Below are 51,156 nucleotides of genomic sequence, written 5' to 3' on the forward strand. Positions count from 1 at the left end.
GGCGAAATCAACGCCGGGCATGATGGAAATTGGTCCGAACGATGCCCTTGGTGCGCCCCGAAGCCTCGACGTCATCAAACCAGCCCGCTTCGCCAGAAATTACCCGGTTTTTGCGGGTCTCCAGCTGATCCAGAAGCGAGACGCCATCATGTCGGGTGCGTACTTCCAGCCCTTCGGACTGGAGAATCTGTTTAACCTGATCGTCTTCGCCGTTGGCGGGGGGTTCCTCTGGCTGATCTTCCACCAAATATACATCGCCAGCTTCGGCATCTCGCTGAAGAGCATCTCGCTCAAGGACATCGAAATCTCGCCCAACGCGGTGACCGAGGAGTCGATACTCAACCGTCACCTCGACGAGATCATCTACTTCTTCCAATCGACGAAATATGACCTGGTCGTGATCGAGGACTTGGACAGGTTCAATAATCCGGAGATATTCGTGACGTTGCGCGAGATCAACAGTCTCGTGAACGCGAACATCGGGGTGAGACGGAAGGTCCGCTTCCTCTACGCCATTCGAGACGACATCTTCGTCAGCACCGACCGGACCAAGTTCTTCGAGTTCATCATCCCGGTCATCCCGATCATCAACAGCTCGAACTCGATCGACAAGGTGCTCGAGCAGGGGAAGCGCCTTTCTATTGACGGCAGGTTGGACAAGCAGTTCGTGCGGGAGGTGTCCAGGTATCTCACCGACCTGAGGCTCATCCAGAATATCTTCAACGAGTACGCCATATACGTCGCAAACCTCGAACCGGAGGGCGAGACCAACCTCGACGCGACTAAGCTGCTGGCCGTCCTGATTTACAAGAATGTGTTCCCGAGCGACTTCGAGAAGCTTCACCGGGGACGGGGGGACTTGGCGGAGATCCTGCATGATCACGATAGGTACATCGCGACCAGCGAGGCCAGCCTGATGGCCGAGATCGTCCGTCTTGAAGCCATTGTGGAGGCCAGCGATAGGCAGCTGCCCGAGGACATGGCCGAGCTACGCGCCATCTACGCGATGGCGCTCATTGGAATCATCCCTGAAGGCGCCACCTACGTCGGAGCCAATCAGAACAGCCAGATCCCGGTGACGGGGCTGCTGAAGAGCGAGAGCTTGGATGCGCTTCTGGCCTCGGATTATGTTTACGTCAGCGGTCCCTATCAGGGGCTTCAGCGCATATCGCTTGGCGGCCTTTCGGAGAAGCTGAAGGGCGGTGCGACGTTCGCGCAGCGTGCGTCTTTGGTCGAGGGTCGGTCCGCCACCGCCAGGGAGAGCGTAACCAAGAGGATCGCCGAGCTCAGGGCGAAGCTGTCGCGCGTACGGATGATGAAGTTCAATGAGATCCTCAGGGAAGGCTCGGAACTGCTCGACGGCATGTTCGAAGCGTTCGGAGACAATGCCGATCTGGCGCGCTTTCTGGTGCTCGAGGGCTATCTCGACGACACCTACTACCAGTACACCTCGCTTTTCCACTCTGGCCGGCTCTCGCCAAGCGACAACAAGTTCCTGATCCGGATACGCGGCTTCAGCAATCCCGATCCGAACTTCCAGATCGACAACGCCAGAGAGGTCATCCTCGCGATGCGCGACGAGGACTTCGGGAGGAACTACGCCCTCAACGTCAGGATCGTGGATTGCCTGCTCGCCGATCCGTCCTCCTACTCGGCCCAGACGTCGCGCCTCATCGGCTTCATCGCGTCCGACTTTGACGAGTGCGAGGAGTTCCTCGGCGCCTACTACGCGAGCGGCACGGCGGTCACGACGCTGCTGTCCATGCTGACGTCTGGCTGGCAGGGTTTCGTGCAGGGCATTTTAGACAGTCCGGCCTCTCAGACCCACGTGGCCAGGATTCTGAGCCACCTGCCAATCAGGCAGTTGGAGACACTCGCTGAAGGTCATCCCGAGCTCACGGACTTCCTGGCGTCGGACCTACCCACGATCCTCGCGCTCGGAGTTGACATCGCTCCCGACCGTCTGCGGTCGCTCAACTTCGAGGTCACTGACCTGTCCACGCTGGAAACCCATCCCGGATTCGTAGGAATGTTCTACGAACGAGGGCTCTACGAGATCTCCGTCAGCAACCTGGAGTTCGTGCTCGAGGCCATTTTGGGCATCGAGGGCGACGGACGATTGCGTGAACGGAACTACACCCTCGTCCTCGAAGCGGGAGGCGAACCGCTGCTGTCGAAGGTCGAGCGCCAGTTCGGCGAATATCTGGAACACGTGTTGCTCCAGCTGCCGGATAACCGGTCCGAAGGCGTCCCCGCGATACTGCGCATCCTAGCCCGCGCGGATGTGGATCGCGACCTTGTCCTCCGCTTCCTCGAGCGTCAGACGGCCCCTCTCCCCGAGATGGAGCAGGCCCCCTCTGACTATCACGCCGCGCTGGTCGAGATGGGGAGGATCGAGCCGACGTGGGATAACTGCCTCTTCTTTATCGGACAGGAGACATTCGACCCGGACATCCTGACGGGCTTTCTCGACCGTCCCCATACGGTAGCGACGCTTGGCCAATATGGGCTTCCCGGCGGAGACGCCGCGTTCACTCTGCGCAAGTTCATCATCGAGAACAGCGCGCTGAGCGATGAGGCTTACGAAGCCTACCTCAAGGTCCTGCCGACCCGGTTCAAGTCGTTCCCGGAAGGCCTCGGCGAGGAAAAGCGCCGGGCTCTGGTCAAGTTCGACCGCATAACCTTCTCGGCTGGTGCCTTGGCGCAGCTTGAAGACGACGTCTCGCTGGCCGCAGCCTTTGTGACCGGCAACATCGACGAGTTTTTCAGGCTCGAGGACGAGTTGAATGTGAGCGAGGATCTGAAGGAGCGGGTCCTCGAGACCGACATCGCGGATGACAGCCGTCTTAGGATCATCCGCTCGATGGATCTATCCGTGCTTCGCGACAGGCCTTCGCGGGCCGCTCTCGTCGGCCGCATCCTCGCTCGCACGGGCGTCGTTATCGAGAACCTGGACGCAGAGGGAATGCACGCGGTCATACTGCGTTCCCGCCCCCTCGAGACGCAGATCTCGCTTTTCAACATCCTCCAGGATCGTCTGGAGGATACGGAGGTGAGGGACCTCTTGGCGCTGCTTCCAGCTCCTATGCCGGACATCCGACCGGGCTGGGCAACACCCAGGATTAAGGACAGCGAGGTCAACCGCGCATTCGCTTCGTGGCTGCAGGATCGAAAGTTCATCTCATCCTGGAAGCAGGGCGGCTTTTTGGACGATGACATACGCCTTAACATGTTCAGGAAGTAGCTTCGCAGATAAGCATCACAGTCAGCTATCATCGGCCTGCTAATTTTGCTCGCCTGATTGCTCAGAAAGATCCGCCAGCGGCTTCCCCGTCACGACGGTGACACGCACGACGAAATACGCCCCGTCCCGGTTCACTTGCGTGATGCCCATCGCGATGAGATCATGGACGATCTTCATCAGTTTAGAGAGGTACTTTACCTCCCCGCTGTGTGAGCGATCGCTTTCTTAGTCTTCCCCACCCGTTGGACGCAACAAAGTCACGCGACGGCGATCCATCGGTTGATAGACGAATGATTTCGCCGAAATGCACGGCTTGGTCCGCGCGGCCTCGGCCCGCGCGCTCCAGCGTAAGATGAAGGTCGGCTTTCCCCAGTTCGCGGATTCGAAGCGGACAGTCGGAAAAGTCCCAGATGTAGCCTTTCAGCTTTGGGTGAGCTTCTTTAGACTTTGATACTGGATTAGGGTGGCCCGCCCCACCTTCGCGGTTTCCAAGTCGCCCGACTGGATGAGCTCGTATATGCGCGATCGGCTCAGGCCAGTGATGCGCACTGCCGTTGAAATCCGGACGGTCAACGGTTCGAGCTTCTTTTCCCATTCTCGCTCGATCATGCCCTTGCCTTCCGCGCGGCCTCGCGGGCGCGCATGAAGTTGCGGTCGCTTTCCAGGAATGCTGCCAGCATCGCCGGGACCAGTTCGACGACCGGCTCCTCCACCTCGTATCGCGCCGCGTAGAAAGCGGCATAGGCTTGCAGTGCGTTTTGCAGATCCGGGGTGATCGTGATCGCCAGCTTAACTGGCGTGCGGTCGGGCAGCTTGCCAAGCTTCAGGTCCAAAATGATTGTCTCCTTTGCTATCGCCACGCTGCCAAGACCAGGTCGCGGGTTACCAGCAGGCGTACCGGCGCGCCGGGCCTGACCGTGATCGTCGGCTGAATGTCGAGATTGCGCTGGGTGATCTGGTCGCCGGCGCGGGCGGTGTTGGTCTGGGCGGATTCGCGGATAGCCTCGACCAGGTCGCTCTCTCCATCGATCGTCAGTTCAGTACCGACGCCGAGCATCGTTGCGATCGCGACGCCTTTCAGCAGCGTCCAGGTGTGAAAGTCTACCTTGTCGGCAACACCGGCATATCCCGACTGGTCGGTAGCGGGCATATTGTCGAGCTGGACCGAACTGCCGTTCGGCAGGATGAGACGCTGCCAGATGACGAGCGCACGTCGCTGCCCGTAGGCGACGACGCTGTCGTACTTGCCGATCAGTCGGGCGCCCTGCGGCACCAGCAGGATCTGGCCGGTCACCGTATCGTAGGCGTTTTGCGTCACTTGGGCGATCACCATCCCGGGCAGGTCCGAATTCAAGCCCGTAATGAGACTTGCCGAGATCACGCTGCCCGTGAGCAGCGTATTGGGCGAAAACGGTGCGACGATCCCGTGCGAATTGGCCGTCGCGGCATCGCTGCGCTCGCCCGCGAACTGCTCCTTGCGCGTCGGCTTGGATTCCGGAGTGCCCGCATCCTTGCCCGCCAGCAGTTCTCCTTGCGTCACTGACGCGTTGGACGAACCTGCGTTGGAAGGACTTTGGCTGGACGCGAGCTGCGCCAGCAGTCCGGACTCGCGGGCGGCCTTCGCTTCGGCCAGGCGCTGTTGCCGCCTCGCCTCGGTATCATCGCTCCGGGCCGATGATGTCTCGCTCTCGGCGCGCTCCCGCTGGGCGCTCAGGATCGGACGGCCTAGGTCGCCGGGAAGCGCGGGCCCCAGCTTCGGGACATCGCCATAGCTGGAGGGCAGTCCGGCGAGCGTGTCCGAGACTGGCTTCGCCAAGGGCTGGGACAGTTCGCTGTCCTGCGCCACCTGGCGGAACATTTGCGGCTTTAGCGCCATCCAGGCAATGCCCACCAGGCTCACCGAGCCAAGCGCGGCGGCCCCGATAATGATGCCGCGGCGGAAGCGGATCGCGCGGATAGGGCGCGCGCGCAGCTGCAGCGTTTCCGGATCCACCTTGGGCGGGACGGCCGCGGTGACAGGCTCGGTCATGCGCCCCTCCGCAGCTTGGGCGCGGCCACCCGCAGGATGCGGACCACCTGCTGCTTTTTCAGGCCCAGCCGGAGTTCCGCCGCATCGAAGAGCCGATCCACCACGTAGTAGCGATCGCGCTGCCGGTAGTTCACCAGTTCGGCCTTGCCTTCGGAGCCCGTGACGAACAGCGGCGGCGCCTCGCCCTGGCCGAGCGAGGCCGGGAACTCGATGTAGGTTCGCGTTCCATCGTCGAAAGCGCGCAGCGGCTTCCACGCCGGCTGGTCGCCCAGGATGGCGTAGTTGAAATGCAGCCGTTCGACGGCGATACCGGCGGCGACGGGCAGGGCGGCCTGCGCCGTATCGGCCTTGCGCTGCAAGGCGAGCAACTCGTCCTGCGGGTAGGTCCAGCGCATCGAGGAGATCGCTGTCCCGCGCGTGCTGACCAGGCGCACGTGATAGGCACGCCGGTCGGTTGTGATCACGAGGTTGGTAATGAGCCCGGCCGCGAAGGGCTTGACCAGGACATGCGTCTGCCGGGTCTCGCCCGCCCCGCTGGTGGTATCGCCGATCACCCAGCGGGCGGTGTCGCCGCTGGCGACGGCGACCAGCGCCTCGCCCGGCTGGAGGGCAAGGTCGGTAACGAGCCCGGGAGCGACATAGCCTTCGAAGATCGCGCTCTCCGCATAAGGATAGACATGGGCACCGGCGACGAACCCGCCCGCGGTCGGGCGCACGGTGGCTGCGCCGGTGGCAGCGGCCACCTGCTGCACCGGTGTCTGCGCGAGGGCGGGGCTCGCAAGCGCGAGGCCGGCGCATGCCGGCAAGAAGGCAAGGTTCATTGTTTCGTCTCCTGGGGGTTGGATGGCTGCACGCGGCCGGTCGGATCGAGCGGAGATCCGACCGGGATGTTGACGGGCGATGGAGCCAGCGCAGGCGTTGCTGGCCGGGCCTGCGCCGGTGCGCGTTGGGGCTGGACCGTGTCGAGTTCGCGGCTCCAGTCGATGGCATCGACGTAGATACCCAGCGGATTGCGGCGCAGCACTTCGGCCGATGCGGGCGGCCGCGTTACGATCGTGAGGATTGCCGTCCAGCGGCTGGTTCCCGCTTCGGAACCGCGCTCATAGGCGGTCTCTGTCCATTTGACCTGGAACGAGGTATCGGACGCGCGCACGATGCTCGTCACCTGCACCGAGACCGAGCGCTCGCCGACTTGCGCGAACGGTGCCGCGCTGCGGGCATATTCGCCCAGGAACTGCGCGCCGCGCCGGGTCGCAAAATCGTACGCCTCGAGCCAGTCGCGCCGCATGAGCACCGGGTCGAGCGACACCGAGCGCACGCTGGTGACGAAACGGGCCAGATGCCAGGCGACTTGGGGATCGCTGGGATGGTAGGCCACCTCGGCAGGCTGGACCGCCCGGGCTTCGCCGAGCCGGTCGACCTCGACGACGTAAGGCGTGACCCGGCTTTGCACCGATTGCCAGGCGAGCGCTGCGGAGGTCCCCATGGTAAGCGCCAGGCAGCCAAAGGCCATGAGCCGCCAGTTGCGCGCCTGGACCCTGGCCGATCCGATCCGCTCGTCCCACAGTTGCCCGGCGCGTTGGTAGGGCGTTTCGGGCAGCGGCGTTCGCCCGTAGCGCTGGAGGCTGCGTTTGAAGAACATGGCTCAGTCGTTCCTTTCCTTGATGTCGGGCGCGGCGGAACCGCCGCCGCGGTCGCCCTGCTGGAGCGCGTGGATCGCGACCTGGCGGCGGTTCCGGCTGGTTTGTTCGGCGCGCAGGGACCGGGCCCAGGCCGGAGCGCCGCCCTGGCTCGATCCACCGGACGGGTTCGCCGGTGGCGCTTGCGGGCCCGAGATGTCTGATGCCGCCTGTGGTCCGGGCGTGGCGGCTTGGCCGAGGCCCATCGCCCCGGCGGCGTGGCTTTTGGCCGCAGTCCCCGCCGCGCGGGCGACGCCTGCAAGGCCGGCGCCGACGGAGGCCTTCCCGGACGCTTTCGGGCCCGCGCCATACGAGCTGGAGGCGGCCGAGCCCATCGCCGTGCCCGATCGCACGGCCCCGAGCGCGGTGCCGCCGGCGAGGCGTGCGCCTGCGACGGCCGCGCCACCTGCCATCATCGCGATGCCGCCAGCGCCGACTGCGGTGCCGATCGCGGCGCCCGCACCGAGCTGGGGCGCGCCCGACACCAGGCCCGAGGCGATCGTGGGCCCGAAGATGCCGAGGCCCAGCAGCGACAGGCTGGCCAGCACGAGGCTCATGGCCTCGCCGATATCGGGCTCCTGCCCCTTGATCGCGCCGGTGAACTCGGAAAAGAAGTTCGAGCCGATCCCGACGATGACGGCGAGCACCATCACCTTGATGCCCGCACTCACCACATTCCCGAGCACGCGCTCGGCGAGGAAGCTCGTCCGGTTCCACAGCGCGAAAGGCACGAGGATGAAGCCGGCCAGGCTGGTGAGCTTGAACTCGAGGATGCACACGAACATCTGCACCGCGAGAATGAAGAAGGCGACGATGACGGTGGCCCAGGCGAACAGCAGCACCATGATCGTCAGGAAGTTGTCGAAGAACGTGGTGAAGCCAACCATGTCGCTGGCCTGGTCGAGGAGCGGCCAGGCCGCCTCGAAGCCGGTGCCCGCCAACCGGCCCGGCTTGAGCAGGTCGTCAGCGCTCAGCGTACCGCCGCCCGCGGTCAGGCCGGCCTGGGCGAACGACTTGAAGATGATGTCGGCGAGCGTCGAGAAGCTGTTCAGGATGTAGGCGAACGCACCGACATAAAGGATCTTGCGCAGGAAGCGGCCGATGACGTTGTCCTCGCCGCCCATCGCCCAGAACAGCCCGGCCAAGGTGATGTCGATGCCGATCAGGGTGACGGTCAGGAACCCGACATCGGGGCCGAGCAGGCCGAACCCGCTGTCGATGTAGGTGGTGAACGCCGTCAGGAAGCGGTCGATGACATTGAGGTCATTCAAGGCAGATGTCCTCCTAGGAAAATGAAGGGGTGTCGCGAGGCGCGGGTGGGGAACTGGGCCGCGCCTCGCGACGGCGGCGACGGGAGAGGTGACGTCGCCGCCCTGCCGGATCGGGCCTCCAAGCCCTCAGGGGGGCTAGTCGGGCGTGTAGGCCGATCCGGAGCCGAGGAATTTCTTGGTAACCGTTCGCGCTTCCGATGCCTGCGTGGCCTCGCGCGCCTGCTCGGTGGCATCGCTGCGAAACTGCGCCGCCAGCAGTTGCTGGAGCTGGAGCTGCTGTTTTGCCACCAGGGCCAGCAGCTGGTTGGTTGCCTGCTGCGCCTGCAGCGAGCCTTGTGCACCCTGGCTCTTCTCGACGATCTGGCTGAGCACCTCGGCATCGTCATGGACGTTCTCGGCGACGCCGGCCTGCACGGTCATGGTATGGCGAAACGCGGCCATGCTGGCCTCGAGACGGGTGCGTGCATCGCGCACCCGCCCGTCCGTTGTAAGCGCGGAGCTGAAGTCCTGCGGATAGAGCTTGGCGAACTTCTGGTCGAGCTGGTCGACCTTGAAGTCGATGTTCGTCGCGCGTCCCATCAGCGCGTCGATTGCGGCGAGCTTGCCCTTGATCGCGTCGAGCTGCGGGAAGTCGATGCGCGACAGGTTCTTGCCCTGGTTGATCAGCATCTGCGCTTCGTTCTGCAGCTGCTGGATCTGCTGGTTCACCTGTTGCAGCGTGCGTGCGGCGGTGAGGATGTTCTGCGCGTAGTTGCTGGGATCGAAGACCGTGAGTTGGGCATTGGCCGGCGTGCTCGGTGCGACGATGCACAGCGCCAGCGCGCCGCTCGCACTCAGGCTAAGGGCGGAAGCGCTCAGGCGCTTCGCGGTAGGCATACGCATCAGTTTTCTCCTTCAAGGTTAGGGGCAACAGGGTGGCTGGCGACGATGTCGGCAGCCCAATCGAGGCCGCTTGTGCGCAGGAAGGCCTCGGCGAAGCCCGACGAGCCATGTTCGGCGAGGACGGCATCGATGCGCACTTGGGCTGCCGGATCTGAGGAACCGCACAGCGCCAGCGCCACCGGGCCGAGGCCGAGTTCGAACAGGCGGTTTCCCCGTGCGGACTGGAGGTAGTAGTGCCGCTTGGGGGTGGCGCGCGCGATCAGCTCGATCTGCCGGTCGTTGAGACCGAAGCGATTGTAGATCGCATGGCCCTGCGGCTCGATGGCGCGGTCGTTGGGCAGCAGGATGCGCTGCGGGCAGCTCTCGATGATGGCAGGCGCGATGGCGGAGCCGGCTATGTCGGCAAGGCTCTGCGTCGCGAAGAGCACTGCGACGTTTTTTTTGCGCAGGACCTTGAGCCACTCGCGGATCCGCGCCGCGAACAAGGGATGGTCAAGGAAGATCCAGGCCTCGTCGAGGATGAGCAATGTCGGCCGCCCGTCGAACCGCTCCTCGAGCCGGTGGAACAGATATGACAGGACCGGCGCGACCGCGCCCGTCCGGCCCATCAGCGCCTCGGTCTCGAAGCACTGGACATCGGCGAGCGCGAGTTGTTGCTCGGCCGCATCGAGCAACCGGCCGTAGGGGCCTTCGAGCGTATAAGGCTGCAGCGCCACGCGCAGGGCATTCGACTGGAGCAGGAGCGCAAGGCCGGTGAGAGTGCGTTCCTCGCGCGGGGCCGAGGCGAGGCTGCCGAGCGCGGTCCACACCGCGTCCTTCACGTGCGGATCGACCGCCACCCCCTCGTGCGTGAGCAGGGCTGCGACCCATTCCGCCGCCCAGCCACGCTCGGCCATGTCGTCGATGCCCTCCAAGGGCTGGAAGGCAAGCTCGCCGCCGTCCGTGTCCGTGGAGCCGAGCGCGTGATGCGCGCCGCCCATCGCCAGCACGGCGGCCCGCGCCGAGTTGCCCTTGTCGAAGATGTAGACCTGCGCCCCCGGATAGCGGCGGAACTGGAGGGCGATGAGCCCGAGCAGGACCGACTTGCCGGCGCCGGTAGGACCCACGACCATCATGTGGCCGACGTCGCCGACATGCGTCGAGATGCGAAAGGGCGTCGCGCCCGCAGTCTTGGCGACGAGCAGCGGCGGACCCGAAAGATGCGCGTTCTGCGCCGGGCCGGCCCAGACCGACGACAGCGGCATCAGGTGCGCGAGGTTGAGTGTATGGACGAGGGGTTGGCGCACGTTGGCGTAGACATGGCCTGGCAGCGAGGACAGCCACGCCTCGACCGCGTTGACGCCCTCGCGCATGCAGGTGAAGCCGAGGCCGTTGACGATGCGCTCGACGCTGCGGACCTTCTCCTCGACCGCTTCGCGCGCGGCATCGGTGACGGTGATCGTCATGGTCAGGTAGCCGAACGCGACATGGTCACCGCCGAGCGCCTGCAGGGCCTGGTCGGCATCGACCACCTTGTTGTCCGCATCGCTGTCGAGCAGCTGGGCCGGCTGGTTGTAGAGCACCTCGCGCAGCAGCGCGGTGACCGACTTGCGCTTGTTGAACCATTGGCGGCGCAGGCTGGTCAGCGTCTTTGTTGCCTGAGCCTTGTCGAGCGCAATGAAGCGCGTAACCCACCGGTAGCCGAAGTCCTGGTGGTTGAGCGCATCGAGAAGGCCCGGCCGGCTGAGGCTCGGGAAACCCAGGATCGTGAGGGTGCGGACCTGCAGGAAGCCCAGGCGCGGCTCGAGGCCGCCGACGAGCGGCGTGTCGGCGAGCAGCCCATCGAGATACATCGGCGTCTCGGGGGCGATGACCGCGTGGCTGCGGTCGGAGACCGTATCATGGAGGAAGCCGAGCAAGGCATCGTCATCGAGCGCGTGGACCTCGGCCATGAACCCTGCGAGCAGGTCGAGCACGCGGTCGGTCTCGGCGACGAAACGGGCGAGCGCCCCGCGCCAGTCGCGGCCCTTGAGCACGCCTTCGTCGGCATCGGGCCGCTCGACCAGCGAGCGCCCGGCAGTGTCGGCCGCATCCGCCGGCGGCAACCAGGTCAGCGCCAGGTGATAGCGGCTCTCGAAGTGCGTCCCTTCGGCTTCGAAGGCGGCGCGCCGTTCGCGCTCGACCAGCCAACTCGCCGTATCGGGAAATTCGCTGTCGGGATAGGAATGGCTTTCGCGCCGCTCGGCGTCGAAGAACAGCGCCCATCCACTGCCGAGCCGCTTGAGTGCATTGTTCGCCCGCGCGCAGGCGGAGACCAGTTCGGCCCCGGTGGCGGATTCGAGGTCGGGGCCGCGAAAGCGCAGGACGCGCAGGAAGCTCGCGTCCTTGTTCAGCACCACGCCGGGCGCGACCAGCGCCGCCCAGGGCAGGTGATCGGCCAGCCGGTCGAAGCGCGGGCGATATTCGCGCAGGTTCAGCATGAGAGAAACCCCTTCTGACGCAAGTGGCGGATCAGGACCGGACCGAAGCTCGGGTCGCGGCGCGCGGCCATGACCGCGACGCTGTGTCCGAGCGCCCACAGGGCAAGGCCGGCCAGCCATTGCTGGAGCCCAAGGCCAACAGCTGCCGCGAGCGTGCCATTGACGATGGCAATCCCGCGCGGTGCGCCGCCCAGGAGGAGCGGGGATCCGAGCGAGCCGTGGATTGCCACTTCGAACCCTTCGATGTGCTGGGCGTCGTAGCCGCCTGGCCCGCTCACGAGACCAGCGCTCCGCCGCCAAAGCTGAAGAAAGATAGAAAGAAGCTCGATGCGGCAAAGGCGATCGAAAGGCCGAAGACGATCTGGATCAGCCGCCGAAACCCGCCCGCGGTCTCGCCGAAGGCGAGGGTCAGCCCAGTGACGATGATGATGATCACCGCGACGATCTTGGCGACTGGGCCCTGCACGGATTCGAGCACTTTCTGCAGCGGCTCTTCCCAAGGCATGCCCGAGCCCGACGCATGGGCCTGGCTTGTAAGGATGAGCGCGAAGCCCAGGCTGGCGGCGCGCAGCAGGTGCCGGTGGGCGCAGGAGCGATAGCGCGAAAGCGTCATGGGTCAGTTCTCCTTGGGTTCGGGGTCGAGGATATCGGTGAGCGTGTAGGTGCCGGTGTCGCGAGAAATCCCGGTCACCCGGGCGAGGGTCGAGACGCGCCGGTCGGTTCCGCGTCCGGCGATGAACACGACGATGTCGATGGCTTCGGCGATGAGCTGTCGCGGTACGGTGAGGACCGCTTCCTGCACGAGCTGCTCGACCCGGTAGAGCGCGGCGAGCGCGCTGTTGGCGTGGATCGTCGCGATCCCGCCGGGATGACCGGTGTTCCACGCCTTGAGCATGTCGAGCGCTTCGGGGCCGCGCACCTCGCCGACGATGATGCGATCGGGCCGCAGCCGCATTGTCGAGCGGACCAACTGCGTCATCGTTACGTGCGGCGGCCGGGTGCGCAGCGCGACAGTATCAGGCAGGGGGCACTGCAATTCGCGCGTGTCCTCGATCAGGATGACACGCGCGTCGCACACCGCCATCTCGGCCAGCAGGGCGTTGGCGAGCGTGGTCTTTCCCGAGCTGGTCCCCCCCGCGACGAGGATGTTGTCGCGCCGCGCGACGGCGCTGCGCAGCGCTGCGGCGACCGCGGGCGTCATCAGACCATCCGTGACATAATCATCGAGCGTGTGGAGGCGCCCCGCCGGCTTGCGGATCGAGAAGCAGGGCGCGCTGGAGACCGGCGGCAGCACGCCTTCGAAGCGCTCGCCGGCCCGGCCTTCGGCATGCGGCGGCAACTCCGCTGAAAGGATCGGGATGTCGGCATGAACTTCGGCGCGCACGTGGGAGGCCACGAGGCGGATAATGCGCTCGGCCTGCTCCGGGCTCAGCCGTACCGCTGTATCGAGCCGGCCCTCGCCAAGGCGGTCCAAGCGCAGCGCGCCGTCCGGGTTAACCATGATCTCGACGACGCGCGGGTCGCGCATCGCCGCGGCGATGTCGGGCCCGAGCGCGGTAACCAGCATGCGGCGTTTTCTTTGGGCTGCGGCCGCGGCGGGGCGCTCGGCAGAGGACTGTGTGGTGGGGGCGCTGGCGCTCATGGCCGCTGCTCCGGCAAGCAACCCAGCGAGCGGCGGCCGGCGGCCACTTGGCGCCCGACCTGCTGGACGAACGCCTCGAAGCGCTTGGCGGCCAGGGCGCGCCCGGCCTGGTCGTTCTCCGCAAGCGGTGCCTGGATCGACAGCTCGAAGCGGATGAACAGCGCGAGCGTCTCCAGGGTCACATGCGTGTCGCGCTCGACGCGGCCAACCGCTTGGGTCATCCGGTCGAGCCGGATCGCGAACCGGTCTTCGAGTTCGGAGGCACCGCGGCGATTGAGCCAAGCCGTGACCGCGTCGGTCAGGATCGCGGACTTCGACGCGCCGGGCTTGGCGGCTAGCGCTTCGAGCCGATCGCTGAGCGGCTTGGGCAGGAACAGCTGGTGGCGTACTTTTTCCGCCATGGTCAGAAGTCCAGCTGCATGTCGTCGGGGCGACCGGTACCGGCATCGAGCCCGTAGACGGACCGGGCAACGCTGGCTGCCTGCACCCGGTCCATCGCGCGGCGTTCGGCTGCCCCGTCGCTGTCGTCTTCGGCAAGGCCCAGCGGATCGGCAGGCTCGGGCTCCGGGCGCAGGACAGGCTCGATCTCGTGCGCCGGGTGGCGCGCCTGCTCAAGCCCGCCGTTCTCCGCGTCGCCGTCACCCTCGACGTCGGGCACGAGCCGCGCATCGGCGCTGCGGACCTCGGCGCCCCAGTCATCGGTGCGCGCGGGAGGCACGTCGCGGTAGCACGCGTCGTCGAGGGCGGGCGCGGGAAGGACACGCGCGGCGAATGCGGGGTCGTCGTAGTAGCGCAGTTTTCGCGCCCGGATTGGCGGCTGACCCGAGACGAGCACCAGTTCGTCGGCCGGGCTGAGCTGCATCACCTCGCCCGGCGTCAGGAGCGCGCGGGCGGTCTCCTGGCGGCTGACCATGACATGGGCAAGCCAGGGCGCGAGACGGTGCCCGGCATAGTTGCGCATCGCGCGCTGCTCGGTCGCTGTCCCGAGCGCATCGGAAATGCGCTTGGCGGTGCGCTCGTCGTTGCTCGCGAACGCGACGCGAACATGGCAGTTGTCGAGGATGGCATTGTGCTCGCCGTAGGCCTTCTCGATCTGGTTGAGGCTCTGTGCGATCAGGAATGCGCGCACCCCGTAGCCGGCAAGGAAGGCGAGACTGGTCTCGAAGAAGTCCAGGCGGCCCAGCGCTGGGAATTCGTCGAGCATGAGCAGCAGGCGGTGGCGATGGGTGTCGCCGTGGGCCACGGGCGTCGTCGTTTTCAGCCGTTCGGTGAGCCGCCGGCCGATCTGGTTGAGGATCAGCCGGATCAGCGGTTTGGTGCGGCTGATGTCCGAGGGCGGCACGACGAGGTACAGCGACACCGGGTGCTTAGTCTCGACGAGGTCGACGATCCTCCAGTCCGATCGCGCGGTGACGGCAGCGATGGTCGGGTCACGATAGAGGCCGAGGAACGACATCGCTGTCGACAGCACGCCGGAACGTTCGTTCTCGCTCTTGTTGAGCAGTTCACGCGCGGCCGAGGCGACCACCGGATGTACCAGAGGCGCCTCGGCGGTGCCCAGGTGGTTGGTCGTCATCATCCGGCGCAGGGTGGCGGCGAACGAGCGCTGCGGGTCTGAAAGGAAGGTCGCGACCCGGGCGAGCGTCTTCTCTTCTTCGGCGTAGAGGACGTGCAGGATTGCGCCGACCAGCAGCGAGTGGCTGGTCTTCTCCCAGTGGCTGCGCCGTTCCAGCGCGCCTTCGGGATCGACGAGGATGTCGGCGATGTTCTGGACGTCGCGGACCTCTCCGGTGCCCCGGCGTACTTCCAGCAGGGGATTGTAGCACGCGGACCTGGCATCGGTCGGGTTGAACAGCAGGCAATGCGAGAAGCGCGCACGCCAGCCGGCAGTCAGTTGCCAGTTCTCGCCCTTGATGTCGTGGACGACTGCGGAACCGGTCCAGGAGAGAAGGGTGGGGACGACGAGGCCAACGCCCTTGCCCGAACGCGTCGGCGCGAAGGCCATGACGTGCTCGGGTCCGTCGTGGCGCAGGTAGCGGCTGCCGATTCGGCCCAGCGCAACGCCGTCATTTCCCAGCAAGCCGGCGACGACGATGTCCCTGCCGGTCGCCCAGCGGGCGGAGCCGTAAGTGGTGACATTGCCGGACTGGCGCGCGCGCCAGACCGAGCCAAAGATCGCGGCACCGCAGCCGAGAAAACCGCCGCCGGCGGCGATCGCACCCGCTTCATCGAAGACTATCGGCGCATAGGCGTCGAACGAGAACCACCATGGGAAGATCGACCAGGGATGGTAGATGCGCGCGCCGAATAAATCGAACCACGGTGGGCCGAGTTCAGGCTGATAGGCCAGCTTCGCTGCCGCCCATTGCGTCGCCGTCCAGATGCTCGCGATGATGATCGCGAGAACGACGAGGATTTGTCCGATGAGAAGCTTCGTCGGTGTCATGCGTGCCTCCCGCCTGCGACCGATCAGCGACCGCGGGCATGGGCTGAAGATCCCAGATCCGAGCATCTGGCGTCAGGTGCTCGCTGGTATCCCGAGGTGCGTTTTCGAGGTCTCCGGGACTTTCGCCGCTAATGGGAACCGTATCGGGAAGGCTGTATGCCCAATTTGGATGGACGCACGGATCGCTGCGAACCCAAATCCGTTCGCACGTTCCCGCGGCCATGCAAGCCCTCACTTTCCCGATGCGCACCCGCTCCCGAACGCGGCTAGAAAGATTAGAATAGGGATGGGAGGCCGGCAGCCGTTCAACCGGCATTGCCGCGTTGCGGAGAGGTCTCGCCCCGTAAAGGGTAAGGGAGAGAAGTATGCCGACGGCGCAGCCGAGCGAGTTGGCTTGCAAGGCAATCATCGGACGCGAGGATCAGGTCCAATCGGCGAGCAGCGCCAAGTCGCTGTGGAAGACAGTGGTCGAGGTCGTCCTTGGGCCGAGGTACCGGCTGGCTTTGCAGACCTGGCGCAAAACATCCGTTCTTCAAAGAGTACTATCGAACCCGGGACGCGGAAGAGTGCATTAGAGAGGAGGGAGGGTAAGCGCTGCTTCCCCTCCCTCCCTTCGGCAGGCGGCCGCCTTAGTTCCTGAGGGTGAAGGTCAGGCCGTATGTGCGCGGTGGCTGTAAAGCGTAATCGCCGACCTGCGTGTTGGCCTTGAGCGTCACGATCCAGCTGTTTTCGATGTTTTTGACGAATGCACCGATGGACCATCTGTCATCCGCATCGGAATAGGTCAGGTTCAGATCGGTGCGTGTGTAGCCAGGGCGGTGGCTGTTTGAGGCATGCGAAAATTCGGCCCAGTAGGATGTGCTGAAATAGCTCTGCGCACGCGCTGCGACCTGGCCATTGGCGAGTTGCCATTTATGTTCATATGCGAAGGAACCGCTCAGGCCCGGCGCCGATGGCAATGTCTTGCCAGTCACGTCGGTTGAAGGGCTGACGGGGGTTGCGGGTATTATGAAAGTTCCGAACTTGCTTCGCATCGGTGAGAGGTTCAGTTCGATTTGATCGCTGGTGGTCGGGCGATATATGGCTTGGAACTCGGCCCCGTAGATCTTTGTGCGGCCTTGGCTGTTGAACACAAGAGCGCTCAAGCCTCCATAATGCGCCACGCCGAGGGTCGATACCTGGTAATTATCGTAATTATAATAGAAGGCCGCAACGTTGAGTTGGAGCCGGTTTCCAAAAAGGCGGGACTTTACCCCTCCTTCGATGGAGCGGAGACGCTCTGGTTTGAACGTGTTGTAGCCTGGTTCGTCAGGAAGAAACCCGCCCGCCTTGTATCCCGTCGCGTATGTTACATAGGCCATGATCGCTGGACTCAAATCAAGTTGTCCGCCCAACCGAAAATTGAACGCATCTGATTTAAGTTCGCCGTTCAGGGGCCCGATCGTGCGTCCGCCGCCAATGACGTAGGTATTCTCCTGCCGCTTCGTATCCTTTGTGTAGCGCACGCCCCCGATGACTCGCAGCGTCCGTGTTAGGGGAACGGTCGCATCGGCAAATCCCGCATAAGACCTCGTCTTGAGATCGGGTTGGTCGTTGATGACGTCATCATCGAGGAGATTAGAGTAATTCGAGGAGTTTGTGCCGTAAAAATACAGGCCAGCGACCCAGTTGACCGGACTTGCGTTTGGTGAAGAAAAGCGCAGCTCAGACGTTACTTGTTTTTCACGAACGCGCTGCTTGGAGTAGAAGCCCGTGTTGGTTCCGAGATAGTCATACTTGAAGTGCGAGTATGTTGGGATAAACGTGACCCGTACCGGGCCGGCGTCCCACTCGAGATTGGCAAAAGTCGTCAGGAATTTCTGATCGAGCTGCCCCGCTGGCAGGTGATTGACCGTGGCATTTCGCGATCCCTCGGACTCGGTCGCCAAGATCGAGCCCGGACCGACACCGCCGTCATGAGCAAACGATATTCCCGCGAGAAGTCGCAAGGATGGGCTCGGTTGCCAGAGCAGTTTGACGCGCGCCGCGTTTCGGTCCGCATCATCCTGTCCGGTGCTGTAGTAACCGTCATGCGACTCACTTCCGAAGGCGGCCCTCACCGCCAATGTTTCGGAAACCGGGACGTTCAGGGCGGCATCCGTACGGATGAGGCTATAATTCCCGACGGTGACGGACCCACGAAAACCGAAGTCGAACGTCGGGTCGGCAGTCAAAATATTGACCGCCCCGCCGGTCGCGTTGCGACCATAGAGAGTGCCTTGGGGGCCCTTGAGCACTTCGATCCGGTCAATGTCGTATAGCCCCGAGACGATCGTGCTGGCCTGTCTCAGATACACCCCGTCTGCGTTTGTATTGACGCCCGGGTCACCAGCCGCGGCATCGAGTCCGGTTCCCACGCCGCGAATATTGACGTTCGCGCCTTTGTTGTTGGCTTGGATGAAGACTCCCGCGACGGTACCCAACGCATCGTTAAGCGAGCCGACGCCACGTGACGTAAGATCGCTGGCATCCAGCACATCGATGGTCGCGGGCGTGCGCTGGGTCGTGCTGGCCTGCCGCTGCGCCGTAACGACGATATCCGCGACGCCGGTATCGACTGCGTCGCTGGGGGGCGTTGCCTCCTGCGTGTGCGTCCCGGAAGTCGCCGACGTTTGCGCCATCGCAGGATCATAAAGCAGAACGCTCGCCATCCCCGTAAAGGCCAAAAGCTTATTGCCTCGCATCATACTCTCCCTATGAATTTTATATTATTGAGCACCGTCGGTAGCAGCCAAACAAGACGGCGCTTTTCCCGCTACATGCCTCCGTCAATCACGAGGTTGATCCCGGTGATGAAATCCGCGCGGGGACTTGCAAGGAAACAGACCGCGGCCGCGATATCATCGCCGCGTCCGATCCTCGGCGTGGTCTGGCGGAAGACGTCCAAGGCCAGTTCGCGCTCATGCGCGCGCCAGTCAGCGCCCAATCCCACCTCGCGCGAGATGCTTTCGATCTCAGCCTCCGAGCCTGGCGTGTGAATAATGCCAGCGCTGATGGCATTCGATGTCACGCCCGTCCCCGCCAAGCCGCGAGACAGCGAGCGCGACAAGTTTATCTCCGCGGCCTTGGCAGCCTGATAGTCGGGGAAATTTGGCGGTTGGTGCAGAGCTACGGCGCTGGCAACCTGGATGACGCGGCCCCAGCCACGCTTGGTCATCTCTGGAACAAGACCGTCGATCAACGCGGCGGTGGAGATGACATTTTGCTTGTAGGTCGAAATCCAGTTGTCGCTGCTCGTGCCAAACCAGCCCGATCGCTTCCAGCCACCATGGCGACCGCCAGCATTGTTCACCAGGATGTCGACGCCGCCACGGTCACGTACTTGGTCGATGACACTGGAAGCCTGCTCCGCGTCAGATAGGTCGCCTAGGACCGCCAAGGCCGAGGCACCCGCATTTTGCAGTTCGAGCGCCGTCTTCTGGGTTCGATCGGCGTCGCGACCGTGGACGATGACCTCAACGCCTTCGGCGCCAAGTTGCAGCGCAATCATTCGGCCGATGCCGGAACTACTGCCCGTTACAAGTGCGCGCTTGCCCGCAAGATCAAGTTGCATGTCAAGAAAACCCTCTGAAAGAAACGTAGGTTGGTGGAGCGCCCGCCTCAGGCGACCTGAGCCGTCTGTTGCTGGGCCTTGTCGACGCCGGGCACGCCAGCGGCAAAAGCGGTGAATCCCGGCAGTCCCATGAGCTGTCGACCGCTTATTTCCGCAGCCGGGTCAAGCCGGGTGGAACCGTGCGTCAGCGCTACCCGGGCGTCCCGCGCATAGCGCTGGATGGGGTTTGCGAGGCTGACGGAGAACGATCCCAGTGCGATCTGAATCATGTCGATTGCTGCTCCGCACACGTTGCCGGCATGGACGAAGTCCATCATGATTTCCGCCTCTTCTGCCGGCGTGAAGGGCTCTCCGGCCGCGGCCTTGCGGTCGATGTAATCGGCGCGTCCAAAGATCAGCGCTTGCGCAGCATTGATCATGGCGCGCGCCTTGCCCGCGACCACGTCAACAGAAGGTGTCGCCGCCAATGTATCGTAAGGGAGATTGAACGGTTTCTTGGCTGCGCATTGCGACACGAAACACTCGAATGCCCCGCGCGCCATACCTAGCGGGATCGCCATGGTCTCCATGGCCACGATCAGCATGAGTCCCAGGCCATCGAGCTTGTAGCCCAGCCCCCCGAAGCGCGTATGCAGCTTGCCGAGATTCACCGGCAGATCGGCCAGGTCGGCAACACGATGATCCGGCACGAACACGTCTTCTGGAACCGTGATGCTGTTGCTGGAGGACCCGCAAAGCCCCATCACTTTCCAGTCATCGATAATTTGGTACTGGCCGCGCTCGAGCAACACCATGCTGCGCTTGTCTCCGTCCTGCACGCCGACCACGACGAAAGCCGCATGTTTGCAGCCGCTTCCAAACCCCCACTTGCAACCGGCATCGACGACGTATCCGCCCTCGACCTTGCGAGCACGCTGGATTTTTTCAGAGAAGAGTGATGCGCTTGCAACCACAGGTCCCTTCCATTGCGGCACGAGTCCGTAGACTTCGCCGATGGCCTGATCGGGAAACGTCAGCATGACGCGGGCAAATCCTGAACCGATCATCGTGATCCAGGCGGCGGAGCCGTCACCTCGCGCGATCTCGCAGACAATTTCCACGAGGTCTCGAGCACCAAGCGCAAATCCGCCGTGTTCAATCGGCACCGAAATCCGGAATGCACCCGCCTCGGCAAGAGCCTCGAGGGTGGGCGCAGGCAGGCAACCAATTCGCTCACCCTCCGCAGCATTGTCCCGGATCAAGGGTACCAGCGAGCGAACGCGGTCGCGGATGTCGCGCCCCACCTTGGTCGAAAAAGGCGATTCGTGGAGCGAATTATGCGAAATGCCGTTCATGTCATCCTCACCTGGAAAACAGCTGAAGTGCTGTATGATTTTCAGGTGGATACGAGGGTTTTAGCGGCAAACCAGACGGCGCTATGCCCAGATTTCCGGGGCCCCCAGAGGCAATATCTCGCGAATTTCGTCGAGGCTGCGGATTTCATCGTCGCTGATCTTGAACAGGCCCGCCATGTAGAATGTGCCGCAGTCGGGCCGCTCTGCGTGGAGGGCCGGATGAAAGTCGACGAGGACGAAGCTTACGACGATACCCAGTTCCGTGTCGATCACGGGAAAGCGACGATTGCGAGCATGGGGTCGGGCCGGGCGCGTGGCGCTGACGCAGCTGGCCGGCGAATGCATGGCCGCGTCGGGAGACAGCAGGATGGTCAGGTTGTTGGTGATCTTCTTGCCGTTGTCATACCGATCGCAGCGATATGCGAAGCGCGGCAAGCTTCCATCGCTTTCTTCCAGTCCCTGCCAATAGCTATCAGCGCGATTCCTGAGTGCATCTCGGGTCCCTGAGCGATGCGGGGGAACGGCACCTTCGTAAAGGACATCGGGGAGCAACAGCCGGTCGACGTCCGCGAAGTGGCCGTGGGTGGCGCTCGAGATGATCTCTTCCACCGCAACGACCTGCTCGCCTTCGAACCCTAAGCGGACAGCGTAAGGATGCAGGCGACCGCCGATTCGGGCGACGCCCATTGCGGCGGCCGCCGCCTGGTAACTGTCAGCGAACAGCTGGATCGAAGGGAATGCCTCGATCACCGGACATGTCCCTGGCGATGTTTCGATGTTGTTTACTGACCAGCGCGAGCTGCGCACGACCGCGGCTGGGCTGCAGCGGCTATCGAGGAAGGTCCGCAGCGCTTCGTGAAGCTGCGATTTCGCGTGTCTGCCAAGGCTTGTCACAAATATGTTCCTTTCCGGGCTCCCGGGGGACAGGTGGTGGCAGATCGAGGAAGACAAACCAGACGGTGGTTCACGCGCGACGGCCATGATCCGCCGTCTGGTTTCGCATCGCGCCACACGCCAAGACAGAGCCTGTCAAGCGCGAGCATAATGTTTAGGAGTGAGGATTATGACCAAGGCCTTCCCGGCGATCATGACGCAGGGAATCGACGAGCCCTGTCGCTTCGAGGGTGAAGTCTTCGACCTCGAGGTCGTCGAGGGGGCGGTCCCGCCTGAACTGGATGGCCTGCTCGTCCAGGCCGTCCCCGACCAGACCTTTCCCCCCGAACTCGCGAATCTCCATTTGATGACCGTTGCCGCAGGGGGCGATGGATCCGTTCGCGCCTTCCGGATCAAGGACGGGCATGTTGATTTCCGCACCCGCTACGTCCGCACGGAGCGGTTCATGCTGGAGCGGGCTGCGCGGCGGTCGCTGTTCGGTAACTATCGTGATCCGTTTTCCGACGACGCATCCGTGGCGGGAAAGAGCCGTACCACTGCCAACACAGCTCTTTTCTTCCATGGGGGGCGATTGTTCTCGGCCAAGGAAGACGGCCTTGCCTACCAGATCGATCCGGCCACGTTGGATACGATCGGAGCCTGGACGGCCGATGGCGCGATCACCAGCCAGACTTTCACCGCCCATCCAAAGATCGATCCTTTCACCGGCGAGCTTTGTGCATTCGGGTATGCCGCCAAGGGCGAGACCACGCGCGACATTGCCTATTATGTCTTCGATGCATCAGGCATGCTTGCGCATGAGACGTGGCTCGAGGCCCCGATCTCCGCGATGATCCACGATTGCGCGATCACTCCTAATTACATGATCTTTCCCATCATGCCGGTCACCAGTGACCTTGATCGGCTTCGCGCGGGCGGGCCCCATTTCATTTACGAAGGTGACATGCCGCAATATTTCGGCGTGCTGCCGCGACGGGGAAGCGTCGACGAAGTTCGCTGGTTCCGCGCGCCGCCTGGCTTTACCGGCCATACCGTGAATTCCTGGGAAGAGGACGGCAAGATTCTCCTCGACCTTCTGGAGGCCGATGGAAACGGATTTGCGCCCGTGGTCAGCGACAGGGAAGGGCAGGCGCCGCCGCCCGGCTCGGTGCGCAATGCGCTGGTCCGATGGCGGATCGACTACCACGCCAATACGGACGAGCTTGGACACGAGCACAGGTCGATTCTCGCACAAGTGAACGGCGAGGGAGCCCACATCGATCCGCGCTACGAAATGCGGCCATATCGACATATGTTCGTGCCTACCCTGGATCCGTCGAAGCTCACGACCGACGTCAATGGACGTCCGGTGCCGGTCATGTTCAACCAGCTGAGCCATTTCGATCTCGAGACCGGCATTCGGAATGACTGGTTCCCGGGGCCGGCAGCGACTTTTCAGGATCCCGTCTTCGTACCGCGCGGCCCCGATGCGGCCGAGGGCGACGGCTTCCTGATCGCGCTGCTCAATCGCCCACTTGAGCGGCGCAGTGAGCTGGTGATCTTGAACAGCCTCGACTTGCCGGCGGGTCCGATCGCGCGCCTCAACCTGCCGCTACGGATGCGCCTGGGCATCCACGCTACCTGGATTGATGGCGCCAATGTGCCAGAATGGTTCTAAGAAAGGAATACTCACGATGACGAATGCGAACAGCGACACGCGACCGGGCCAGATGACGCCCCAGGAAGCTGAAGCCCTGGTGATCAAGGTGATGGGTCTTCTCGTCGATCCCGCCACCGCCGAGCGGGCTCGGCCGTATCTCACGCAGGAATATATCCAGCATAACCCCAACATCGTGTCCGGTCAGGATGCAATCATCGAATGGACCCGATCGGAAGAGGCAGAGCGGGCCCGAACGTCCATGCGCCCTTCGAACGATCCCCCGATGTTCGTCCACCAGGACGACAGGATCGTAATGATCCTTCCTCGCGATATTCCAGATCCGCAGGACCCGTCGAAGACCTACCGGACGTACTGGTTTGATATGTGGCGGATCGAAGACGGCAAGCTTGCCGAGCACTGGGACGCCGCTCTCAAGGAATAACGGTGATCGGTGCCTGAACGAACAAAAACATAAACAGCGAGAGGATCAGGTCGATGCCCAGTCGGTGGCAGGCGACAGTTGCAAGCGCCATATGCATGGCTGCAGGCATGTCCGCAGTTTTCATGGGATCGTTTCCCGTATTCTTGGAACCGGTGTCCCGGGACCTCGGTTGGGGCCGCGCCACGTTCCCGCAGTTCCTGACGATAGCTTCGGTGTCTGCGGCATTGTTGATGCCCATTGGCGGACGGCTCGTCGACAGGGTCGGCATTCGTTGGCCGGTTACAGGCGGTCTGCTGCTGGTGTCGGCAGGAATGTTGCTTCTGGCGGTTCTTCAAAAGCCTGATGTCGTGTTCTGGCTGGCCGCACTTTTCGTCGGGGCAGGCTCGGCTTTCGCCGGCCCCCCCGCGTTTATCGGCCTGATCTCATCGTGGTATGATCGCAACCGGGCGCTCGCGCTCGGCTGCGTCATCTCGGTGGCGCCCGCCTTGGGGCAAGCGATCATATCGCCCGTGGCGCAAAACCTCGTTTCTGAATGGGGTTGGCGCGGGGCCTACCAAACACTCGCCCTGGTCACTCTCGCCGCTGCGCTCGTCGCGGCGGCAGGGTTCCTGCGCGTACGTCCGCTCACTTCGTCCACAGGCACGTCGGGACAGACCATGGCGAGCGCAGGCCAGGCTTTGCGCACGCCGACGTTCTGGCTGCTCATGATCGGAAGCAGCCTGAGCAGTGCGACGATCATCGGCACGACCGTGCATATCGTAGCCTGGCAGACCGGGCGCGGGGTTCCCGCGGACACCGCCGCGCTGGTACTTTCGGCCCTGTCCATCGCCGGCATGGCCGGGGCATTCCTGGCAGGCTATGCCGCCGACCGGGCGCGCAGCATTCACCTCCTTCAAGTCTTCTACGCTCTGCCGATCCTTGGCCTCGCGGCAATGGCAGCAAGCGTGGCCGTTCCAGCCCTGCTCTTGGGCGCAATCTGCATCGGCGTAGCCATGGGCGCGACCGCAGGCCTGGCCCCATTCCTTGCGACCCGCTATTTTGGGTTAAAGGCGTCCGCAGAGATTTTCGGTATCATCCTTGCGGTGACTATGGTGGCGCTGGGTATCGTCCCGATGTTGATTGGTATCGGATATGACCTGACAGGCAACTATGATACACCGTTGCTGGTGGCCGCAGCCGTCATCGCGATCGCAGCTATCTGTATTGGCTTGCTCGACCGTGCTGATCGTTACCGGCCGTTGTCAATGGACGCTCAGACGCCGATAATGGTCGAGGAATAAGCAAATGGTGACGGCCTTGCCTCAGCCCGGCGGGCTCAAGGGTACCAGTCTCAAGGGGGGGGACACGCCTCTGGGAAGTCTGGTCGACAGCATTCTGGGCAGCAGACCTCTCAACAAGCAGCCGCTGCTGATCGCCGATAGCTTGGAAGAAGAGCTGTTGAGCCTGGGTTGGCCCACGGGATTGCGTATCGGCGGGGAGCCCGCGCTTGCCCATCGCTTTGGAGTGGGCAGGGACGTCCTGCGGGAAGTTGTTCGCTTGCTCGAAGGCCGCAATCATGCCCGCATGCGGCGTGGGCCGGGCGGCGGTCTCGAGATCGTTCGTCCTGACCTTCAAGATCTGATCGGCAGGTTATTTGGCTATGCCTATGTCGCGGGAATTGATCGCGTCCAAGCCCTTGAGACGTGGATAATCCTGCAGGCAGCCGCAGTGCGCGCCCTCTCGGCGCGACATTCCTATGACTGGAGCGGGTTGACGGCTCGTCTGGAAGAAAAGTGCGCGCAGAGCGCGCGGGCGGTCGGGACGGAACTGATCGCAGCAAGTGAAAGTCAGGTGCTGGAAATACTGGGCGATCTCGTAGGAGCATTGCTCCCCAGCTTTGTCGACGACGTGTGGTGCTGCGCTCACCAGCCATTGCTCAAGGAAGCATCAGGCGCCGCCGGCATGCGCGAGTGGTTGCGAACGCATCAGCTTCCATATCTGATTGATCGGCTTGCGGATGCTGGTGCCGAGCCAACGATTGCTCCGCCGGCGGCACCTCGCAGCCAGTGTTTCCAGGGGCAGGCCATGCAACTCGTCCATGATCTCATGTCCGCCATGCCGCCGGGACAATGGGTACGGGGTGCATTGATCGGCAACGAGTTCGATCTCGCCGACCGGTTCGGTGTGGACAAGAGCGTCGTGCGTCAGGCAATCCGCTTGATGGAGGATGCCGAGGCAGCTATTTCCTCCCCGGGCCGAGGGTTGGGCCTCGTAACCCGGCTGCCCAGTACAGCACCACTCAGCAGGCTTTTATGCGCTTATCTTGTCGCGCATGGCGCAGCTGTAGAGGACGGTGAAAAAACTTTCTTCGCACTGCGTACAGAATGTGCGGGCGCCGCAGCCGAGAATGCTTCCGCTGAGGACAAGATCACGCTCCTGTCGATGATCCATGACCTCGAGGCGCTAGCGGCACCGTTGCCTGTCTCGGCGTTCCAAGGCTTCGAGCGCTTGCAACAGCATGTCACTCATAACAGTCTCTTGGGAATGTTCATCGATGGCGTCAAGGCGTTCCTGACATGGCGTCAGTCGCCGTGTCCGATGGCAAACGCTGAGATTCTGGAGGCGTATCGTAAGCATACGAGCAGGGCGGCGATGGCGATTTGTGCCAACGACGTCTTGGCGGCCATGGAAGCCGAGAGCGAAAAGCTCCTTGCCATGTCCCACGTCCGTAACCGTTAGCCAGCAACTGCCGAGAGATTCTGGCAAATTGCACGCCGGTTACCGCAGCCGTCAGCAAGCAAAAGCGGCGCGGGTTTTTCATATTTATCACCTGCACCAGTGAATTATAGCGGGCATCGCTGGCCACGATAGCGCAATCAACTCAGAACCTCGACTGCACGACGTCGCTACTATTCGGTGCTGTAAGTGTATTATTGGTGGCACTGCGATCTGGTCAGTCCAGGTGATCCCGAAATCTGGCGTTGAACAACAAGATTGGCGGGCGTCTATCATCATGCCCGTCAAGGCGAGGGTGCATGGGCCGCGTGGAGATCGTAGACGGCCGCCATGGGGCCGATGTCCGGAAGCGGCGTCCCGGCAGACGTGTTTTCCACCGCACCTATCATGGGTGCAAAGTAAGCATTGATCTTTGCGGCCGTAATGTCGTGGGAAAGACTGTACATCGCCCCAGTTGCCAAGAGTTCGGTGAGACGGGCAGCGCAATGCTCCGCCCGTTCCTCTTCTGGCAATGGGTAGAAAAAGAGCCCGACGCGGACGTCGCCATCCTGCAGTTCTGCTCGCAGCGCTTCGCAAAGCCCGATAAGCGAACGAAATGTGACGAGGTCCGGCGTACTCATGCCGCTCGCGACGAGAGAGGAAGCCGGCAGTGCGACAACGATCGTGCCGGCACCTCGCTCGCGGCAATATCGGCCTGCACCTGTGATTAGGCCGAAAGCTTGGCGCATGATCTCGATCCCGCAGGCCCACGGGGATGTCCCGGCCCCTTGATGACCGTGATCTGAGCCAACGACGAGCAAGAACGCATCCGGTCCATCCGATACATTTTCCACCGCCGATCGGAGGCTGGCGATGTCGGCAGGCGCGGAAGGAGGAGGAAGTTGCTGGATCGAAAGGGGTATCAGGTCGACCGCTGGCAGCAGAGGTGTCGGACCACCGAGCGTGGAAAGCAGTAGGGTTTTCATGTGAACCTCAGGCAAAGGCAAGCAGCGCGTTGCGGCGACGAACCAGTGTTGGGAGAATGTTCCTGTCGGTGAAGATATAGTCTTCGGTATTGATAATGCCGCCGAGCACCATGCGGCCCACTTCGGTGGGATCTCGGCCCAGGGCGAGGAGTTGTTTGGCAAATGCCTCCATCTCGTCGATCAAGACCTCGTTGCGTGGACCGGCCGTCGTCTGGAATTCCGCCGGCCGCATGCGCTCATGATCGAAAATATTGGTATTGACGGCTGCAGGGCAAAGAACCGAAACGCGGATGTTGCTGTCAGCCAGATCGCGGCGCAAGCCTTCAGCCAGCGCCACCACGCCGAACTTTGCTGCGGAGTAGATCCCGCCATCATTGGCAACGATTAGGCCCCCCATCGACGACGTTGCGACAATGTGCGCTGGCTGCCCATGACGGTGCAGATGGGGGAGGAATGTGTCGATGCCCAGCAGCACGCCGTGCAGGTTGACGGACGTGATCCAGTTCCAATCCGTCTCACTAGCGTCAAGCATTGACCCAAGGATACCAACGCCGGCATTCAGGCAAAGGATGTGCAGGGCACCGAACTCATCTTCCACAAGCTCGCTCACGGCGGCCCACTGCCCGGCGTCAGTTACGTCCAGCGAGAAAAAGCGCGCCTGCTCGCCGGCCCATGCCAGCTGCTCACGGGCCCGCGCGAGATGATCCGGCCGGATGTCCGCTACGAGGACCCTCAAGCCTGCCGAAAGGAAAGCCTCCACGATCCCAAGGCCGATGCCGCTGGCGCCGCCGGTGACGAGAGCCGTGCTACCGGGCCGGACAGGATGGTTGGACATCTGCGTTGCGCTCCCGCAATTACGGGATTCCTCGGGAAAGGGGAATCTCACGTGCCTGGTCATACCGTGCTCGGGTGCCAGGAAACGAGTGGTGCAAATGGCCTCAAGGAATTCTAGTCGGTAGTGGCCGACAAGATGCGCGAAGCCATTTCGTCAGCAGCCGCGGCAAGTCGGATGCCGAGGTTCGCCGCAGCCGCGACATTGTCCGGCGTTGTCGGAAGGGCTAGGCTGAGGCTTCCGGCGATGCCTCCATCATCTTGTTTCAGCGGCACGGAAATCAGCAGGACGCCAGGATCCGGGTCGTCGTTGCTCGCAGCATATCCGGCCGTGCGAATGGCGCGCATCTGTCGCTTGATGTCTAGCCACCGGCTGTCGTCGAGGGACGCCTTCTGAAACATCGCCCGGACCGCGCGCACCTCGAGAAACGCCAGGATCGCCAGCGCCGGCGGGCCGGCAAAGAGGGGCGCAAGCCGCCCCCTCGCGAAGGTACCTTCGCGCAGGCGGTCCGAGCCAAGGTGATGCTCGTGCATGGCCATGACATGCTCGCGGTAGATCCTGCTGATGAAGACCGTACCGGGACCGGGATGTTCGCTGGACAGGGCAGTGAATGTCGGCTCGGCAGCCCGAAGCAGGGGATCAGTCGTTCGCAGTTGCCGGTCGTAGTGAACGATACCCGGGCCTAGGAGATAACGTCCAGGCCGGATGCTGAACACGAGCCCGGCTGCAGCAAGGCTGCGGAAATAGCGATAGACGGTGCTTTCTGACTGGCACAAAGCTGAAGCGGCGGCTTCGACGGTCCATTCGGGGTTCTCGGGCGTGAACAGGTCCATGACGGACAGGGTCTTGTCGGAACTTGTCCCGCCTCGGGCTTTATGACCTCGAGATTCAGTCAAGAAGCTGCTCCGGGTGCGCTTTACCAGCCAACGCTGGTCCCAAGAGGCAGGAATTCCCGTATTTCATCGATTATCCTCAGCTCCCCGTCGACGACCTTGAACAAGCCGAGCATATACATGGCTCCAGCGTCGGGTCGAGGGCGGTCGGCGATCGGATGAAAGTCCACGACGACGAAACTGGCAGCAATGCCCAGCTCGGTGTCCAGCACCGGAAAACGACGCTCCCGCGCCCGTGGCCGAGCAGCCCGGGTGTCGTTCAGTGCCGAGGCGCAGCTATGAACCTTCCCGTCGGGCGACAGCAGGGTGCGCAGACTGTTCGTCGTCTTGGCGCCGTTGTCATATTTATCGCAACGATAGTTGAAGCGAGGGATGTGACCATCGCTTTGTTCCAGGCCTTCCCAGTAGCGATCCGCCGCATCCTGCAGACCCTCGCGGTCTGTCCTGCGAGCAGGCGGGACTACCGCCGCGTAGATGATGTCGGGCTTGAGCAGTTGCGTCACATCCGCGAAATGACCGCTCGGGTCCGAACTGACGATCGCCTCCGCTTCGCGCACCAACCCCTCGCGGATGCATAGCCGCTGAGCAAAGGGATGGGGTAGCTCATCGAGGAAAGCTACGCCCATGCACACTGCTTGCCCGGTCTGCGCATCCGCGAAGGCTTGGATGCCCTCGAAGCGTGGTGCGCGCCGCCAGAGCCCGTCGCCTGGTTGGATCGGCACGCCATTCTCGGTGCTGCGACGCGTCCGATCCCAGGGAATGCCTTCAGGATCTCCCGCTGCCACGGCCGCGAGATAAGTCTTGAGCACTGCTATCAGGCCATCGCGGGTCATCAGGATATCCCTATCGTCGGCTGGCCGAAATGCGCCCGCCCGTAGTTTATGGCAGCACTGTCCGACTGGTGTGCGAGGTGCCCGCGCAAGACACCGACATTGCGCCAGCAGCGACCGAGCATCGCGCCTTTTTTCGCCGCGGAGGTTCCCACGGTCCGAAAGATGATGTCGACCGCGTCGTTGGCAAGCTGGATGCTTTGAAGAATGACGAGGGTCATTCGTCTTGCCTCCTCGTCCGAACAGGGCACCCCGGTTTCGCAGGTTCGTCGGGCCGCGGCCATGTAACGCTCAGCCGTATGTAAAATCGAAGCGCGCGCGGTGTCGACCAGGGCCCTGCACCGGCCGAAATTCAGCTGGTATTCTGCAAGGTCTGTACGCGATCCGCCCGCCGGACCGGCAGGTTTGCGAGCGTGAAAACTCTCCTCGTATAGATCGAGTGCACCTTGGGCGGCGCCTACGACCACCGCAGCGGATTCCGTGATGATGAAGGGGCGCGCGGGACCGTGAAATAAGGGATGGTCGCGATAAAGCTCCGCGAGCACCATCGGTTCCGGAGGATAGGGTTTAGTGCGGTGGGTCGGGACCCATATGTTGGTCATTACGACGCGGTCCGAGCCGGTGCCCTGCATCCCGATCACGTCCCAATTGCGAACTATCGTGAAGTCGGCGCTGTTGAACAGCCCCATCCGCATGCACGGTGCGCCTGGCTGCGGCTTGTCAACGGTAAATGTGAGCAGGATATGCGTCGCATGCGAGCAGCCCGAAGCATAGTCCCAGGCGCCGCTTACCCGATATCCCCCTGCGACTTCAACGCCATGTCCCTGCGGTGCCGCCACTTCCGGTGCTCGAAAGTCGCCGGTTTGCCCATAGGCGTCCCGCTGCGCGTCGATCGAAAAGCTTGCCAGTTGGTGGACATGTCCCAGAACGAGCGAAAGCACCCATGCCGTTTCCGGGCAACCGCGCGCTACGGCGGTGATGAGCCGGACGTAGGTAGGCAGGTCGAAACCATAGCCGCCAAACATCCGTGGCTGGATCACGCGGTAGAAGCCGGCGTCGATCAGCATCTGGTTCGTCTCGGCGGAGATGTTGCCTGATGCTTCTGCCTCGGCTTGGCGCGCACGCAATTCGGGGCGCATGGCATCGGCTCGGAAGACCATCTCGCGTGGTGTAAGGGCCGGCTCCGGTGGCGTGATCCAGGAAGGTCCTTCGGTGTCCGCCAGCAATTGCGGTGTCATGATCTGCATCCTTGTCAGTGAGGACCTGATGTCAGCGCCTCGACGGCGCGCATGGCTTGGGCAGTCTCGTGGCGGCGAGCATCCTCGAGCATTTTTCGGCCTGGATCGATGACTTGCGGCGGCGGGCATGCTGCCAGGATCGCCTCGAAATGCTCCTCCAGTTCCTCCCGGAACTCCGCGTGCGAAATGATATACCCCCGATTGTCGATGATACCATTGACGACCGCTTCGCCAACCTCGCGAGCCGGCATGCCCGCGTTTTTGGGAGGTGCCACGGGCCCTCCTGGAGGCCTGGAAGCCGGCGTGCCAGTCCGAAATTGGACCTGTCGGTTTTCCTCGGATTCAAGCATCCTGCTCTGCGTGAGGCCCGGATAAAGGACAGACACTCCGATCCCGCGGGGCGCCAGCGTCAGGCGAAGGGAATCGCTCAGGCCCCTGACCGCGTATTTCGACGCCGCATAGATATGGTTGTTGGCAGTCGGGAGCAGGCCGGCCATGGAGGCCGTCGTGACGATGTGGCCTTGGCCTTGATGCAACATGGCCGGCAGGAAGGCCATGATGCCGTTGATCGGACCGCCGAGATTGACTGAAAGGACCCAGTCCCAATCTTCATGCCGCATCGTATCGACGGATGGATTGGTTCCCACGCCGGCATTATTGACGAGGATGTCGCAGCGCCCAAAGATGCTGAGCGTACGCTGGGCGGCCTCCGCCATCTGGGCGCGGTCAATGACGTCCACCGCCATTGTCGCCATATCGGCCTGGTCATCGAACTGATTGCGCACCTCGGCAAGACGCTCATCGTTCAGATCGGCGATCACGACCTTCACGCCTCGTGACACGAGCGCTTCGACGATTCCGAGGCCGATGCCGCTGGCACCGCCCGTTACAAACGCTACTTTTCCGGCCAGATCGCGCACTTGGCACCCTCCGCTTTTAGGTCGTCAGATAGGAAGGGGATTGCGCGGTAACTTCGCCGCAATCCCCACGTAATTGCCTAGGCGGCCTGCAGTTGAAGTGCGTGTCCCTCGAGGCTGCTTTCACAAGGCCAGCTCTGGACTTCGGCCAGGCATTTCTCGGCAAACAGGCGCATGTTGCGGTTTGCTTCCTCGCGGGGCATTCCGCCGAAATGGAAGTGTGGGAAGAAGCCCTGAAGGTTGGTTTCCCGGTTGATATTCTCAAGTATTTCGAGAATTTCGGTAGGATTGCCAGCGGGCATGATGGTGCCCATCTTGTCTGCCATTTCGTCAATCTTGTCGGGCGGGATCTTCATGCTCTTGTAGAATTCATTGCCCTTCGATGATCCGAAGTCTTCGTCTGCCATCCCGTAATTCTTGACTGCAGCCCGGAAATTGATCCGATGATAAGCGCAGGACATTTCCTTCGCCCGATCGCTGCTCTCATCGACAAAGATCGTTCCGGACAGAAGTGGCGCCGGCGGATTTCTCTTGGTGCCGTGGGTCTCGCCCCAGACCTGATTGTATGTCTCGAAATCCACGCCGAGCTTCGGCCGCGGCTCCGGATTGATGATCAGGATGCCGATGCCCAGCTCCGCCACGGTACGTACCGATTCCGGCGAGCCCGCCGAGCCAAAGATGCGGCCCTCGAAACTCTTGAACGGCCGGGGGCGTAGTTCCCGACGAGGTTGCCGGGTGAGCTCGCCGCCTTCGATAACGCCAGTTTCCAAAGCTGCAATGATGAGATCGGCATGCTCCCGGTACAACTGCCGGGTCTGATCGATGTCGGTGCGCATCCCTTCATATTCCATTTTTCCGAGCCCGCGACCGAAACCCAGCAACAGCCGTCCTTGCGTTATGTTGTCGAGCCAAAGCGCCTGTTCAGCAACGCGAACGGGATCGTTCCATGGTAGTACGACAACTTGCGTGCCAAGCTTTACGCTCTTGGTTTTCGCCGCAAGATAAGCCAGGGACTGAAGAGGGGATGGCGAGATAGAATAGTCTGTGAAGTGATGTTCGGTGACCCATATGGACTGAAAGCCGAGTCCTTCAGCCTCTACGGCCATGTCGAGATCTTCGAGGAGAAAATTTGTGTCGTTCAGCGCTGGGCCGCTTTGATGTTGGAAGCCGGTGGCAAAGCCTACGTGCATCTTCTTACTCCCTAGTGTCGTGGGCGGCCCGACTCGTCCGGCGCGCAATAAAGGCATAGATTATCATAAAATGACAATCAATGATGATTATCGTCGTGAGCATGTTGGGGGAATGCTGAACTCAGTAGATTCAAGGCGGAGGCCCGCACGCGCTGCGCCGTCGCAGCCGCTTCCGCGTCGTTGGTTCTGAACGCCTTGAGCACAGGCTGGCTTAGCCGGGAAAACTGGCGGTTCATGGCATCCAGCAGCACGACGTCTCGCGGCAGGTGCGATGAAGGATAGCCTCGCAGGCTTTGTGCGAAGACTTGCAGGATCGGGTTGTCGGCGACCGAGATCATGGCTTCTTCGGCAGCGAAGACGCGCAAGAGAATCTGCTTCGCGCCCTGCTTGTCGAGGACGTCGTCGAGTTCAGCCAGGGCGCTGGCGACGTTGTCGCAACATGCAGATGATGCCTTGCGAGCGGCGAGCGATAGGATCTGCACGTTGAGGGCCTGGAAAATCGCCATGACGACCCGTCGTCGAATGCCTTTGCTGGCGAAGAAGCAGGAGACCAGCCGTGCCACCGGCCCGCCCCGGGGAGCTTGGCTTTTCAGCCCGCGGCCTCGTCCGCACAAGGTTTCGGCCGCCCCGAGACTTTCCAGTATGCGCACCGCCTGACGAAATGCGTCACGATCTGCGCCATAGCGGAAGCACAGATCCTCCTCCGATCCCAGTCGATAGCCGCGCGCCCATTGCTCTGCCGTGCACTCCCGCAATATCCGCTCGGCGATTTGCCCGGCTCGCGAGCGATGCCCGTTCTCGGGCGCCAGAAACATCGATGAGCGCGCCGCCAGCCCGTCGGCACCACTGGCGCTTTGCTGCAATGTTCGAATTACGCCATCGAACAACTCGAGGATGATGCGCGCCTCCCCGCCGTACGCTAGTCTCCCATTCCCGATATCCGCCGCCACGGCACCCAGTGCAGCTTCCGCTTCGGCCAGCTGCGAGTGCGAGATACCGAAAAACACACTGAAGCCGATGAGGACATCCGCAGTGTGGCGCGGATCAATCTCTGAAATCCTCAACCCCCCCTTGGGGCCCCGTATCATTCTTGCAGTTCCCCGAATTTCGAGAATCCGCATCGCTTCACGGATGACCGCACGCCCCACTCCGAACTGGTCGGCCAAGGCGGTTTCCGGCCTTGGGGACAACTGCTGGGGCCATCCCCTCGCGATTAGGTCCTCCTCTATGAGGCGCGCGATCCTGCACGCGCCCTTTTCGCCCCCGCCCTTACGTTCGCCAATGACATCGGCGAACATCGTCTCGCCGTCGAAGTGCGACGACAATGCGGCGGCCCCGGGTGAGGCGAGGGGAAGATCGGGCAATGCAGGCATCGTTCTCTCCAGCTTTTTAGAAAGATGCGCCTTTAGTCATATTATGACAATCCATGTATTTCAGGTTACGTCAGTCTGGCGTGGTTGGATTGAAACGGTACGGTCGGAAGTACAGGGCAGCGACAAGGCCAAGGCTCGCGACACATGCTGCGCAGCCTACCGGCCATGTGTAATTTCCGCTCAGGTCGTGGCCGAGGCCGACCAAGACCGGACCTGCTCCCATGCTGATCGTCATGGCCGCAAAGGCTACTGCAAGGATTTCCGAGCCGGCTTTCATGCCGAAATAGCGGCTGACCAGATACGGCGCAAAGCCGTTGATGCTGCTGAACGAAAGGCCGAGCACTATCATGCCGACAAGCATAGCGGGGGTGCCAATGAGCAAGATCGATGCGATCCCCACCGGCGCCAATGCAAAGAAAGCCACCATGACCTTGGGGCTAGTGATACGGTCGGCCAGGATCCCCCCGAGCAGCGGCCCCATCGGGCCTGCCAGCGAATAGGCGGACAAGGCAAGCGTTGCCGAGCCGCGGCCGACGCCGCGCTCCGCCATCCAAGCGAGAAAATGGTTCGATACGCCCATGATGGCGCCGATCGCGAGGCAAGTGGCACCAATGGCCAGGAAGAAATCGACCGACCGGAACGCCTGCGCACTCGTCAAGCCCACGATCGCGACGCGGGGGGCGCCCGTGCCGGGTGCATGCTGGGCTTCGCGAACGAGCAGTATTGCAACCGGAATAGTGACCACTGCAGCAATCAGTGCGATCGTGCGATAGGCGGCTCGCCAGCCTTGGACATCGATCAATTCCTGGGAGACGGGAACGGCGATCGCAGTCGCGATCGCAGGGACGCCGCTCATTACCAGGGCAAGGGCGAACCCACGGTTACGGTCAAACCAGCCATTGATAACCTTTGCAAATGCAATCGGACCGGCGATCGTCCCGCCCAGCCCGACTACGATGGCGGCGGCATAGAGAGCCGCGATTGAACCATTCATCAGCGACAGCGAAAAGAGGCCCATAGTCAATATGGCAAGGCCCGCAGGCAGGAGAAACCGTACCCCTTTGCGATCGACCAGCCTACCAACGAACGGGCCGATGACGGCGGCGGTAAGGCCCACGATCAGGGGCGCTTGTGGAAAGACTGACAGACCCCATTCGAATTCGTGGGAGACGGGACCCAGGAAGACCGGGAAAATTCCCATGAACAGCGGGATCAAGCCAAACGCCAGGCAGATCGCGCATCCGATCGCGGACGTGGTGGCGAGGGACGGGCGGCGGGGCCAACTGGCAGTGACGGGGGTGCTCACAAGCCCTCCACGCATTGTGCGAGAAACCGGTCGATCCGATCATTCGCGGCGCGGGCCGATGGATGCGGTGTCTCGATGAACCCGTGATCAGCTCCAGGGTACAGTGCGATTTCAGCCTCGCCTCCAGCCGCCAGCCAACGACAGTACATGAACATGGAGTCGTCGAGCATCGCGTCCAGCGTTCCAACCGTGAACAATGCACGAGGCAGCCCGTGCAGGTCGGCATAGAGTGGAGACAGGTCTGGAGCTCGCCGTTGCGCGGCCTCCGGCGCATAGCTCTCCACGATCTTTTCGATGTCCCGAGCCTTCAATACGCCGCTATGGGCCTGGGCTTGGCTTGGGCTCATAGTGGAATCATACACTCCAAAGCTCAACGCAGCGCCCCTGAAGCGACCAAGCAGCCCCCGCTCGCGCATCCGCAACAACGTCGCGACAGCCAGCAAGGCCCCGGCGGATTCGCCGGCTATGACAAACTTCGACGCACCCAGGCGATCGAACGCGTTATCGACCAGCCATAATGCTGCCGCTTCACAATCATCCCACGCTGCGGGGTAGGGATGCTCGGGCGCCAGCCGATATTCAACGCTGACACACGTCATTTGGGCGTTCGCGCCCATGCGTGCTAGCATCGCATCCTGAAACCCCGCACCGCCAAGCATGAAGCCGCCGCCGTGGATATGGAGCAGTACGGCTTTTGGCGCAGGATGGGGCACGACATGCAGCGATACGTCTTTGGTGATCACGATGTCGAACGCATCGGGGGCAGGGGGCGATGTTGGCATGAAACCACCGTTTCGCGCGGCCTCGACGCCGATTTCCCAAAGGCTTGGCAACCCTGCGAAACGCTCCGCCATCGCGGAGTTGAAGGCGGCGACATCACTTGGCACGGCCCCGGGCCTCAACAGCTCAGTACGCATTTTTGATCATCCGCCGTTGTTTCGTTGAAAAAGCGACGAGAACAGACCCGCCACCGATCTCCTAAGCGCGGCGAGGATTGGCAAACGAGTGGGAGGATAATTTTAATTCCTTCCGCTGGTTTCCGTCGGCGCGATGGGTACCGCTCGCGGACCCTGTCTCGCATCCGGAAGCGGACCATCCCGCGCCCTTGCGCGCATCCGGGATATCGCCAGCGCGAGACCTGCTGTGTCATTTGGAGAGCATCATGAGCAAAACACTGCCGCTGACCGACCCCGCCGTCTGGTCGGATCATATTTTCGACGGCCACTGGCGCAAGGCCACGCGGTTGATCTCGGTGGTCGAACCCGCGACCGGCGACGAGTTGGGCCGGGTCGGCGCCATTGATCTCGTTGCGCTGCCAGACCTCGCTCGCCGGGCGATGGCGGCACAGCAGATCTGGGCGGCGACTCCCGCCGAAGAGCGCGCCGCGATCATGCGCCGCGCGGCTGACCTGCTTACTCAGGAAAAGGAGGAGATCGTCGGGCTGATCATGCGCGAGACCGGCGGCGTGAGAGGTAAGGCAGAGACCGAGTTGAATGGCACGATCGGCGAACTCATTCATTCCGCCGCCTTGCTGATCTCGCCCGATGGCCAGGTTTTGCCGCATCCGGATCCCACGAAGCTCAGCATTGCCCGGCGGGTTCCCCTCGGGCTGGTGGCGGTCATCACGCCCTGGAATTTTCCCATGCTGCTGGCAATGCGTTCGGTTGCGCCCGCGATCGCTCTTGGCAATGCAGTCATTCTCAAGCCCGACCCCCAGACCCCGATCGTCGGTGGCGCGATCCTGGCGCGCATGTTTGAAGAGGCGGGTGTACCCGCCGGTCTTTTCACCATTGTGAATGGTGGTGGCGACGTCGGCGAGGCCTTGATCAGCCTGCCGCAGGTCAGGTTGGTGACCTTTACCGGCTCTACGGGAGTGGGCCGCCGGGTAGGCGAACTGGCAGGCAAGAACCTCAAGAAGGTCGCACTTGAACTCGGAGGCAAAAGTCCTTTCATCGTCCTTGACGACGCAGATCTCGAAGCTGCCGCGTCCGCCGGCGCCTGGGGCTCTTTTCTCCACCAGGGGCAAATCTGCATGGCGAGCGGCCGACACATCGTCGATCGCAAGGTCGTCGATGACTATCTTGAGATCCTTACGCGCAAGGCGGCGCAGCTCAAGGTTGGGGACCCTTATCGCGGGGAAGGCGTGGCGATCGGACCCATCATCAATGCCCGGCAATTGTCGAACATCGACGAGATCGTGCGCAATTCGGTCACCGCCGGAGCTCGACTTCTCACCGGCGGGCTGGGCGAGGGACCGTTCTATAGGCCTACCGTACTGGCAGACGTGAACCCCCAGGTGCCCGCCTATCATCTGGAGATATTTGGCCCAGTCGCACCTGTCGTTGTCGCTGAGGACGAGGAAGACGCGATCCGGATTGCCAACGATACTGAATATGGCCTGTCCAGCGCCGTACAGACTGCCTCATTGGAGCGCGGTCTCCGAGTCGCCAGCCAGATCCGTGCAGGCATGGTCCACATTAACGACCAGACGATTTCGGACCTGCCAGGCATACCCTTTGGTGGAATAGGGCAATCGGGCAACGGCTCCCGTTTCGGCAGTACGACCAATTGGGATGAATTCACGCACTGGCAGTGGATGACCATCGGTTCCTCGCCGACCCGCTATCCCTTCTAGCCAAAGCTGTTTGCGCCCTCATGGCCGATGCACGCAGCTAAGGCCGTGAGGGCGGCTTGGTCTGCTGCCCATCGCGGGCGGGCGCCTCTTTGCCTGCCGAAACCGGCAAGCGCGATGGTAGCGTTCGACACCACATGGTCGCACGGCAGCCTCCTGGGGCGGCGCTTACCCTTGACTATCGGCGGGCGTGTCAGAGCATTTGGCGGCGATAGCGTTCGGCTCGTTGCCAAGACCACTTTTCCGGTAGGATTCGCAGAGAGTAGTGGCGGTGCAGGGGGATATCTCACCTTGCCCTCGTCGCGCCTCCACCTTTAAAGGACTGCGTGCCTGCGGTTGACCAGCTAAGCAGGGCATGGGGAAAATGATGTCCACCGCAGATCGTGTCTTGTCAGTTCTCGGCCTTTTTACGATCGAAAGACCAGAGTGGACAGTCGATGCCGTCATGGTCGAACTCGGGCTTTCCGGCAGTACCGCCTATCAGTATGTGCGGAGCCTCGTCGAGGCTGGCCTTCTCGTGAGTGAAAAGGCCGGGCGGTATATGCTGGGGCCTGGGATCATCGAACTGGACCGTGTTGCCCGGCGATTTGACCCGCTCGCGAATGCGGCGAGGGACGTGCTTCGCACGCTGACCGAAAGCGTCGATACCGGTGCGATCGGGCTGCTGTGCCGGATCTACCGGCTAAAGGTCATGTGCATCGACCAGTATGTGGTGCGACCGCCGAGCTTTGCGATCAGTTACGAGCGCGGACGCCCCATGCCCCTGACGCGAGGCTCCGCATCGAAAATTATCTTGGCGAACCTGACGTCTCGGCCGCTGCGCCGGTTCTACGACAGCGATCCCCAAGGGGTGGAGGAGGCCGGTCTCGGTAGCGACTGGGACGGTTTCAAGCGGTCCGTCCGCCAGCTTCGCAGGCAAACGGTGCTGGCGACTACGGGCGAGCTCGATCCCGGCCTCATGGGAATTTCCGCACCGATATTTGGCGCTGACGAGATCGTGCTCGGCAGCATCGGACTTGTCGTTGCCGCAGGTGCCTTTGCCGATCAGCGCGATCGTTACGAGGCCGCCTTCGCCAGTGTGGACGCTGCCGGACGGCGTGTGTCTGAAAAGTTGCAGGCGCGCTGATCGCGCGCCGTCCCTGTTCCTGCACGTCGAATGCCTCGCGGTTCGAACGGCCGGCGGCTGGTCCCACGCGACAGACCATTTCAGAAAGGGTATTGGCGCGGGGTGTCCTGAACCGTGATCCAGTGGTCGGTGGTCAGCTCCGAGATGATCCAGTCGCCGTTGAAACGGCCGATGCCTGAATTCTTCTCGCCCCCGAACATGTTGAACGGACTGTCCTGGACCGAGATGTCATTCACATGGGTCATGCCAGCCTCGACGCGCCGGGCGAAGCGGATGCCCCGGGCGACGTCCTGCGTGAAGACGGCGCTCGACAAGCCGAACTCAGTCGCATTGGCAAACCGCAAGGCTTCCGCTTCGTCGGCGGCCTTGATGATCGGGGCGATCGGCGCGAATTGCTCGGCCTGTGCGAGGGTGCTGTCATTGGTGACGCCGGAAAAGATGTGGGGCGGTACCAGTAGCCCATCGGCCTCGCCTGACAATTGCGCCGCGAAGCCGGCGTCTCGGGCACCGGCGATGCTGCGCAAGGCCGCCGCCTTTTGCCTGGCGTTCATGAGCGGGCCTATGACTGTTGCCGGATCGGCTGGGTCGCCTGTCTTGAAAGTGCGGACGTGTGCCACAAAACGTTCGAGGAACGCGTCATGGACGCGGGCGTCGACGATAATGCGGTTTCCGCTCATGCAGATCTGGCCATTGTGGAGAAAGCGGGCGAAGGCCGCCGCCCGGACAGCAAGTTCGAGGTCCGCATCGTCGAGCACGACGATCGGTGCGTTGCCGCCAAGTTCCAGGCCGACATGTTTGAGGTGCGGGCCGGTGGCCGCAAGGGCGGCGATCTGCTTGCCGACGCGTGTCGAACCCGTGAAGGAAATCAGCTTAGGTATGGGATGCAGGCTGAAGGCATCGCCGATATCGGCGACATCGCCGATTACTATGTTCAGGAGGCCAGGGGGCAGCCCGGCCTCCTCATAGATCTTCGCGAGCAAGAGCCCGCCCGTGACCGGCGTATCATCGGCCGGCTTAACGACCACGGCATTGCCGAGGGCAAGCGCTGGCGCAATTGAGCGGTGGGAAAGATGCATGGGAAAGTTCCACGGACTGATGACGCCGACCACCCCAAGCGGCTCGCGATACACGAAGCTCTGCTTGCCTGGGACGTCGATCGGCATGATCCTGCCCGCGACTCTAGAAGGCAGCGCCATGGCTTCGAGCGTTCCGGCTCGGACAGCGCCCCATTCGAGGGTTGCCTTCAGCAGCGTTGAACCAGCCTCGCGGACCAACCAGCCGATGATCTCATCTTTGCGGGCGTCAAGAATTGAGAGGACGCGCAGGAAGAGCGCAGTACGTTCGCTGTGCAAGGATGCCGCCCAGGATTTCTGCGCTTGGGCAGCAGCCTTGTAAGCGGCATCCAGATCCGCTTTGCTCGCTAGCGTGATTTCGCCAATCACGCTGCCGTCGAAGGGATTATGGTTGGAGAGGCTCTTGCCTGTCTGCCCGCTTCGCCACGAACCGTCGATGTATTGACCATTGAAGTCATCATAGGGAGGTTTCCGGGACATCATTCGATCCTTATCAGGTGGGATTGTCTCGCGCCCTTCAGGGCTTGGGGAAGGGCGGTGTTGCGACCCAGCTTCCATGAAGACTCATGCGCAGGCGCAGCGGCAGTCGGACCGTAGCGACAGGGCCTTGGGCGATGTCACGAGTATCGAGGATCACCAGTTCGGTGGTCGCGCTTTCGAGATGGTTGAGGAGTGCGAGGATGAAGCCGTCGCCCTCTGCTGCCGATGGGCCACGCGGAACAAAGGTTGGTTCTTGGAAGCATTCGGCGTCGCCCCCACACCAGCTTTCCGCCAGCCCGGTCGAAAGGTCCAGTCGGACGAGCTGATTGAAGAATTGCCACGGCGGAGGCCCCATGCGCTCACTTGCAAATAGCCGCATGTTGCAACCCAGCATGATGGCATGGCGGTAAGGCCGGCCGACAACGCGCTCGTCGCAGCGCGGGAATTCGCAAGGGGCGTCGTAAAGCGTCGTTCGCAAAGGCGGTTCGCCGGGATTGGCGAGGTCGAAGGTCCAGCGGGTCAATTCGTAGTGAAGCTCGTGGGCCAGCGGTGAACTGCCGTTCGCTTCGGGAAAGAAGGGAAAAACGTTTCCGCTCGCACTGGGCATGTCGAGATGAATTAGGTCGCCCGTCTCGAAAGCGTTGAGTACATGCGCCTGGAAGCAATTGGGCGCTTTAAGCCAGCGTATATCGCTCCCGTCGCCACCGCGTCGCATGATCCCGAACTGGAAGTCGAGCTCTGCCTGCCATTCGAAATGACGTCCGCCGGCCATAATTCGCTCAAGGTCGGCGGTCGCAGGCAGGACGGGAAATATGACGAAATTCGGCGTGACGGCAAAGTCATGGACCATTCCCGCGTAGGGCGCCTCCACCCATGTTTCGCGGCGCTTGCAGCCGATGGCGTCGAACTCGTAGTAGACGATGTCCCGGGACGCGATACCACGCGCCTCGTATCCGAACGCCAGCAGGCTGCCGTCCTCTGGATCGCGTTTGGGGTGGGCGGTGAACGGCCCGTCTCCTATTTGTCCGGCGAAATCCCAATTGCCGATCGTCTCGAGCGTGACGGGGTCGAGTGCCACGGGAAGGCTGTCTTCCTTCAAGGCCAGGAGATGGTCACCAAACGCGATCACATTGGTGTTTGCCGTCGTGGCGCTGGCGCCCGCGACGGCCGGATCGTCAGTGAAGGGATTGCGATAGATCCCGTGTAGGGAGCGGCGCGCGGCTCGGTGTGCCTTGAGCCTGTCGGTCTCGACGTAGCGGCGCTGGAAATCGACATGCCCACCGGAAAACCGGAAAGCGGTCACGGCGCCGTCCCCATTGAAGAATATGTCGTTGGCCAACATGGGGGGGTAGGCCGGGTCCGGCGCGACCTGGATGAAGGTCCCTTCAAGTTCGGTTGGAACAGTGCCCTCAACCTCCAGATCGTTGACCGAGCCTTCGAAGCGGCACGGGGCATAGAGTGCACCGATGAATTCGGCAGTCGCGGGAAATAGTATTGCCATCGATCCTCTCCGTTGGGCGCAACAGGCAGCCCGGGATCCGACACCGCTGCGCGGCGGGGTCAGCAGGTGGGCTGAGTATATCCAACGAAGATCGCGATTGACAACATTATTCCTGATATATAGGAATTTTGGTGTCAAAGCGGCCGAGGTGGTCGTTCCTTCTCGTGGAGTACGACATGTCTTGTGCCCAGTTCAGACAGGGGCGTCCGACCGATACGCTTGTCGCGAGCCTTCATTTCCTGGAGATGGCAAGTCCCGATCCGAGAGGCTTGGCCTGCTTTTATGAACGGGCGATGGGCTATGACGTGCGGGTCGATGATGATGCCATCGTCGCCTCGGGCCCTGATCGAAACCTGATATTCAGGTTGGGAGCGCCGAAGACTCTCTTGCGCGCCGGCTTCGCGCTCCCGGATCAGGATGAACTTGAGCGCCTCGCGGACCGCATCGTCCAGGCAGGCTACAGCTTTCGGCGAAGTAATGCCCATCTTCTCGGAGACGCGATCGAAACAAGCGATCCGGACGGCAATCGCTTCGTTTTTGGTCTTCCCCGAGATCCACAGCCGTCGGCTGAGAAGGTGCGCAAGTTGCCCGCGCGGCTGCAGCATGTCGTCGTGGCGAGTCGCACCCCTGCCGACGTTGTGAGCTTCTTTACCGAGGGGCTTGGGTTCACCCTTTCGGACGACGTGCTTGACGCAGAGGGATGCGTGCGCACGTCCTTCCTGCGCTGCAGCCGAGAGCATCATAGTTTTGCCGTCTTCAAAGCGGCTGAAGACCGTCTCGACCATCATTGTTATGAAACGAGCGACTGGAACATGATCCGCGACTGGGCCGATCACATGGCATCGGAGCATATTCCGATCCAGTGGGGGCCGGGCCGCCACGGGCCAGGCAATAACCTTTTTCTCTTTGTCCACGATCCCGACGGGAACTGGGTCGAAATCTCGGCCGAACTCGAGCTGGTCGATCATGGACGCCCGGTCGGCCAATGGCCGCACGAGCAACGTACGCTCAATAGCTGGGGCCAAGGGCTCCTGCGCAGCTGACCGCACCCGTTAACGGAGAATCAGGAATGAAATTGGCGAGTTTCCTTGCAGGCGACCGGGCAAGCTACGGCATCGTCGAGAATGCCGACATCATCGATTCCGGGGGAGAGCTGGAAGGCCGGTTCCCCGACCTCAAGTCCGTCATTTCCGCCGGTGCCCTCGATGCCGTCCGCGCCGTGAAGACGACCGCCGCGCGTCTTCCGATTGATAGCGTGACATTCACGCCGGTGATCGGCAACCCGGACAAGATCTTCTGTATCGGTCACAACTACGAGACCCATCGTCAGGAGACTGGCCGGGACAAGACTGAATTTCCGTCGATCTTCACGCGCTTCGCAGACAGCCAGGTCGGACATGGTCGGCCAATCCTTCTCCCCAAGGTTTCGACGATGCTGGACTATGAGGGGGAGCTTGCCATCGTCATCGGCAAGGCTGGGAGGAAGATCGACGAGGCCGATGCGCTCGGACATATCGCCGGCTACAGCTGCTACAACGATGCGTCCGTCCGTGATTGGCAGTGGCACACGCGGCAGTTCACGCCGGGCAAGAATTTTCCGGGAACCGGAGCCTTCGGCCCGTGGTTGGTCACCCCCGACGAAATACCGGATCCGGCCGACTTGTCGGTGACGACACGCCTGAACGGCGAAGTCATGCAATCGCAGCCTACCGCGGACATGATTTTTCCGATCCCCAGCCTCATCGCCTATATTTCGACATTCACGCCCTTGGCAGCGGGCGATGTCATTGTCACCGGTACGCCTGGTGGAGTCGGAGCCAAGCGCCAGCCTCCGGTATGGCTGAAGGCCGGTGACGTCGTCGAAATCGACATTCCTGGCGTGGGGTTGCTCACCAACACAATCCATGCGGAGGCATAAAGCGATCGACATGGCAGCTACCTGCAGTACGCACTCCATGCCGGACCGACGCTCAGCCCAGCGGTACTCGGTGGTAGTGATTGGAGGCGGCCCGACGGGGTTGACGCTTGCCAACCTTCTGTCGCGCTACGGCGCACACGCGCTGTTGGTCGAGCGGAACGAAATGACGGTCCAGGAACCTCGTGCGGTATCTATCGACGACGAGTCACTTCGCACGATGCAGGCGGCCGGCGTGATCGGCACGGTGCTGCCCGGGATCGTCGCGGGATATGGCTCGGAATATCTGACCCCCGGGGGGCGCACCTTTCTCAAGGTCGAACCCCGCGAGCAGCCCTACGGCTATCCTCGCCGCAATGCCTTCCGCCAACCGCGCCTCGAAGCACAACTGCGCGAGGCGCTCGATGAATCGCCCTGCGTGGATACGCTCTTTGGCTGGACCTTGTTTGGGTTTGCGCAGCGGGGCGATGGCGTGGACGTTGACCTTGTCGACGCGAAAGGCATGCGCCGAGCTGTACGATGCGACTACCTCGTCGGGGCCGATGGCGCGCGCAGCGAGGTGCGCACCGCCCTGGGGCTTTCCCTCGACGGGGAGACGTTCCAGGAAAAATGGCTGATCGTCGATCTCGAAGACTCGCCGACGACGAGCAAGGAAACGATCGTGTATTGCGATGCACGTCGACCTTGCATTGCCCTTCCGGGACCGGATCGGACCCGGCGATTCGAATTCAAGCTGCTGGACGGAGAGGAACCCGAGGTCATGGTCCAGGAAGCGACCGTGGCAGCGCTGCTTTCGTCGCATGGAGTGCATCCCGCCAGTCGCGTCAATCGCAAGACGGTCTACACGTTCCACGCGCGACTGGCGCCGACTTGGTCGCTTGGTCGGGTCTTCCTCGCTGGCGATGCGTGTCATCTGACTCCGCCGTTCGCCGGACAGGGCATGAACAGTGGCATCCGCGACGCGCATAACCTAGCTTGGAAACTCGCGTGGGTCACCTCGGGCCGCGCTTCGCAATGTCTTCTTGAGACGTACGAAAGCGAGCGACGCGATCATGTGCGCGAGATGATCCGGCTCGCCTTGCGCATGGGCCGGATCATGGGACCCCGCAACAAGGTCATGGGTCATCTGACCCAAACCCTGTTTCGTGTCATGGGTCTGTGGCCCCGCTGCCGGGACTATTTCAGCCAGATGAAGTACAAGCCCAAGCCGCGCTTCACGTCCGGGCTCATCCTGCCTGACAAGCAGGGCACCCGACATACCCTGGTCGGTCGCTTGTTGCCCCAACCCATGGTCATTCGCGAGGATGGATCCTCATCTCTCCTGGACGATGTCTTGGGCGACGGCTTCGCTCTGATCACCTTTCGGGCACCGCCCGGCTCGATCGTCGAGCTGGCCGGGAGCCCCGCCCTGGATTCCCTTGCGCCTAAAATCCTGGTCGTGAAATCCGAAGGCGCGCTGGGCGAACTGCCTGACGGGATAGAGGCTGTCTTCGATCCAGCCGGCGTTCTTCTCGAAGCGGCAGGCGGCAGCGAGGACCGCGTCCTCCTCGTGCGCCCCGACCGCTATGTCCTGACCACATTCCGCATCGGCGAGGAAAACCGCCTCGCACAGCGGCTGGCGGAGTTACTCGACCAGGCACCACGCGAGGCGGGCACCGCGACTGCGCGCCAGGATCCGGATGGGTGGGGCCAAGCCCCACCGACGCCAGGCTAATGCTCGTCATGGCCTCGACACTTCGATGTCGATCACGTGCCCCAGCTTGCCACGCAGGAAGACGAGGGGGGACGCCGACGGCTGGGCGGCCATGGCCTGCACTTCGCCCAATACGAGCAGATGGTCGCCGGTCTCCGTCACGGAATGGATCGTGCAGTCGATCCAGGCCACGGCACCGTCCAGAATGGGCGACCCATGATGCGAGAGGCGATGGACAACGTCCGTGAAACGGTCCGCGCTGGCCGCGGAGAATTTGCGGCAAAGCCGGTCCTGGTCTCGAGCCAGGATATTCACGCAGAAGCGACCCATCGCTTCGATAGCTGCCCAACTGGTCGACTTGCGGTCCGGAAAAAAACCCACAAGTGGCGGCTCGAGTGACACGGACGTGAAGCTTCCCACAGTCATGCCGATAGGGCGCCCGTCTGCGGTCACTGCGCTAACGACGCACACGCCCGTCGGATAGTGACCCAGGATTTTCCGAAACGTGGCGGCGTCGAATATCATTTGCAGCTTCCTTTACGAAGAATTGCATCCCTCGGAATCTATTCGTCGAGCGGCTCGGTACGCACGATCCGAAGACCGTAGCCCTCCAGCGCGGCGGGATGTGGACGTTTCGAACTGGTCAGCAGCATCATGTCATGGACGCCCATGTCAGCCAGTATCTGCGCCCCGACCCCATAGCTGCGCCGATCCACCTCGGCATCTGCGGGGCGCACGCTGTGAAGGCTCAGCCCCGTATCTGTCCGCGGGACGAGGAGCACGATCAAGCCGGTGCCCTTCTTGGCGATCTTCTCCATAGCAAGGGGAATGGCGCGCTCGCGAGGCCCCTGCTCGCCCAGTAGATCAGACAGGAGCGAGGCTGTGTGCATCCGGACGAGCGTTTCGCCATCAGGGATCACCTCGCCTTTTTGCAGCACGAAATTGTCAGTGCCATCGACCTTGTTGCGATAGGTCAGGAGACGCCAGTCCCCGCCGTGTTCGGATGTAAAGGTCGTGCTCGATACGCATTCGACGAGATGATCGAAGCGGCGACGATAGGCGATGAGGTCACGGATCGTGCCGATTTTCAGTCCGTGCCGTTCCGCGAAAGGCTGGAGCTGCGGCAGACGGGCCATAGTCCCGTCTTCGTTCAGGATCTCGCATATCACGGCAGAGGGATTGAGCCCCGCTAGGCGAGCGATATCTACCGAGGCTTCGGTATGGCCGGCCCTTACCAGCACACCGCCGTCGCGCGCGATCAAAGGAAACACGTGGCCCGGCGTCACGAGGTCATGGGCCGTCGTCGTCGCATCGATTGCGACACAAACCGTTCGCGCTCGATCTGCCGCCGAAATTCCCGTCGTCACACCGCACCTGGCTTCAATGGAAACCGTGAAGGCCGTCTCGTGCCGGGTGCCGTTTTCGCGGCTCATCGGTTCCAAGGCCAGTTGCTCGCAACGCAAGCGAGACAAGGCGAGGCAGACCAGGCCCCGGCCATGGGTTGCCATGAAATTGATAGAATTGGGCGTGACCATTTGTGCGGGGATGACGAGGTCACCCTCATTCTCGCGATCTTCGTCATCAATCAGAATGAACATGCGCCCGTTGCGCGCATCGTCGATGATCTGTTCGGGGGTTGCGAGCGTCGCAGGCGGCATGCCGCTGCCGACCCGGTCGCCGGCGCGGCTGCACAGATACTCAAGTTCACTTAACATCGCAATCATCCGGTCTCTTGGTGAGAACATGCGTTCGCCTGCCCTGAGCGAAGAGGGCGCAGCGCACGCACGCAGCCGGATTTAAATACACGAATTATCGTTATATGGCAATAGATGTTTATTTTGTAATTGACGTTATTGCCTCAGCCTCCGGTCGTACTCCGACCTGCACGCCTCGCGGACAAGGGTTGTCGTGATGCACCGGCCCATTTCCTCTCACTGATGAAGGAGACGGGCGCGGTCGCGCGGCGATCCGGCGGCATCGGCACCCGGCCCTCCAAAGACTTAATTGTGGCCACTAGTTTTCGGCTCTGCTTTCTCGAAATGTCGCGTCCAGGAAGCATCGCCATCAAGAGCGCCGCCGCAACCACGACACGAGCATCTTTTCGTGGGCGAGGCGAGCCGTCCGAAAAAAGGGGAGGAATCGATATGCAGGACCATTCATCCGGGGCGCGTCGTCGCTCGCTTCGAGTTGGAACCGCAGTAGCGGCGCTTTCGATCGGCGCCTTGTGCGTGCCGATCGCCTCACGCGCTGCCCCCGCTCCGCCCACTCGCAACGAACCACAGGTCCTGCAAGATATCATCGTGACGGCCGAACGACGGTCCAGCGACGTGCAAAAGACGGCCGCCTCCGTGACAGTCCAAAGCGGAGAGGACTTGCTGGCGCGCGGCAAGTTCACCCTTCGAAGCATCCTGGAAACCGTACCTGGCGTTTCTGGAGGGGAATCCGAAGGCGTGACGAACGAACCCACCGGCAATGACAGTCCAAGTGCCGGCATCACCATTCGCGGGGTGTCCTCCAACGGCGGGCTCGCCGGGCAAACCCTTTCCGGCGTTCCCGCGACCGCCCTCTATGTCGATGGCGTCTACAGCGGCATTGGCGGGAACTTCGACGTTGATCGGGTCGAGGTCCTGCGTGGACCCCAAGGCACCCTGTATGGGCGTAGCGCTACCGCAGGCTTGGTGGCGATTCACACCCGCAATCCCGATCTCGGCAGGTTTGGCGTCGAGGGCGCAGTCGAAGCGGGAAGCTACGATCTTCTTCACGTGTCGGGTGCGATCAATGTGCCGCTGGTGGAAGACCAGTTGGGCCTGCGTGTCGCAGCGAACCACTATGAGCGCGATGGAGTCGACGTCGGCAAGGGTTTTGGGGCGAGCCGGGTGAATGAAGCGAAGGCCAAGCTTCTGATCCAGCCGGGTGATCGACTTACTCTTCTCGTGGGTGGCGCCTTCCAGGACAAGCGCTTGTACAACGGTGGGGTTTCAGGCAACCTCGTCGAACCAGCCAAGGTCGAATACCAGGATTACTCGGTCGGCAGTGCCAATACAAAGTTCCGACAACTATGGGCAGAAGCGCGCCTCGACATCGGGGACGCGCAGTTGACCTACCTTCCAGCCTATCGGACATGGAAACAGGATGCCGAAGTATTCGTCGTCGGGCCAGGCGGAGGGACCCTTAAGCAAATTGTCTCGACGCCGCACGACGAATTTATTACGCATGAATTGCGTCTGTCATCAGGCGAAGATTCGCAAATCCACTGGCAGACCGGATTATTTTATTACTACAACGATATTCGAAGCAGTAATCGTAACGCCTGGGAAGCATCGAATGGCTCCCTGTTTGAAGCGAATATACGTCGGAAAACGCGGGATGTCGGCATATTCGCCGAAGCAACCATCCCCGTTGCTTCGGCGCTGCGCCTGACTGCAGGCATTCGCTATGACAAGACCGCCGTGGCCACGCAGGAAGTCTACACATCAAATCTGAATGTATTCTGCAATACGCCTCTGGGAGGCCTCAGCGGTTGTGCCGTGGCGCCGGCCAATTCCGCGTCTGCCGGTTTGCCGGAATCGCCCTCGAGCATCACTGTCGCTGGCCAAGCGGGGCGACGCACCTTCAAGAACGTGACCTACAAAGTCCGCGCCGAGTATGACCTGACGCCAACCAGCCTGCTCTATGGTTCCATCTCGACCGCCTTCCTGCCCGGAGACGTCCAGGTCGGCACGGGTGCCGGCAACGTTCCTACTGCTTTCCCATACGAATCGGAAAAACTGACGGCGTTCGAAGTGGGCAGCAAGAACCGGTTCTTCGGCCGTCGGCTTCAGGTGAACGTCGGCCTCTTTCACTACAGTTATGCCGGCTACCAGGCGAGCGTGCAGCTTGACCTGAGCAACCCGGCCAGCGCTGTATTGTTCAACGTTCCCCTCAGGATGACCGGCGCTGAAATCGAGACGTTGTTCCAGGTGACTTCCGCGGACCGGATCGGATTGAACTTCAGTCATATCGAATCGAAATTTCATGACCTGCCTGCAGGCTTTGCCGAGGCGGTCGCTCAGCGCGAGTTATGGGGCTTCGCGCCCACCACGGGTACGGTTTTCTTCGACCACGAATTTAGGCTCGACGCAGGGGCGAGCCTGAATCTGCATGCGGAGGCAATCGCGCGATCGAGCTATGACGTCCTGTACACCTCTCCTGCGCTCGCCGCACAGGGCGGGTTGGCCTACCTCCGGCAGAAGCCGAACTTGCTGGCCAATTTCAACGCCACGTGGACGTCGGGGGATGGCAGGTTCAGTTTGACGGGATATGTTCGTAACCTCACCAACAAGCGAATAAAGACTTACGTCAACCTCCAGTCGGTCACGCCCTTGCAGGCGACCGCGACGCAGTCCGATCCGCGGACGGTCGGCGCCGTTTTCACTGCAAAGCTATGACGAAGACGGTGCAACAGGGCCCCACGCTTTTGAGGCGTTGGCGAAATGGAGGCGCAAAGCGCCCGGTGGGCAAGGATCGGCATTTTCCGGCACGACCTCCGGCTCCGTATCAGCGAAGACCGGGTCGCCGGTTGCCTCGTGGAACTGGCGTGCGGACCGAACCTCCGCACGCCGGCCACCGGTGCATACGGCCAAATCAACCTGGCGGTGACCACAGCGCCTTTCCTGCAACCCAGTTTCACGGTTTAATACCGGGATCCTCATCTGGTCGACCAGCCCGGCTACTCCCGTAACGGTGTCGCGAGCGCACGGATGGTCGACCCGGGCGAGATGACGAGATCTTTCGTCACCGCAGTAAGAACGGTGGACTGTAAGCGGTAAAGATCCCCCACATTTTCAGATGCTCCGAGGTTGTTAAGTTTCGCCGCAATGAATGGCGAGGTTACCAGTGAGAGATGAAACTGATTTCGAAACATGTTTCGATACGAACGCCCCGG

General features: G+C 62.3%; 45 protein-coding genes. 11 read left to right on the top strand and 34 right to left on the bottom strand.

The features are described 5' to 3' along the window. Nucleotides 1–22: 22 nt before the first annotated feature. Entirely contained in the window at nucleotides 23–3,244 is a 3,222-nt protein-coding gene (locus V2S85_RS21920) for a hypothetical protein (RefSeq protein ID WP_330704935.1), read from the top strand. Nucleotides 3,245–3,283: 39 nt separating this feature from the next. On the opposite strand, the gene V2S85_RS21925 is transcribed toward V2S85_RS21920, so the two are convergent. The 18 genes from V2S85_RS21925 to V2S85_RS22010 all read right to left on the bottom strand — a co-directional run bounded on the left by V2S85_RS21925 (nucleotide 3,284) and on the right by V2S85_RS22010 (nucleotide 21,328). Continuing rightward, on the bottom strand, nucleotides 3,284–3,421 hold the full coding sequence (locus tag V2S85_RS21925; RefSeq protein ID WP_330704936.1) for a hypothetical protein: 138 nt from the start codon (nucleotides 3,419–3,421) through the stop codon (nucleotides 3,284–3,286). A 243-nt stretch (nucleotides 3,422–3,664) separates the two neighbouring features. Then, nucleotides 3,665–3,853 carry a helix-turn-helix domain-containing protein gene (locus tag V2S85_RS21930; protein WP_330704937.1) on the bottom strand — a complete coding sequence of 63 codons (189 nt, stop codon included), beginning with the start codon at nucleotides 3,851–3,853 and terminating at the stop codon, nucleotides 3,665–3,667. Further along, on the bottom strand, nucleotides 3,850–4,080 hold the full coding sequence (locus V2S85_RS21935) for a DUF2274 domain-containing protein (protein ID WP_330704977.1): 231 nt from the start codon (nucleotides 4,078–4,080) through the stop codon (nucleotides 3,850–3,852). Before V2S85_RS21935 ends, V2S85_RS21930 begins: the two co-directional genes overlap by 4 nt. A gap of 14 nt (nucleotides 4,081–4,094) precedes the next feature. Beyond that, nucleotides 4,095–5,273 carry a TrbI/VirB10 family protein gene (locus V2S85_RS21940; protein ID WP_330704938.1) on the bottom strand — a complete coding sequence of 393 codons (1,179 nt, stop codon included), beginning with the start codon at nucleotides 5,271–5,273 and terminating at the stop codon, nucleotides 4,095–4,097. Continuing rightward, nucleotides 5,270–6,094: a P-type conjugative transfer protein TrbG gene (gene trbG / locus V2S85_RS21945; protein ID WP_330704939.1), complete on the bottom strand. Its 825-nt coding sequence runs from the start codon at nucleotides 6,092–6,094 to the stop codon at nucleotides 5,270–5,272. The genes V2S85_RS21940 and trbG overlap by 4 nt, the downstream gene beginning before the upstream one ends. Next, a complete protein-coding gene (gene trbF, locus V2S85_RS21950; RefSeq protein WP_330704940.1) occupies nucleotides 6,091–6,915 on the bottom strand; it encodes a conjugal transfer protein TrbF in 825 nt (274 codons plus the stop codon). Before trbF ends, trbG begins: the two co-directional genes overlap by 4 nt. A 3-nt stretch (nucleotides 6,916–6,918) precedes the next feature. Continuing rightward, a complete protein-coding gene (gene trbL, locus V2S85_RS21955; RefSeq protein ID WP_330704941.1) occupies nucleotides 6,919–8,223 on the bottom strand; it encodes a P-type conjugative transfer protein TrbL in 1,305 nt (434 codons plus the stop codon). 135 nt (nucleotides 8,224–8,358) lie between these two features. Beyond that, entirely contained in the window at nucleotides 8,359–9,105 is a 747-nt protein-coding gene (trbJ, locus tag V2S85_RS21960; protein WP_330704942.1) for a P-type conjugative transfer protein TrbJ, read from the bottom strand. Then, the gene (gene trbE / locus V2S85_RS21965) at nucleotides 9,105–11,564 is read right to left on the bottom strand and encodes a conjugal transfer protein TrbE (protein ID WP_330704943.1); all 2,460 of its coding nucleotides are present in this window, start codon (nucleotides 11,562–11,564) and stop codon (nucleotides 9,105–9,107) included. Before trbE ends, trbJ begins: the two co-directional genes overlap by 1 nt. Beyond that, nucleotides 11,558–11,842, bottom strand: coding sequence for a VirB3 family type IV secretion system protein (locus tag V2S85_RS21970; RefSeq protein ID WP_330704944.1), 285 nt, complete (start codon nucleotides 11,840–11,842; stop codon nucleotides 11,558–11,560). The genes trbE and V2S85_RS21970 overlap by 7 nt, the downstream gene beginning before the upstream one ends. Further along, complete coding sequence (locus V2S85_RS21975) at nucleotides 11,839–12,177, bottom strand: TrbC/VirB2 family protein (RefSeq protein ID WP_330704945.1); 339 nt, start codon at nucleotides 12,175–12,177, stop codon at nucleotides 11,839–11,841. Before V2S85_RS21975 ends, V2S85_RS21970 begins: the two co-directional genes overlap by 4 nt. Nucleotides 12,178–12,180: 3 nt before the next feature. Continuing rightward, complete coding sequence (gene trbB / locus V2S85_RS21980) at nucleotides 12,181–13,206, bottom strand: P-type conjugative transfer ATPase TrbB (protein WP_419198226.1); 1,026 nt, start codon at nucleotides 13,204–13,206, stop codon at nucleotides 12,181–12,183. Beyond that, entirely contained in the window at nucleotides 13,203–13,607 is a 405-nt protein-coding gene (locus V2S85_RS21985) for a CopG family transcriptional regulator (protein ID WP_330704946.1), read from the bottom strand. Before V2S85_RS21985 ends, trbB begins: the two co-directional genes overlap by 4 nt. A gap of 2 nt (nucleotides 13,608–13,609) precedes the next feature. Next, complete coding sequence (locus V2S85_RS21990; protein WP_330704947.1) at nucleotides 13,610–15,652, bottom strand: conjugal transfer protein TraG; 2,043 nt, start codon at nucleotides 15,650–15,652, stop codon at nucleotides 13,610–13,612. A 629-nt stretch (nucleotides 15,653–16,281) separates the two neighbouring features. Continuing rightward, complete coding sequence (locus V2S85_RS21995) at nucleotides 16,282–18,375, bottom strand: TonB-dependent receptor (RefSeq protein WP_330704948.1); 2,094 nt, start codon at nucleotides 18,373–18,375, stop codon at nucleotides 16,282–16,284. Nucleotides 18,376–18,446: 71 nt separating this feature from the next. Next, entirely contained in the window at nucleotides 18,447–19,244 is a 798-nt protein-coding gene (locus V2S85_RS22000; protein WP_330704949.1) for an SDR family NAD(P)-dependent oxidoreductase, read from the bottom strand. Nucleotides 19,245–19,291: 47 nt separating this feature from the next. Further along, nucleotides 19,292–20,578 (bottom strand): acyl-CoA dehydrogenase family protein, encoded by a 1,287-nt coding sequence (locus tag V2S85_RS22005; RefSeq protein WP_330704950.1) that lies wholly within the window; start codon nucleotides 20,576–20,578, stop codon nucleotides 19,292–19,294. An 81-nt stretch (nucleotides 20,579–20,659) separates the two neighbouring features. Then, the gene (locus tag V2S85_RS22010; protein ID WP_330704951.1) at nucleotides 20,660–21,328 is read right to left on the bottom strand and encodes a hypothetical protein; all 669 of its coding nucleotides are present in this window, start codon (nucleotides 21,326–21,328) and stop codon (nucleotides 20,660–20,662) included. A gap of 313 nt (nucleotides 21,329–21,641) precedes the next feature. Here V2S85_RS22010 and V2S85_RS22015 point away from each other — a divergent pair, with 313 nt between their 5' ends. Together V2S85_RS22015 and V2S85_RS22020 are read left to right on the top strand one after the other, a co-directional pair. Continuing rightward, on the top strand, nucleotides 21,642–23,129 hold the full coding sequence (locus V2S85_RS22015) for a carotenoid oxygenase family protein (protein WP_330704952.1): 1,488 nt from the start codon (nucleotides 21,642–21,644) through the stop codon (nucleotides 23,127–23,129). Nucleotides 23,130–23,145: 16 nt separating this feature from the next. Next, nucleotides 23,146–23,553 carry a hypothetical protein gene (locus V2S85_RS22020; RefSeq protein ID WP_330704953.1) on the top strand — a complete coding sequence of 136 codons (408 nt, stop codon included), beginning with the start codon at nucleotides 23,146–23,148 and terminating at the stop codon, nucleotides 23,551–23,553. Here V2S85_RS22020 and V2S85_RS22025 read toward each other — a convergent pair. Then, nucleotides 23,543–23,677, bottom strand: a complete 135-nt coding sequence (locus V2S85_RS22025; protein WP_330704954.1) for a hypothetical protein — start codon at nucleotides 23,675–23,677, stop codon at nucleotides 23,543–23,545. The two genes, V2S85_RS22020 and V2S85_RS22025, sit on opposite strands and share 11 nt — an antisense overlap. Between V2S85_RS22025 and V2S85_RS22030 the strand changes: the two genes are divergently transcribed. Together V2S85_RS22030 and V2S85_RS22035 are read left to right on the top strand one after the other, a co-directional pair. Beyond that, a complete protein-coding gene (locus V2S85_RS22030) occupies nucleotides 23,661–24,833 on the top strand; it encodes an MFS transporter (RefSeq protein ID WP_330704955.1) in 1,173 nt (390 codons plus the stop codon). The genes V2S85_RS22025 and V2S85_RS22030 overlap by 17 nt on opposite strands. A gap of 4 nt (nucleotides 24,834–24,837) precedes the next feature. Then, complete coding sequence (locus tag V2S85_RS22035) at nucleotides 24,838–26,271, top strand: hypothetical protein (RefSeq protein WP_330704956.1); 1,434 nt, start codon at nucleotides 24,838–24,840, stop codon at nucleotides 26,269–26,271. 281 nt (nucleotides 26,272–26,552) lie between these two features. Here the strand turns inward: V2S85_RS22035 and V2S85_RS22040 are convergent, their stop codons facing one another. The 10 genes from V2S85_RS22040 to V2S85_RS22085 form a co-directional block, all read right to left on the bottom strand. Further along, nucleotides 26,553–27,233 (bottom strand): hypothetical protein, encoded by a 681-nt coding sequence (locus V2S85_RS22040; protein ID WP_330704957.1) that lies wholly within the window; start codon nucleotides 27,231–27,233, stop codon nucleotides 26,553–26,555. Nucleotides 27,234–27,240: 7 nt separating this feature from the next. Beyond that, nucleotides 27,241–28,068 (bottom strand): SDR family oxidoreductase, encoded by an 828-nt coding sequence (locus V2S85_RS22045; RefSeq protein ID WP_330704958.1) that lies wholly within the window; start codon nucleotides 28,066–28,068, stop codon nucleotides 27,241–27,243. 113 nt (nucleotides 28,069–28,181) lie between these two features. After that, nucleotides 28,182–28,961, bottom strand: coding sequence for an IclR family transcriptional regulator (locus V2S85_RS22050; RefSeq protein ID WP_330704959.1), 780 nt, complete (start codon nucleotides 28,959–28,961; stop codon nucleotides 28,182–28,184). 20 nt (nucleotides 28,962–28,981) lie between these two features. Continuing rightward, entirely contained in the window at nucleotides 28,982–29,791 is an 810-nt protein-coding gene (locus V2S85_RS22055; protein WP_330704960.1) for a hypothetical protein, read from the bottom strand. Then, nucleotides 29,791–31,026 (bottom strand): acyl-CoA dehydrogenase family protein, encoded by a 1,236-nt coding sequence (locus tag V2S85_RS22060; RefSeq protein ID WP_330704961.1) that lies wholly within the window; start codon nucleotides 31,024–31,026, stop codon nucleotides 29,791–29,793. The genes V2S85_RS22055 and V2S85_RS22060 overlap by 1 nt, the downstream gene beginning before the upstream one ends. Before the next feature lie 14 nt (nucleotides 31,027–31,040). After that, nucleotides 31,041–31,946, bottom strand: a complete 906-nt coding sequence (locus V2S85_RS22065) for an SDR family oxidoreductase (protein ID WP_330704962.1) — start codon at nucleotides 31,944–31,946, stop codon at nucleotides 31,041–31,043. A gap of 77 nt (nucleotides 31,947–32,023) precedes the next feature. Then, a complete protein-coding gene (locus V2S85_RS22070; RefSeq protein WP_330704963.1) occupies nucleotides 32,024–33,133 on the bottom strand; it encodes an LLM class flavin-dependent oxidoreductase in 1,110 nt (369 codons plus the stop codon). Between the two features lie 77 nt (nucleotides 33,134–33,210). Beyond that, nucleotides 33,211–34,506: a hypothetical protein gene (locus tag V2S85_RS22075; protein ID WP_330704964.1), complete on the bottom strand. Its 1,296-nt coding sequence runs from the start codon at nucleotides 34,504–34,506 to the stop codon at nucleotides 33,211–33,213. A gap of 70 nt (nucleotides 34,507–34,576) precedes the next feature. Beyond that, entirely contained in the window at nucleotides 34,577–35,827 is a 1,251-nt protein-coding gene (locus V2S85_RS22080; RefSeq protein WP_330704965.1) for an MFS transporter, read from the bottom strand. After that, complete coding sequence (locus V2S85_RS22085; RefSeq protein ID WP_330704966.1) at nucleotides 35,809–36,729, bottom strand: alpha/beta hydrolase fold domain-containing protein; 921 nt, start codon at nucleotides 36,727–36,729, stop codon at nucleotides 35,809–35,811. The genes V2S85_RS22080 and V2S85_RS22085 overlap by 19 nt, the downstream gene beginning before the upstream one ends. Nucleotides 36,730–36,974: 245 nt before the next feature. On the opposite strand from V2S85_RS22085, the gene V2S85_RS22090 reads away from it, so the two are divergent. Then, nucleotides 36,975–38,447, top strand: a complete 1,473-nt coding sequence (locus V2S85_RS22090) for an aldehyde dehydrogenase family protein (protein WP_330704967.1) — start codon at nucleotides 36,975–36,977, stop codon at nucleotides 38,445–38,447. Nucleotides 38,448–38,811: 364 nt separating this feature from the next. After that, nucleotides 38,812–39,570, top strand: a complete 759-nt coding sequence (locus V2S85_RS22095; RefSeq protein WP_330704968.1) for an IclR family transcriptional regulator — start codon at nucleotides 38,812–38,814, stop codon at nucleotides 39,568–39,570. A gap of 80 nt (nucleotides 39,571–39,650) precedes the next feature. On the opposite strand, the gene V2S85_RS22100 is transcribed toward V2S85_RS22095, so the two are convergent. Then, nucleotides 39,651–41,123 carry an aldehyde dehydrogenase family protein gene (locus V2S85_RS22100; protein WP_330704969.1) on the bottom strand — a complete coding sequence of 491 codons (1,473 nt, stop codon included), beginning with the start codon at nucleotides 41,121–41,123 and terminating at the stop codon, nucleotides 39,651–39,653. 37 nt (nucleotides 41,124–41,160) lie between these two features. Continuing rightward, the gene (locus V2S85_RS22105; RefSeq protein WP_330704970.1) at nucleotides 41,161–42,624 is read right to left on the bottom strand and encodes a carotenoid oxygenase family protein; all 1,464 of its coding nucleotides are present in this window, start codon (nucleotides 42,622–42,624) and stop codon (nucleotides 41,161–41,163) included. A gap of 176 nt (nucleotides 42,625–42,800) precedes the next feature. On the opposite strand from V2S85_RS22105, the gene V2S85_RS22110 reads away from it, so the two are divergent. Genes V2S85_RS22110 through V2S85_RS22120 form a run of 3 tightly spaced genes read left to right on the top strand, consistent with a single transcriptional unit; the run spans nucleotide 42,801 to nucleotide 46,253 of the window. Then, a complete protein-coding gene (locus V2S85_RS22110; RefSeq protein WP_330704971.1) occupies nucleotides 42,801–43,667 on the top strand; it encodes a VOC family protein in 867 nt (288 codons plus the stop codon). 26 nt (nucleotides 43,668–43,693) lie between these two features. Further along, nucleotides 43,694–44,542: a fumarylacetoacetate hydrolase family protein gene (locus V2S85_RS22115; RefSeq protein WP_330704972.1), complete on the top strand. Its 849-nt coding sequence runs from the start codon at nucleotides 43,694–43,696 to the stop codon at nucleotides 44,540–44,542. 37 nt (nucleotides 44,543–44,579) lie between these two features. Beyond that, on the top strand, nucleotides 44,580–46,253 hold the full coding sequence (locus V2S85_RS22120) for a bifunctional 3-(3-hydroxy-phenyl)propionate/3-hydroxycinnamic acid hydroxylase (protein ID WP_330704979.1): 1,674 nt from the start codon (nucleotides 44,580–44,582) through the stop codon (nucleotides 46,251–46,253). Between the two features lie 6 nt (nucleotides 46,254–46,259). Here the strand turns inward: V2S85_RS22120 and V2S85_RS22125 are convergent, their stop codons facing one another. Further along, the gene (locus V2S85_RS22125; protein WP_330704973.1) at nucleotides 46,260–46,757 is read right to left on the bottom strand and encodes a flavin reductase family protein; all 498 of its coding nucleotides are present in this window, start codon (nucleotides 46,755–46,757) and stop codon (nucleotides 46,260–46,262) included. Nucleotides 46,758–46,795: 38 nt separating this feature from the next. After that, a complete protein-coding gene (gene ribB, locus V2S85_RS22130) occupies nucleotides 46,796–47,956 on the bottom strand; it encodes a 3,4-dihydroxy-2-butanone-4-phosphate synthase (RefSeq protein WP_330704974.1) in 1,161 nt (386 codons plus the stop codon). A gap of 282 nt (nucleotides 47,957–48,238) precedes the next feature. Here ribB and V2S85_RS22135 point away from each other — a divergent pair, with 282 nt between their 5' ends. Further along, complete coding sequence (locus tag V2S85_RS22135; protein ID WP_330704975.1) at nucleotides 48,239–50,659, top strand: TonB-dependent receptor; 2,421 nt, start codon at nucleotides 48,239–48,241, stop codon at nucleotides 50,657–50,659. Nucleotides 50,660–50,940: 281 nt separating this feature from the next. Here the strand turns inward: V2S85_RS22135 and V2S85_RS22140 are convergent. Further along, nucleotides 50,941–51,156, bottom strand: a 216-nt coding sequence (locus V2S85_RS22140; protein WP_330704976.1) for a hypothetical protein, incomplete at its 5' end; no start/stop codon positions are given.

The sequence above is a fragment of the Novosphingobium resinovorum genome (assembly GCF_036352595.1).
In the GTDB taxonomy this organism is placed as follows: Bacteria; Pseudomonadota; Alphaproteobacteria; order Sphingomonadales; family Sphingomonadaceae; genus Novosphingobium; species Novosphingobium resinovorum_B.

Coding starts and splice junctions, on each gene's coding strand:
- V2S85_RS22035 (WP_330704956.1), top strand. CDS start 24,838: ATGGTGACGGCCTTGCCTCAGCCCGGCGGGCTCAAGGGTACCAGTCTC.
- V2S85_RS21995 (WP_330704948.1), bottom strand. CDS start 18,375: ATGCGAGGCAATAAGCTTTTGGCCTTTACGGGGATGGCGAGCGTTCTG.
- V2S85_RS21975 (WP_330704945.1), bottom strand. CDS start 12,177: ATGACGCTTTCGCGCTATCGCTCCTGCGCCCACCGGCACCTGCTGCGC.
- V2S85_RS22040 (WP_330704957.1), bottom strand. CDS start 27,233: ATGAAAACCCTACTGCTTTCCACGCTCGGTGGTCCGACACCTCTGCTG.
- V2S85_RS22005 (WP_330704950.1), bottom strand. CDS start 20,578: ATGAACGGCATTTCGCATAATTCGCTCCACGAATCGCCTTTTTCGACC.
- V2S85_RS22125 (WP_330704973.1), bottom strand. CDS start 46,757: ATGATATTCGACGCCGCCACGTTTCGGAAAATCCTGGGTCACTATCCG.
- V2S85_RS22055 (WP_330704960.1), bottom strand. CDS start 29,791: ATGACCCGCGATGGCCTGATAGCAGTGCTCAAGACTTATCTCGCGGCC.
- V2S85_RS22025 (WP_330704954.1), bottom strand. CDS start 23,677: ATGAAAACTGCGGACATGCCTGCAGCCATGCATATGGCGCTTGCAACT.
- V2S85_RS21925 (WP_330704936.1), bottom strand. CDS start 3,421: ATGAAGATCGTCCATGATCTCATCGCGATGGGCATCACGCAAGTGAAC.
- V2S85_RS22000 (WP_330704949.1), bottom strand. CDS start 19,244: ATGCAACTTGATCTTGCGGGCAAGCGCGCACTTGTAACGGGCAGTAGT.
- V2S85_RS22115 (WP_330704972.1), top strand. CDS start 43,694: ATGAAATTGGCGAGTTTCCTTGCAGGCGACCGGGCAAGCTACGGCATC.
- V2S85_RS22015 (WP_330704952.1), top strand. CDS start 21,642: ATGACCAAGGCCTTCCCGGCGATCATGACGCAGGGAATCGACGAGCCC.
- trbG (WP_330704939.1), bottom strand. CDS start 6,094: ATGAACCTTGCCTTCTTGCCGGCATGCGCCGGCCTCGCGCTTGCGAGC.
- trbF (WP_330704940.1), bottom strand. CDS start 6,915: ATGTTCTTCAAACGCAGCCTCCAGCGCTACGGGCGAACGCCGCTGCCC.
- V2S85_RS22070 (WP_330704963.1), bottom strand. CDS start 33,133: ATGCACGTAGGCTTTGCCACCGGCTTCCAACATCAAAGCGGCCCAGCG.
- trbJ (WP_330704942.1), bottom strand. CDS start 9,105: ATGCGTATGCCTACCGCGAAGCGCCTGAGCGCTTCCGCCCTTAGCCTG.
- V2S85_RS22120 (WP_330704979.1), top strand. CDS start 44,580: ATGCCGGACCGACGCTCAGCCCAGCGGTACTCGGTGGTAGTGATTGGA.
- V2S85_RS21985 (WP_330704946.1), bottom strand. CDS start 13,607: ATGGCGGAAAAAGTACGCCACCAGCTGTTCCTGCCCAAGCCGCTCAGC.
- V2S85_RS21930 (WP_330704937.1), bottom strand. CDS start 3,853: ATGATCGAGCGAGAATGGGAAAAGAAGCTCGAACCGTTGACCGTCCGG.
- V2S85_RS22045 (WP_330704958.1), bottom strand. CDS start 28,068: ATGTCCAACCATCCTGTCCGGCCCGGTAGCACGGCTCTCGTCACCGGC.
- V2S85_RS22030 (WP_330704955.1), top strand. CDS start 23,661: ATGTCCGCAGTTTTCATGGGATCGTTTCCCGTATTCTTGGAACCGGTG.
- V2S85_RS22090 (WP_330704967.1), top strand. CDS start 36,975: ATGAGCAAAACACTGCCGCTGACCGACCCCGCCGTCTGGTCGGATCAT.
- V2S85_RS22110 (WP_330704971.1), top strand. CDS start 42,801: ATGTCTTGTGCCCAGTTCAGACAGGGGCGTCCGACCGATACGCTTGTC.
- V2S85_RS22100 (WP_330704969.1), bottom strand. CDS start 41,123: ATGTCCCGGAAACCTCCCTATGATGACTTCAATGGTCAATACATCGAC.
- V2S85_RS22080 (WP_330704965.1), bottom strand. CDS start 35,827: ATGCGTGGAGGGCTTGTGAGCACCCCCGTCACTGCCAGTTGGCCCCGC.
- V2S85_RS22105 (WP_330704970.1), bottom strand. CDS start 42,624: ATGGCAATACTATTTCCCGCGACTGCCGAATTCATCGGTGCACTCTAT.
- ribB (WP_330704974.1), bottom strand. CDS start 47,956: ATGATTGCGATGTTAAGTGAACTTGAGTATCTGTGCAGCCGCGCCGGC.
- trbB (WP_419198226.1), bottom strand. CDS start 13,206: ATGAGCGCCAGCGCCCCCACCACACAGTCCTCTGCCGAGCGCCCCGCC.
- V2S85_RS21920 (WP_330704935.1), top strand. CDS start 23: ATGGAAATTGGTCCGAACGATGCCCTTGGTGCGCCCCGAAGCCTCGAC.
- trbE (WP_330704943.1), bottom strand. CDS start 11,564: ATGCTGAACCTGCGCGAATATCGCCCGCGCTTCGACCGGCTGGCCGAT.
- V2S85_RS22060 (WP_330704961.1), bottom strand. CDS start 31,026: ATGACACCGCAATTGCTGGCGGACACCGAAGGACCTTCCTGGATCACG.
- V2S85_RS22075 (WP_330704964.1), bottom strand. CDS start 34,506: ATGCCTGCATTGCCCGATCTTCCCCTCGCCTCACCCGGGGCCGCCGCA.
- V2S85_RS21940 (WP_330704938.1), bottom strand. CDS start 5,273: ATGACCGAGCCTGTCACCGCGGCCGTCCCGCCCAAGGTGGATCCGGAA.
- V2S85_RS22095 (WP_330704968.1), top strand. CDS start 38,812: ATGTCCACCGCAGATCGTGTCTTGTCAGTTCTCGGCCTTTTTACGATC.
- V2S85_RS21990 (WP_330704947.1), bottom strand. CDS start 15,652: ATGACACCGACGAAGCTTCTCATCGGACAAATCCTCGTCGTTCTCGCG.
- V2S85_RS22020 (WP_330704953.1), top strand. CDS start 23,146: ATGACGAATGCGAACAGCGACACGCGACCGGGCCAGATGACGCCCCAG.
- V2S85_RS22085 (WP_330704966.1), bottom strand. CDS start 36,729: ATGCGTACTGAGCTGTTGAGGCCCGGGGCCGTGCCAAGTGATGTCGCC.